66 protein-coding genes (1 of these 66 running past the window's edge) are annotated in these 55925 nt (G+C 58.0%); 31 read left to right on the forward strand and 35 right to left on the reverse strand.

The window, feature by feature from the left end:
- Window positions 1-405: 405 nt before the first annotated feature.
- The 23 genes from DM818_RS13970 (at window position 406) to DM818_RS14080 (ending at window position 25118) form a co-directional block, all read left to right on the forward strand.
- A complete protein-coding gene (locus DM818_RS13970) occupies window positions 406-2604 on the forward strand; it encodes a hypothetical protein (protein WP_153952839.1) in 2199 nt (732 codons plus the stop codon).
- Window positions 2605-2738: 134 nt separating this feature from the next.
- Complete coding sequence (locus tag DM818_RS13975) at window positions 2739-3134, forward strand: hypothetical protein (protein ID WP_153952840.1); 396 nt, start codon at window positions 2739-2741, stop codon at window positions 3132-3134.
- Window positions 3131-3406, forward strand: coding sequence for an HVA1 family protein (locus DM818_RS13980; RefSeq protein ID WP_153952841.1), 276 nt, complete (start codon window positions 3131-3133; stop codon window positions 3404-3406). Before DM818_RS13975 ends, DM818_RS13980 begins: the two co-directional genes overlap by 4 nt.
- Before the next feature lie 79 nt (window positions 3407-3485).
- On the forward strand, window positions 3486-6320 hold the full coding sequence (locus DM818_RS13985; protein WP_153952842.1) for a hypothetical protein: 2835 nt from the start codon (window positions 3486-3488) through the stop codon (window positions 6318-6320).
- A 30-nt stretch (window positions 6321-6350) separates the two neighbouring features.
- The gene (locus DM818_RS13990; RefSeq protein ID WP_153952843.1) at window positions 6351-6740 is read left to right on the forward strand and encodes a hypothetical protein; all 390 of its coding nucleotides are present in this window, start codon (window positions 6351-6353) and stop codon (window positions 6738-6740) included.
- A 45-nt stretch (window positions 6741-6785) separates the two neighbouring features.
- Window positions 6786-7652, forward strand: a complete 867-nt coding sequence (locus DM818_RS13995; RefSeq protein WP_153952844.1) for a phage major capsid protein — start codon at window positions 6786-6788, stop codon at window positions 7650-7652.
- A 15-nt stretch (window positions 7653-7667) separates the two neighbouring features.
- The gene (locus DM818_RS14000; RefSeq protein WP_207105427.1) at window positions 7668-8195 is read left to right on the forward strand and encodes a hypothetical protein; all 528 of its coding nucleotides are present in this window, start codon (window positions 7668-7670) and stop codon (window positions 8193-8195) included.
- Window positions 8195-8704 carry a hypothetical protein gene (locus DM818_RS14005; RefSeq protein WP_153952846.1) on the forward strand — a complete coding sequence of 170 codons (510 nt, stop codon included), beginning with the start codon at window positions 8195-8197 and terminating at the stop codon, window positions 8702-8704. Before DM818_RS14000 ends, DM818_RS14005 begins: the two co-directional genes overlap by 1 nt.
- Window positions 8701-9288, forward strand: coding sequence for a hypothetical protein (locus tag DM818_RS14010; protein WP_153952847.1), 588 nt, complete (start codon window positions 8701-8703; stop codon window positions 9286-9288). The genes DM818_RS14005 and DM818_RS14010 overlap by 4 nt, the downstream gene beginning before the upstream one ends.
- Before the next feature lie 111 nt (window positions 9289-9399).
- Window positions 9400-10722, forward strand: a complete 1323-nt coding sequence (locus DM818_RS14015; protein ID WP_153952848.1) for a hypothetical protein — start codon at window positions 9400-9402, stop codon at window positions 10720-10722.
- A gap of 23 nt (window positions 10723-10745) precedes the next feature.
- Window positions 10746-11255, forward strand: coding sequence for a hypothetical protein (locus DM818_RS14020; protein ID WP_153952849.1), 510 nt, complete (start codon window positions 10746-10748; stop codon window positions 11253-11255).
- Window positions 11256-11377: 122 nt separating this feature from the next.
- Complete coding sequence (locus tag DM818_RS14025) at window positions 11378-11797, forward strand: hypothetical protein (protein WP_153952850.1); 420 nt, start codon at window positions 11378-11380, stop codon at window positions 11795-11797.
- Between the two features lie 455 nt (window positions 11798-12252).
- Window positions 12253-16854: a hypothetical protein gene (locus tag DM818_RS14030; RefSeq protein WP_153952851.1), complete on the forward strand. Its 4602-nt coding sequence runs from the start codon at window positions 12253-12255 to the stop codon at window positions 16852-16854.
- Window positions 16855-16920: 66 nt separating this feature from the next.
- Complete coding sequence (locus DM818_RS14035; protein WP_153952852.1) at window positions 16921-17376, forward strand: hypothetical protein; 456 nt, start codon at window positions 16921-16923, stop codon at window positions 17374-17376.
- 2 nt (window positions 17377-17378) lie between these two features.
- The gene (locus tag DM818_RS14040; protein ID WP_153952853.1) at window positions 17379-18782 is read left to right on the forward strand and encodes a hypothetical protein; all 1404 of its coding nucleotides are present in this window, start codon (window positions 17379-17381) and stop codon (window positions 18780-18782) included.
- Window positions 18783-18949: 167 nt separating this feature from the next.
- Window positions 18950-19489, forward strand: a complete 540-nt coding sequence (locus tag DM818_RS14045; protein WP_153952854.1) for a hypothetical protein — start codon at window positions 18950-18952, stop codon at window positions 19487-19489.
- A 165-nt stretch (window positions 19490-19654) separates the two neighbouring features.
- On the forward strand, window positions 19655-20008 hold the full coding sequence (locus DM818_RS14050; RefSeq protein WP_153952855.1) for a hypothetical protein: 354 nt from the start codon (window positions 19655-19657) through the stop codon (window positions 20006-20008).
- Complete coding sequence (locus tag DM818_RS14055; RefSeq protein WP_153952856.1) at window positions 20005-21699, forward strand: baseplate J/gp47 family protein; 1695 nt, start codon at window positions 20005-20007, stop codon at window positions 21697-21699. The genes DM818_RS14050 and DM818_RS14055 overlap by 4 nt, the downstream gene beginning before the upstream one ends.
- Complete coding sequence (locus DM818_RS14060; protein ID WP_153952857.1) at window positions 21689-22543, forward strand: hypothetical protein; 855 nt, start codon at window positions 21689-21691, stop codon at window positions 22541-22543. The genes DM818_RS14055 and DM818_RS14060 overlap by 11 nt, the downstream gene beginning before the upstream one ends.
- Before the next feature lie 30 nt (window positions 22544-22573).
- Entirely contained in the window at window positions 22574-22963 is a 390-nt protein-coding gene (locus tag DM818_RS14065; RefSeq protein ID WP_153952858.1) for a hypothetical protein, read from the forward strand.
- 51 nt (window positions 22964-23014) lie between these two features.
- Window positions 23015-24070 (forward strand): hypothetical protein, encoded by a 1056-nt coding sequence (locus DM818_RS14070; RefSeq protein ID WP_153952859.1) that lies wholly within the window; start codon window positions 23015-23017, stop codon window positions 24068-24070.
- Window positions 24067-24585: a hypothetical protein gene (locus DM818_RS14075; RefSeq protein WP_153952860.1), complete on the forward strand. Its 519-nt coding sequence runs from the start codon at window positions 24067-24069 to the stop codon at window positions 24583-24585. Before DM818_RS14070 ends, DM818_RS14075 begins: the two co-directional genes overlap by 4 nt.
- Complete coding sequence (locus DM818_RS14080; RefSeq protein ID WP_153952861.1) at window positions 24582-25118, forward strand: hypothetical protein; 537 nt, start codon at window positions 24582-24584, stop codon at window positions 25116-25118. The genes DM818_RS14075 and DM818_RS14080 overlap by 4 nt, the downstream gene beginning before the upstream one ends.
- On the opposite strand, the gene DM818_RS14085 is transcribed toward DM818_RS14080, so the two are convergent.
- Window positions 25119-25475, reverse strand: a complete 357-nt coding sequence (locus DM818_RS14085) for a hypothetical protein (RefSeq protein ID WP_153952862.1) — start codon at window positions 25473-25475, stop codon at window positions 25119-25121.
- A 59-nt stretch (window positions 25476-25534) separates the two neighbouring features.
- Here DM818_RS14085 and DM818_RS14090 point away from each other — a divergent pair, with 59 nt between their 5' ends.
- Together DM818_RS14090 and DM818_RS14095 are read left to right on the forward strand one after the other, a co-directional pair.
- Window positions 25535-26068, forward strand: a complete 534-nt coding sequence (locus tag DM818_RS14090) for a hypothetical protein (RefSeq protein WP_153952863.1) — start codon at window positions 25535-25537, stop codon at window positions 26066-26068.
- A complete protein-coding gene (locus tag DM818_RS14095; protein WP_153952864.1) occupies window positions 26068-26211 on the forward strand; it encodes a hypothetical protein in 144 nt (47 codons plus the stop codon). The genes DM818_RS14090 and DM818_RS14095 overlap by 1 nt, the downstream gene beginning before the upstream one ends.
- A gap of 225 nt (window positions 26212-26436) precedes the next feature.
- Here the strand turns inward: DM818_RS14095 and DM818_RS14100 are convergent, their stop codons facing one another.
- A complete protein-coding gene (locus DM818_RS14100; RefSeq protein WP_172977353.1) occupies window positions 26437-27066 on the reverse strand; it encodes a helix-hairpin-helix domain-containing protein in 630 nt (209 codons plus the stop codon).
- 197 nt (window positions 27067-27263) lie between these two features.
- On the opposite strand from DM818_RS14100, the gene DM818_RS14105 reads away from it, so the two are divergent.
- A complete protein-coding gene (locus tag DM818_RS14105; protein WP_153952866.1) occupies window positions 27264-27977 on the forward strand; it encodes a PD-(D/E)XK nuclease family protein in 714 nt (237 codons plus the stop codon).
- Window positions 27978-28060: 83 nt separating this feature from the next.
- A complete protein-coding gene (locus DM818_RS14110) occupies window positions 28061-28402 on the forward strand; it encodes a hypothetical protein (protein ID WP_153952867.1) in 342 nt (113 codons plus the stop codon).
- On the opposite strand, the gene DM818_RS14115 is transcribed toward DM818_RS14110, so the two are convergent.
- The 25 genes from DM818_RS14115 to DM818_RS14235 form a co-directional block, all read right to left on the reverse strand.
- Complete coding sequence (locus DM818_RS14115; protein WP_153952868.1) at window positions 28393-28581, reverse strand: hypothetical protein; 189 nt, start codon at window positions 28579-28581, stop codon at window positions 28393-28395. The genes DM818_RS14110 and DM818_RS14115 overlap by 10 nt on opposite strands.
- On the reverse strand, window positions 28574-29101 hold the full coding sequence (locus tag DM818_RS14120; RefSeq protein WP_153952869.1) for a hypothetical protein: 528 nt from the start codon (window positions 29099-29101) through the stop codon (window positions 28574-28576). Before DM818_RS14120 ends, DM818_RS14115 begins: the two co-directional genes overlap by 8 nt.
- 147 nt (window positions 29102-29248) lie before the next feature.
- Window positions 29249-29608 (reverse strand): hypothetical protein, encoded by a 360-nt coding sequence (locus DM818_RS14125; RefSeq protein WP_153952870.1) that lies wholly within the window; start codon window positions 29606-29608, stop codon window positions 29249-29251.
- Window positions 29609-29837: 229 nt separating this feature from the next.
- Window positions 29838-30176 (reverse strand): hypothetical protein, encoded by a 339-nt coding sequence (locus DM818_RS14130; protein WP_153952871.1) that lies wholly within the window; start codon window positions 30174-30176, stop codon window positions 29838-29840.
- A gap of 2 nt (window positions 30177-30178) precedes the next feature.
- Window positions 30179-30640, reverse strand: a complete 462-nt coding sequence (locus tag DM818_RS14135; RefSeq protein ID WP_153952872.1) for a hypothetical protein — start codon at window positions 30638-30640, stop codon at window positions 30179-30181.
- A 164-nt stretch (window positions 30641-30804) separates the two neighbouring features.
- Window positions 30805-30993: a hypothetical protein gene (locus tag DM818_RS14140; RefSeq protein WP_153952873.1), complete on the reverse strand. Its 189-nt coding sequence runs from the start codon at window positions 30991-30993 to the stop codon at window positions 30805-30807.
- Between the two features lie 36 nt (window positions 30994-31029).
- Entirely contained in the window at window positions 31030-32526 is a 1497-nt protein-coding gene (locus DM818_RS14145; protein WP_172977354.1) for an RtcB family protein, read from the reverse strand.
- A gap of 46 nt (window positions 32527-32572) precedes the next feature.
- Window positions 32573-33919 (reverse strand): hypothetical protein, encoded by a 1347-nt coding sequence (locus DM818_RS14150; protein WP_153952875.1) that lies wholly within the window; start codon window positions 33917-33919, stop codon window positions 32573-32575.
- 294 nt (window positions 33920-34213) lie between these two features.
- Window positions 34214-34585 (reverse strand): hypothetical protein, encoded by a 372-nt coding sequence (locus DM818_RS14155; RefSeq protein WP_153952876.1) that lies wholly within the window; start codon window positions 34583-34585, stop codon window positions 34214-34216.
- Between the two features lie 45 nt (window positions 34586-34630).
- On the reverse strand, window positions 34631-34885 hold the full coding sequence (locus tag DM818_RS14160) for a hypothetical protein (protein WP_153952877.1): 255 nt from the start codon (window positions 34883-34885) through the stop codon (window positions 34631-34633).
- Complete coding sequence (locus DM818_RS14165) at window positions 34878-35204, reverse strand: DUF3307 domain-containing protein (RefSeq protein WP_153952878.1); 327 nt, start codon at window positions 35202-35204, stop codon at window positions 34878-34880. Before DM818_RS14165 ends, DM818_RS14160 begins: the two co-directional genes overlap by 8 nt.
- Entirely contained in the window at window positions 35201-35692 is a 492-nt protein-coding gene (locus DM818_RS14170; RefSeq protein WP_153952879.1) for a hypothetical protein, read from the reverse strand. Before DM818_RS14170 ends, DM818_RS14165 begins: the two co-directional genes overlap by 4 nt.
- Entirely contained in the window at window positions 35682-36005 is a 324-nt protein-coding gene (locus DM818_RS14175) for a hypothetical protein (RefSeq protein ID WP_153952880.1), read from the reverse strand. Before DM818_RS14175 ends, DM818_RS14170 begins: the two co-directional genes overlap by 11 nt.
- Before the next feature lie 80 nt (window positions 36006-36085).
- Complete coding sequence (locus tag DM818_RS14180) at window positions 36086-36340, reverse strand: hypothetical protein (protein WP_153952881.1); 255 nt, start codon at window positions 36338-36340, stop codon at window positions 36086-36088.
- A 42-nt stretch (window positions 36341-36382) separates the two neighbouring features.
- Window positions 36383-36838, reverse strand: a complete 456-nt coding sequence (locus DM818_RS14185) for a hypothetical protein (protein ID WP_153952882.1) — start codon at window positions 36836-36838, stop codon at window positions 36383-36385.
- Window positions 36835-37290 carry a hypothetical protein gene (locus tag DM818_RS14190; protein WP_153952883.1) on the reverse strand — a complete coding sequence of 152 codons (456 nt, stop codon included), beginning with the start codon at window positions 37288-37290 and terminating at the stop codon, window positions 36835-36837. The genes DM818_RS14185 and DM818_RS14190 overlap by 4 nt, the downstream gene beginning before the upstream one ends.
- Window positions 37287-37805 carry a hypothetical protein gene (locus DM818_RS14195; protein ID WP_153952884.1) on the reverse strand — a complete coding sequence of 173 codons (519 nt, stop codon included), beginning with the start codon at window positions 37803-37805 and terminating at the stop codon, window positions 37287-37289. Before DM818_RS14195 ends, DM818_RS14190 begins: the two co-directional genes overlap by 4 nt.
- Window positions 37802-38089 carry a hypothetical protein gene (locus DM818_RS14200; protein WP_153952885.1) on the reverse strand — a complete coding sequence of 96 codons (288 nt, stop codon included), beginning with the start codon at window positions 38087-38089 and terminating at the stop codon, window positions 37802-37804. The genes DM818_RS14195 and DM818_RS14200 overlap by 4 nt, the downstream gene beginning before the upstream one ends.
- A 600-nt stretch (window positions 38090-38689) precedes the next feature.
- Window positions 38690-39112, reverse strand: a complete 423-nt coding sequence (locus DM818_RS14205; protein ID WP_153952886.1) for a hypothetical protein — start codon at window positions 39110-39112, stop codon at window positions 38690-38692.
- A 474-nt stretch (window positions 39113-39586) separates the two neighbouring features.
- Complete coding sequence (locus tag DM818_RS14210; RefSeq protein ID WP_153952887.1) at window positions 39587-39853, reverse strand: hypothetical protein; 267 nt, start codon at window positions 39851-39853, stop codon at window positions 39587-39589.
- Window positions 39846-40457: a hypothetical protein gene (locus DM818_RS14215; protein ID WP_153952888.1), complete on the reverse strand. Its 612-nt coding sequence runs from the start codon at window positions 40455-40457 to the stop codon at window positions 39846-39848. Before DM818_RS14215 ends, DM818_RS14210 begins: the two co-directional genes overlap by 8 nt.
- A gap of 113 nt (window positions 40458-40570) precedes the next feature.
- A complete protein-coding gene (locus DM818_RS14220; protein WP_153952889.1) occupies window positions 40571-40870 on the reverse strand; it encodes a hypothetical protein in 300 nt (99 codons plus the stop codon).
- Window positions 40871-41007: 137 nt separating this feature from the next.
- Window positions 41008-45189: a 3'-5' exonuclease gene (locus DM818_RS14225; RefSeq protein WP_172977355.1), complete on the reverse strand. Its 4182-nt coding sequence runs from the start codon at window positions 45187-45189 to the stop codon at window positions 41008-41010.
- 536 nt (window positions 45190-45725) lie between these two features.
- Window positions 45726-46160 (reverse strand): hypothetical protein, encoded by a 435-nt coding sequence (locus tag DM818_RS14230; protein ID WP_153952891.1) that lies wholly within the window; start codon window positions 46158-46160, stop codon window positions 45726-45728.
- Between the two features lie 328 nt (window positions 46161-46488).
- Window positions 46489-47085: a hypothetical protein gene (locus DM818_RS14235; protein WP_153952892.1), complete on the reverse strand. Its 597-nt coding sequence runs from the start codon at window positions 47083-47085 to the stop codon at window positions 46489-46491.
- A gap of 250 nt (window positions 47086-47335) precedes the next feature.
- Between DM818_RS14235 and DM818_RS14240 the strand changes: the two genes are divergently transcribed.
- The 3 genes from DM818_RS14240 to DM818_RS14250 all read left to right on the forward strand — a co-directional run bounded on the left by DM818_RS14240 (window position 47336) and on the right by DM818_RS14250 (window position 50754).
- Entirely contained in the window at window positions 47336-49807 is a 2472-nt protein-coding gene (locus DM818_RS14240) for an adenosylcobalamin-dependent ribonucleoside-diphosphate reductase (RefSeq protein ID WP_153952893.1), read from the forward strand.
- Window positions 49808-49900: 93 nt separating this feature from the next.
- Window positions 49901-50272, forward strand: a complete 372-nt coding sequence (locus DM818_RS14245) for a hypothetical protein (protein WP_153952894.1) — start codon at window positions 49901-49903, stop codon at window positions 50270-50272.
- A 326-nt stretch (window positions 50273-50598) separates the two neighbouring features.
- Entirely contained in the window at window positions 50599-50754 is a 156-nt protein-coding gene (locus tag DM818_RS14250) for a hypothetical protein (protein ID WP_153952895.1), read from the forward strand.
- 514 nt (window positions 50755-51268) lie between these two features.
- Here the strand turns inward: DM818_RS14250 and DM818_RS14255 are convergent.
- On the reverse strand, window positions 51269-51712 hold the full coding sequence (locus DM818_RS14255; RefSeq protein ID WP_153952896.1) for a hypothetical protein: 444 nt from the start codon (window positions 51710-51712) through the stop codon (window positions 51269-51271).
- Between the two features lie 233 nt (window positions 51713-51945).
- On the opposite strand from DM818_RS14255, the gene DM818_RS14260 reads away from it, so the two are divergent.
- A complete protein-coding gene (locus tag DM818_RS14260) occupies window positions 51946-52224 on the forward strand; it encodes a hypothetical protein (RefSeq protein WP_153952897.1) in 279 nt (92 codons plus the stop codon).
- Here the strand turns inward: DM818_RS14260 and thyX are convergent.
- The 7 genes from thyX to DM818_RS14295 all read right to left on the reverse strand — a co-directional run.
- On the reverse strand, window positions 52221-52868 hold the full coding sequence (gene thyX / locus DM818_RS14265; protein ID WP_153952898.1) for an FAD-dependent thymidylate synthase: 648 nt from the start codon (window positions 52866-52868) through the stop codon (window positions 52221-52223). The two genes, DM818_RS14260 and thyX, sit on opposite strands and share 4 nt — an antisense overlap.
- 23 nt (window positions 52869-52891) lie before the next feature.
- Window positions 52892-53095: a hypothetical protein gene (locus DM818_RS14270; protein ID WP_153952899.1), complete on the reverse strand. Its 204-nt coding sequence runs from the start codon at window positions 53093-53095 to the stop codon at window positions 52892-52894.
- Window positions 53088-53345: a hypothetical protein gene (locus tag DM818_RS14275; protein WP_153952901.1), complete on the reverse strand. Its 258-nt coding sequence runs from the start codon at window positions 53343-53345 to the stop codon at window positions 53088-53090. Before DM818_RS14275 ends, DM818_RS14270 begins: the two co-directional genes overlap by 8 nt.
- An 18-nt stretch (window positions 53346-53363) precedes the next feature.
- On the reverse strand, window positions 53364-53645 hold the full coding sequence (locus tag DM818_RS14280) for a hypothetical protein (protein WP_153952903.1): 282 nt from the start codon (window positions 53643-53645) through the stop codon (window positions 53364-53366).
- Window positions 53642-54241, reverse strand: coding sequence for a hypothetical protein (locus DM818_RS14285; RefSeq protein WP_153952905.1), 600 nt, complete (start codon window positions 54239-54241; stop codon window positions 53642-53644). The genes DM818_RS14280 and DM818_RS14285 overlap by 4 nt, the downstream gene beginning before the upstream one ends.
- A gap of 104 nt (window positions 54242-54345) precedes the next feature.
- Window positions 54346-55116: a homing endonuclease associated repeat-containing protein gene (locus DM818_RS14290; RefSeq protein WP_153952907.1), complete on the reverse strand. Its 771-nt coding sequence runs from the start codon at window positions 55114-55116 to the stop codon at window positions 54346-54348.
- A 200-nt stretch (window positions 55117-55316) separates the two neighbouring features.
- Window positions 55317-55925 carry the final stretch of a hypothetical protein gene (locus tag DM818_RS14295; RefSeq protein WP_153952909.1) on the reverse strand. Its footprint extends 1179 nt past the window's final position, so the window shows 609 of its 1788 coding nt (coding positions 1180-1788); its start codon lies beyond the right edge, outside the window; the stop codon is at window positions 55317-55319.

Raw genomic sequence — 55925 nt, forward strand, 5'->3', positions numbered from 1 at the left:
GGGGGGGGGGGGGGGGGGGGGGGGGGGGGGGGGGGTAGTCGCGAGTATCGTGTCAGAAAGTTGACAACAAGCAGTCTTGCTGTTGGTCGATGGGGACCGGTTCGATCGATTCAGGATTGGTTCGATGGAGATCATCCATCCATCGTCCATCATCCATCACCACGTTCCCCCATCCACACAACGTCGGCACAGAGTAGAGGGGTCCCCTCAGACCACACCCAGTTGTATACAATAACGTACTGGAACACTATAAAGTTGTCGGAACTAGTTCATCGTTGTATCCTACAGGGTGGTGTCGCACACAACCCGTGTTTGGTATACGTCGCTGTCTGCGCGCGCCTTAAAAAGGGACGTGCTGATTACGGATAGAGTGAGTGCCCGTGGTGGGGGGCTCGGTTTTCTCGTATGTCACGTAATCCATTCACAGACGCTGCATCAGGCGTCGCCGAACTGTTCCGGGTCGACGACGAGGCGCAGCCTCGTGATTTCAAGCGCGTCTCAACTGATGCGCGACGCCGACTCCGGGACACAGAGCGCCCTGATGATGATATCACGGAGTATCGTCGGCTGTATGAGACGAACCCCCTGATTTCCACCCCGCTTGACGTGACGATGGACAAGGTGTGGGAGGCAGGCTACTACGTCACAGCTGCGACCGAAGAGATCGAAGAAGAGCTCGAAGAGTTCTCCGAGCAGATCGGCTGGATCGGTGGCAACCAGAAGCAGGACCTGCGCCAGTTCGGCCGTGACGTGATGCTCTCGAACTACTTCGTCCGAGGCACGTTCGACGGCGAGAAGGTCGTCGACGACGACGGGCGCCATCAGGGCCTGTATCCGCTTGGTGTCGAGACGCTTGAAGCCTACACGAAACCCGGCAAGAGCATCTTGCTGGCTCCATCGGACACTGACAAGGATAACGCAGAGACGACAGAGGATGGGAAGGCAGCAGCGTTCATCCAGTTCGACGATGGTATCCAAGCGTGGGGCGACCGTAAGGAGCGCCGATTCACGCGTGAGGAGGTAATTCACTGGCCACGTAAGCCGGACACGAACGAAGTGTTCGGCACGTCCCGGATCGAGCACGTCTACGAGCGTGCGCTCGCACTCGAGGCCAAATACCGGGACAACGACGACGCCATCGCGATGAAGGCATGGCCGATGGTGCTGTTCCAGCTCGGTAGTGAGGAACGTCCGTGGAACAAGAACGAGATGACGGACTTCATGGACAAGTACGACACCGATGAGTTCGGCCCAGGCATGTACCACGGTGTCCCGGGCGATGTCGAGATCCAGGAGTTCGCTGGCGAGACGGCAGACATCGATGATGCAGTGACGAACGACGTCGACACGATTCTCGCCGGGATGCCCGGGCCGAAGTTCTCGCTCGGGGCATTCAATGATGACTCCGTCGGGAACGCGGTTGCTGCATCCCAAGAGCGCCAGTTCCGTCAGCTCGTTCGCGGGCTTCGGCGTGACATCGAAGGGATCCTCACCCAGTATTACCGTGAAGTTGCGGTCAGCTGGGATCTCGTTGAGGAGGGCACGGATGAGTATCGCTCGATCGAACTCCACGTTGGGCGACCGCAGGGTGACGTAGCACCTGAGGATATCAACGGCAACATCGTTCGCTACACGTCGGACGTATCGCCGACACAGCAGGATGGCCCCGGCGGACAAGCTAGTGGGCCCGATGGAGCGATGTCTGACGGTGAGGGTGGCGGGAGCCCAGACCAGGGTGGTCCGAATGCCGTCCCCGATATGGCGAACCTCTCCAGTGCCGAACTGTCAGCGCGTGCATCCCCAGACATGGGCATGTTGGCGGACAACGCCGAGTTGGCTGATCCACGGCTCGTCTCAACGTCGTCCATCGTGTCGACGCTGCTGGACATCTTCCGCTCGCTCATCCCCCAGGTTCGCGACCGTCTCATCGATGAGGTCGAGGGTAGTGGTGACGTTGGCCAGATGAGTGGCGATGATCTCCGTCGCCGAGCAGGTCAACTGTTCGCTGAGGAGTGGGCTGATCTCGGTGGCGACCGTGCAGCGCGCCAGCAGTTCGACACGGTTGCTCGCGACACGTTACAGACGATGCGACAGCCGTCCCACTCTCCGCAGATCTCGCGCGAGTTCGATGATGGATTCCGTGACTTCTCCCGGTCACAGGTCGAGGCATTCCGCGACGACATTCGCGGTGTGATCGGTGAGATTGCGGAGTCGGTTCGCATCCAGCAGGCGACTGGAGGCTCGTGGCCGACGCGTGTCCGCTCCCAGTACAGTCAGGAGTCCACGGAGCAACGACTCCGTGTGATCGCTCACATGCGCGCACAGCGCCTTGTGAACAACACGAAACTCAGTGCCTACCGAGATGATGCGCGCGTCGTTGGCGTCCAGCTGAGTAATCCATGTACGAGCTCGACGACACCGCTGTGTGATTCACTCGCCTGTGAGAGTGATGCAACAGCGATGTTCGATGATGGGGAAATCGGCCCACAGTTCCTCAAACAGACGGAGGCGGGCACGGTCGATGGCTTCACCCCACTCCCAACGGCTCCCCCATACCACTACGGTTGTCGGACGGAAGTCGTCCCAGTGCTCCGCGACGAGTGAGATGGGTCGATTCCCGCGAAGTAGCGTGACGCGAACGTCGGAGAGACGACCGCTACAGGGTTGTTTGTAACCGTTGGGACAGTGAGCCCCCAGACCAGTGTCGGGGCAAATCATGTCCACCGTACTGTTGTCGCATGGGACGCTTCGACCCGACACGATTTCCCGAAGAGGAACCACATGATCTCCCGTTTGTCACTGGTGAGCAGACACTCGAGGAGCTGCTCGATCCGACGGCAACCGAGGTTGGCGACTCGGCCCTCGTGTTCGGACTAGCAGTGATGGACAACGGCGAGAGTCTCCACATCACACCGATCGAGTACGTTCGTCCGGTCGCACGCCTCTATCGTGAGGACATCTCCTCGGTCATGGATCTCCTCTCCGAGCTGGAGTACTACCACACGCTTGTGTGGGACGAGATGACGCCCGATGAGCGCCTGGAGTGCTTCAAGGTAGCAACGAACGACGAGCAACAGGCAGAGTCGAACGAGCACTATCTCTACATCGATGAATCGCTGTACAGTGCGTCATGAGAATCACCGCCTACCGCATCGCTGAGCTCGAAACGAAGTACAATCAAGGTGATCTCGTATCGCTGTCGAAGGGTGAGCTGGACGGAATGGTGGCCGAAGTGCAGGCTGTCCACACTGATCCATTCAAGCTGACCCAAGATGGTGACACGTTCCAAGCATCGACATCGTCTCCGAGTTACGTTGTCAGAACGGACGACGGGAGCACGTTCGTCGTGAACGCCGGCGTCCTCGATAAGCTCCCAGAAGAGGAGTATACGACGTACGACGCATAGCTGTCGTGCTCCTTTATAGGGAGCTTGGTGACTACGGATGAAGTGAGTCCCACCGGGGGAGAGACCGTCGCGCCCTCCTATGTCTTTCGACACAGTAGACTATGCAGGTGTTGGCACAGCGACGCTTACGGCGTCTGAGCTAACAGCTGGTGAGTCACACACGATTCACGGCATCGCTATTGCACCCGGCGACGTTACGCACGGGAAGTCTGGCGATGTCAAGGTCTGGACAGCGGAGGGACTGGAGATGGCAGCGGAGACGCTTGCCAACCAACCGCTCGTTCGTGATCACCGGAACACGGCTGAGGGGAAGGTCGGCACTGTCACCGAGGCATCGTTCGCGCCTGGTGTCGGTGTCATCTATGAGGCCGAGATTGCAGCCAACTACGCTGAGCTCGCCGAAGACGTGCAGAATGGCGTGCTCGAAGTGTCGGTCCGTGCCCTCCACCCCGAGACCGAGCACCTCGAACAGACCGAGGAAGGCTACTACGTCGTTGACGAGCTGGTGTTCGACAATCTCTCGCTTGTCACCAAGGGAGCGTCCCCGTCGAATACCGCCAATCCGGGCTCACATCCACAGTTCGACGAGGCTGTCGCGATGGCAGCGTCTCCGGACACGGCTGGTGAGTCCTGGAGCACGGCGACACTGGCTCGCCCAGCAGGCGATGTCGCAGACGTCGAAGCAGAGCTTGACGAGCATGAGATGCGTCCGGACTTCGTTGCCCCCGCATTCGCCGAGGGCGACATGGTCCAGTGGCAGGTCCGTCCGGGCCTGTTCGGACGTGTCGACTACATCCATCGCGAGCGCAAGGTCCTCGAGGTTTCGATCTACGAGGAGATGGACGGTGAGCTCGTCTACACCGGTCACACGCTGAATCCTGCCTACACGGATGTCGTCCACATGGACGACGATGACTATCCGGGCGACGGTCCGGGCGAGCAGATGGACGGGAAGCAGCGCGAGCTCGACGGTGAAGAAGAGGCCTCCGGAGACTACGGTAGTGGGAGCGATGTTCCCGACGAGTATCTCTTCGAGACCAAGGAGGCAGCCATGGAGAAGGCCCGCGAGATGGGCCTCGATGATGTCCATGAGATGGACGGCATGTGGATGCCTGGTGGTGACCACTCGGCATTCACCGATGCTGCTGACCTGGCCGACATGTCTGCCCTCTCTAGTGGCACGCAGGTCATGTGGGAGACGCAGGGCTCGCCGGCCTACGGAAAGATCCGAGAGACGGTCGGTGACGACGGTGAAGTCACCGAGTCCGACCTGACCTCGACCGATGGTGATGGTGACAGCACCGTCGTCAACGGTCCCGCAGCGATCATCGTCCAGTACGAGGCTGGCGACGATGGCTGGGACGCTCGGACCACCGATAGTGGTGCGGAGTTCACTGTCGCACACGAGCTGGATGCACTGACCGTCGTCGACTCCTTCGAGGAGAACGCGCTCGAACGTGCGTACTTCTACGATGCTGAGTTGGCCGACGATGATGACGAACTCGACCAGGTCTATTCAGACTGGTCGGACGCAGTCAACATGACTGCCTCCTCGCTCGAGACGTGGAGTGAGCACCCATGTGCTGACGAAGGGTCGACGGACCCGTCCGCTGTTCGCAAGCGGAACATGAACCTCCTGACGACTGACAAGTCTGACTGGGGGAGTGACGAGATCAGCGATGCGAAGCGGACGATCTCGTTCATCGAGCGGATGTCGGCGTCGGAGAACAAGCCCGACGATCCGAAGGGAGGCAACGTCGGAACCTGCCCGAGTGAGTGGGCAATCAGCCTGCTCAACTGGGCGTACAATCCGTTCGACTCGATGCCGGGCGGTGACCCCGATCCGGACACTGAAGAGAACAGCGTCAACACTGGCGACGTTCCGATGGACGCAGCGCAGATGTCGAGCAAGACGGTTGCCGGCGTCACGTTCATCGACACCAAGGGTGGGAAGCTCGACGAGTCGGAGATCCCGAACGACGGCTTCGAGCCCCACTACCTGTTCCCGGCCGAGAACAAGTCCGATTCCTCGTACCCAGTTGTCGATAGTGACGGCATGCTTCGTCGTGGAAACGTCGAGGCTGCACATGATCTCGGCGCTCGTGGAGGCGTCAGTGACTCCGAGTTGTCGGAGAAGCTGCAGGCCCTCAACGGTGAGTTCGACGATCAGCCACTCGACGAGGAAGAAATGTCGCGTTCGACCCAGCACGCGCTGCCGGTCGCTTCTGTTGCAACTCTGTCTAGCCATGACCCGGCTTCGGCGAGTGGGCAGGGGCAACATTCCAACGTACCAATGAAACAGATCAACTATCAGAACGTCGACGAGGAGGAACTCGAGAGTCTCGAGGACCCCGTCGTCGTCGAGTCCGAAGAACTGGAGGCCCTCTCGGATGAGGCCGACGGTCAGGAAACGATCGAAGAAGAGCTGAGCGAACTTCGCGAGAAGTTCGATGATGAGCGTGAGGCGCGCGAGCGTCTCGATGAGCTCGACGAGGAGCATCTCGAAGCGGTCGAAGATGCTGACGAGCCGGTCGTTCTCGAAGCCGAAACGCACGAAGAGCTCGAATCGCTCGTCGAGGAGACGGGTGAGCTGTATGCGGAGGAACTCGCTGGCCACACCGCATTCTCGGCTGAAGAGCTGATGGACCGGTTCCGACCGATGGAGCTCGCCGACAAGGTCGAAGACACCGACGGCGCGTCCATCGCTGACGAACTCTCGGAGTCCGATCCGTCCGATCCGAAGGGTGGCTCGGCTGAGTCCGAGGAACTCGAAGAGATCTCGGACGACGGAGAGTCCGAGGAACTCGCCCAGAAGCGCGAGGCGTTCGCCCAGACCCTCGAAGCCAATGGCTGGGAGAAGCAGGCCGAGGAGCTTCGAGAGGGCGAGATCGACCTGGACGACGTCCAGTCGTAACCACCGCAGTAACACAACTTTTCCACACACATGAGTCAGGATGCAGGCGACAAGTCCCGTCAGACCGGACTGTCCGACACGTTCACGAATAGCACGGATGCGACTATCCCCGCAGGCGCTGCGGTCGTCGTAACCGGAGAAAACGAAATCGCGCCCGCGGATGTCAACGGTGCGGGTGGCGATGTCGACGCAGTCGTCGACAGTGCGATCCCGCCGGGTGAGCACGGTACCGCACACCTTTCTGGAGCAATCTGGACGCGTCTCGCAGACGCAGTCAATGCCGGCGACGATGCCGGTGCTCCCGACAGTTCGTCCGGTGACTCCACGCCGGGCGAGCTCGAGGCTGGCGGGGACCGCCCCGTTCTCGAGACGGCGACCGACACGAACGGTGTCTACATCGGTCGTGTCCTCGTCAACTGATAGTTTTCTGATCACCCCCACCTCCCCGCTTTCAATTTTCCACCAATGAGTTCACAGACCCCCGAAGAGCTGTCCGTCAACTTCGAAGACATCGACGGCACGCTCAGTCAGCCAGTCCTCCGCAGCCGTGTGGAGGAGATCGTTCAGGAAACCCTCCACTACCGTGAGGCCTTCCGGCCGTACGATGCGACCGGCATTCAGTCGAATGTCGTTCAGATGCCCGTCCCGAAGGACGAGATGGGCAGTCCGAAAATCGTCGGCGAGAATTCCGAGTTCCCGCGTGACCAGGAGCACTACGAGCTGGAAGTCCTCGAGTTCGACAAGTACGGCTTCGAGGTCCAGCTGTCGATGGAAGCGCAGGCGGACTCGCAGAGTAACCTCGTGGCCAACCAGCTTGACCGTCAGGCCGAAGAGATGGCCGAGGAGATGAATCGCCAGGCCTTCCTGACGATTCAGAACGCCATCGGCGACGATGTCTATTCCCAGGATGGTGCCGGCTCGAACGGCGTCATGGAGTTCTCGGACATCCTCGCTGGTCGTGAAGCGCTCATGCAGCGTAGCTACAACCCGGACCTCCTCATCGTCGACGTTCCGGGTGTCCACGACCTCATGACGGCCGACAACTTCCTCGATGCGACTGACCAGCAGTCCTCGATGCGTCGGTCCGGCTCGCTCGGTCGGACGGCCGGATTCGATGTGATGGAGGCCGACGACGGTCTCAACATCACCGGCAACGACAACCCGGGCGCGGTCATGATCGACACGAACTACTTCGGCTGGGAGGGCGAGCGGACGCCCATCACGGCCGAGGAGTACGACGAGAAGCGCAACCAGTCGGACATCTACCGCCTGTTCAACCGCATGGGCTGGCTCGCAACCCAGTCCGATGCTGGTGTCATCATCGAAGGGTAGCCCCTTCGGTGTCGGTTGCAGCAGTCACAGCGGTTCACCCCCATTTTGTCGCACATGGTTTCGGATCCATCTCGGTACTCTCCACGGTACGTCGGACTCGACGAGATTCCGACAGATACGACCGAGAGCTATGACACCGAAACGAAGCGCCGTGCGCTCTACCGTGCCGAACCGGCCTTTGAGTCGGATATCAACGGTGGCGACCCCATCCCCCAGGAAGATCTTACGCAACTCCACACGGTTGCGGTTGCAACGCTCGCGACGTTCGAGCTCGTCCAGGGAGCCGTCTCACCCGAGTCGGCAACGCTCGGCGATCTCGTCGATGATGGCGAACGCCGAAGCGAGTATGCCCAGCAGTTCAAAGACGAGTACGATCAGTATGTCAGCCGGATCAACAACACGAGCGACGAGCCTGGCAACGACGCTGTCTACTATGGCTCTACGTCTGCCACGACTGATTCAGTCGCAACGGGAACCCGGAGTAGTGGCGGAATGGAGCGTCGGTATCCCTTCCGACGTGACGATCGCTTCCCAGACGACTGATGTTCGACACTGGAGTGACAGGGCAGGTGCAGTTGGAGCTGCTCGAAGAGGGGATCGAGGATCTCGAAGATCGTCGAGGCTCGAATTCCATCCAGTCAACTGTCAGTCGTCAACTGTCGGCCTCACTGCTTGAGACGGTCCTTCCCTCGGCACAAGAGCGGGCACGGAAGTACGTCGGTGAACACGCGTCCTCGATCAAACCGGCTCGATCCGCTCGTGAAGGGAACCGACACGCTGTCGCACTCAAATCCGATGATCCGGTCGTCTCGTCCCACGAGTTCGGCTCCGGTGTCCACGGTGGAGCTGGTGCATACCGGATCGACCCCGGCGGGGACGATGAAGCACTGACGTTCGATGGTGCTGATGGCCCGGTCGCAGTCAGCTATGTTGTCCATCCCGGTGTTGAGGGCAAACGGTTCCTCGCCCGCGAGATGGACGATCTTGGCGGTGACGTACTCGGTGAGATTGCCGATGAAGTTGGCGACACAATCGGGGACGCAATTGAATGACAGATATCGAGACCATCCTCACGAGCATTGCGTCGGTGCTCAATGAGCACGATCATATCCCGAATGATCTGTCCTACTCGGTTGTCGAACTCGACAAAGAGGGCCAACACCGCGACGTGGAGCTGCCTGTACTCGAATTGAAGCTCGTCCGGGCCGAGAAAGACGAGTCACGCAATACGACTGCAGTCGGTGACGTGACCGACGAGAACGAGAATCACACCGGGACAGAGCACGAAGACTGGTGGTCGGCCGTCGTCTACGCCGATATTCTCACCCCAGCTGGACAGTCCCCGCCGGCCCGAGCAATCGGTACGGAGGTCCGCGACGTGCTCAAGATCTACGACACGTCATCCCTCGACCAACCGCTTCCCGATCCATCGGGTGAAGGAATCCTCTCGGACATCACGTCGTTCACCAGATCCGAGATTTCAACGCAGAACGATTTTTCACTGTCCCACTCCCTTCGTGGTGACCGGACTCGTCTCGAGATCGACTACGAAGACGCCTACACGTCGAATGAACTGCTCGGTGACCAGCCGTTCATCGAGTCGGTCGATGTCGGTGAGATCGACGTTCAGGACTAATTGTCGCAGTCGGGCGAGCCACTGTCGCACGCCCGAGCAGCGTAGTAAGTAACCGATCGGCTGTGCCTGCCAGCCGATCGTTGTCTCCGCAGGCACTTTTCCACTTCATAGATGGTAACGACATACTCGAGCTCCGGCGTTACAATCGGCACCGACTCTGGGTCGGTTGCTGATGTGTTCGTCGGGCGAGAACAGTATCTCATCCTCCTGGGCGTCGGGAACGACAATGCGTCCGCTCCGGCCAACACGGTCGAAGAAATCGCATCCCGGTCCGGGGCAGAGCAGCAGTTCGGTTCGGGTTCGGACATCGCAACCGCATATGCCCGAGCCCGCGCCAATGGCGCAAATCCGGATTACGTCAAGGGAATCCGTGCTGAGACGACTGAAGCCGTCGAGTCGTCCAGTTCGTCCGCAACGGGCACCCTCGCCGATGCACCGGTCGTTGGTGGTCGAGGGACCGTCAGCGTCACCGACACCGGCGACAGTGTTGAGCTGACGCCGATTCCCCGGTATGAATCCCCGGTCGACGCTCCGGACGACGAGGGCGTCTTCCACTACAACCCGAACACGGGCGAGTGGGCGACCGCGAGCTCGGGGAGCTACGACATCACGTACGACCATGCAGACTGGGCATCTGCAGCTGACGCCCTGTCTGCAGGACTTCGTGAGAACGAGTTCGCAACGGTATTCCCGCTCGTTGCGAGCGACGACGTCAAGACGACGCTCGATTCGGCCGTCGGCGACATGCGGAAAGACCAGGTCAAGCTGGCAACGCTGTTCGCTCCGGCAGAGCCGAACGAGACGACCGATGACGGATACGCGACGCTCGATGGTGTCAGTTACGAGGCACCCGTCGACTCGGACTACACGTTCCTCTACGCGCCGGCGTCGAAGCGAGACGCGCCGGGTCCGCTCGAAGGGTTCGGCTTCGCTGGCGACCTCGCTGGCAAGGCAACTGGTGCTGACCTCGACGAGCCGATCTACGGTGACCGGCTGATCAGCGAGTCCGAACTCGGTGATCGCAACGTCAACTCGGCGGATGTCGAAGAGATCCGAGCCTCGAACGTCATCCCGCTGAAGAACGCCAACGGTGTCAAGCTGAAAGACAACCAGGCCAGCTTCGAGATGCCCGGAGACGGGACCGAGTGGGAGCGCGACTACTTCACTCGACGCGTCGTCGACGTGGTCATTTCCCTCGCGAATCGGATGAGCGGGGACGCACTCGGCGGACTCGTTGACGACGACTCGATCCAGGACCTCCAGGAGCAGCTCGTCGTCGGCCTCGACGACCTTCGACAGCTCGGTATCCTCGAACCGCGGGGCCAGACGGTCGAAGTGTTCGAGAAAGACAACAACACGGTCGGTGTCGACCTCGCGATCACGCCAGTGGGCGTGACGAAAGATGTCGACGTTCAGCTGACCGTCGCGGTCTGAACACCGCACATTTCTGACTTTTCATGGTAACCAAGACAACCCACGAGGAGCGCGTAACGGGCCAGAGCGCGACGCTCAAGTTCAGTGACCCGAACGCTGGTGGCACTTACGAGCTCCCCTTCGAGAACGTTTCCTGGTCCCGAGACATCGGCACGACCAGTACGCAGCACAATGGCTCCCTGAAGGAGGTCAAAGCGACGACCTCGATCACCTTCTCCGGATCCTTCGAGTACTCCGGTCGAAACTACGATGCGCTGAATGCGCTCGTGTATGGTTCGACGGCGAACCCGACCGGGAGTGCCGAAATCGAATCGCATCGCCCGGTTCGCGGAACGCTGTCGGTCACGGAGGAGGTCCGTGGCCCAGACGGCGAGACGACGACCTACACGTACACCTTCAAGAATGTCCAGGTCACCTCCACCTCGCGGGATCTGCCCGCGACGGACTTCGCTTCCACGTCGATCGACTGGGAAGCGGAAGACATGATCATCACGAAGGACGGCGCCAAGCCCGGGTCGAGCTACGGCTACTGAGTCCCGGCTCAGTATTCCTCCATTTTGTCGCACATCGCCCCACTGTGGGGGCGCGACACGGCCTCGCCGTGACCACAGGACAGGAGATTACTACTATGCAGGAAGTAGAAGCACTAGACTTCATGACCCGCGTCGTCGACGACGACGGCGCACAGGGCGAACGGCGCGAGAAAGTACTCGAAGCAGCTGACGGGGCAGCACTCACCGTCGAGCTCGTCGAGGTTGACCGGGGCTACCTACTGGACCAGGTCCAGAAGTTCCCCGACGACATGCTCGAAGCGCTCACCGAGGCGGACGATCCCGAAGAGGCAGAGCGCCGGGCAGAGGAAGAGAATGTGATGAGTGGCCTGGATGGATCGACGATCGATGCGTTCGAATCCATCTGTGCGCGCGGTATCGAGCACAAAGATCTCACCAGCCAGCACATCGAGCAGATGGTCGGTGCCTTCGGGCTCGAAGTGCTGTTCCCGATCGGTGCAGAGATCATGGAGATCTCGATGGGAGATGACGGTGGCGTGACGGATTTTCACGAACCCAACTAGGCCAGGAGCTCTTCACGGCTAATCAGTGTGGATACCACTTCACCATCACTGAGCAGCAGGAGTGCTCGGCGTGTCAGGCCACAGGCAGCCGTGTCTGGCGTCCAGCGTGGATTCCGGACGAGGAGCCCACATCCTACCGTGGCCGGCTTACGCACGCACTGGGGCGCGCTCTCACCGTCGAGACAGCGTGTCCGGAGTGTGGTGGTACTGGGGAGATCGAAGTCACCCGCGATCGGACCCTCGATGAGCTAACCGGACTCCAGCGGGAGTTCCTGTTCCACGGTTGGGCAGAACGCCAAGAGGGTGGCGAGGAAGCACAGCAACAGAATCACCCCAACGCTCAAGCCCAGGCCCGTGGCGCAGGCGTTGGCGGGGCCCCATCAGCAGGGTCCGTCCCACAGAGCCCGTCTCCATCTGGCTCCCCACCATCTCCACGGCGCCACTGAACTCGCGATATGATTCCTGACGAAAATAAACTCGTCCAGCTCGTCGTTAACGCGCGTACAAAGGGTTTCTCTGCTGCTCGAAAGCAGATCGACCGGATGAAGGACGAGGTCGATGATGCCGAAGAATCACTCGACCGCGTGGCAAACACAGCGAAATCGTCAGTCGCTGATGTTGCTCGGATGGCCGAGGAGACGGCCGACGAGACGGAAGAGCTGGCCGACTCGTTCCGCCAGAGTGCCAACGCTGCCGATGTTGCTGGAACCGGGCTCAAGGGCCTCCAGTCGGAACTTGCCTCGACTGAGCAGCTGCTCCACGAGGCGAAGGAATCCAACGACGAGTTCAGTAAGTCGTTCAGACGTAACGTCGCAAATATCGCTCGCGGGTATCGAGACCTCCCGAATCTCGACGATGTCGATAACATTCACCACATTCGGGAGCTATTCCGCGATGCAGACCAGGACTCGATTCACGACCTTGCCGAGCGGATCGACGTTTCTGAAGACATCGATGAATCACGGGAGAACGTCAATGACGCCATCCGTGAGTACAAACAAGCGCTCGGCTCGCACGACGGTTTCGGTGAGTTCGACTCACTTCGCGAAGGTAGTGACATCGACCCGGACGAGCAGACGAACCCGATAGACGACTATCGGGATCTCCGCGACCGGATGACGTCCGTCCTCGGGGAAGATGCACTGGACTATGAGTTCATGAAGTCGGCCTTCGGGTCCGATAAGTTCCGTGACAACCCGTTCGAGACCGGAAAACCGCCTGTTGCGAATAAGACGATCAGTGACCTCGCCCAGGACGCTGGCGTCATGGACGAGGCAGCAGAGTTCCTTGCAGAAGATCTCGGGACCAACGACGCGAATGCGTTTACGTCAGGGGCCATCGGAAAGCAGGCTGCATCCAGTCTGAACCAGAACGATACCGGGCCTGCGAGTGTGGAGGGGGTCGTAGAGACCTCTGTGGGCTCACCGCTCGATGATGAGTCTGCCTCGTCCATCGAGCTTGAGGAGTTCCGGGACATGGTCGGTGAGGAAACGCTCACACAGATCAGAGAGTCTCGGCGTGAGTCCATCCAAGAAGAAATCGATGCGCTCAAAGAGGGCACAGATCTGACCGAGAGGGACCACGACCGTATATCGGAGCTTCGGCAGAAAAAGAAGCGAGTCCCCTACGAGGCGCGGATTGCGCGGGAGCTGCGAGACGATGTGCAGACACTAGAGTCGGAGATGCGCGACTTCGACGGTGTCGAAGAGGCAAAGCGTCAGCTCCGGACGGAGATGCAGAACATCGTCGACGATGCAGACAGTGACACCGATCTGATTCGTGCGATGCGTGGGATGGGCGTCACTGATGAACAGGAAGACGCCCGGAAACTCGACCAACTGGACCTGTTCTCCCAGATGGTCGGCGACTTCAGCGATGAGACACATCGCCATGAAGTCGACCCTGACCGAAGTCGGAAGCCACCCGGTGCAGCGTGGTTCCAAGATCTGTTCAACCAGATGGACCGTCGGAACTGGTCCGAAGACGGGCTCGAGTATGAAGTTGACCGCTTCTTCAAAGAGAAGGTCAGAGACTCAGACGAGAGTCTGCAGGACTACCAGCGGACCAAGAAGAGTGATGAGACGACGGTTCGTGACGACATGCTGGAGACGGTCCAGCGGATTCGTGAGTTCACAGATGACGACGTTGTTGATGCACTCTTCGAGAATAGCTTCGCTGACAACGACGCATCACGTGACGTCAAGAAGCAAGACCTGTTCGACGATCTCGATATTGATACAGGCAATATCCGAGACTTCGTCGATAGCGACGCGTTCAAGAACATCGCTACAGAGGACCTCGAAGAGTTCATCGACATCCTCCGCGAGTATCCAAAGGTTGCAGAGGAGCTCGCTGATGTCGATGATGGCTACGTAATCAGTGCGCTCAACGATCTCGATGTCGCTGAGCACGAGCAGTTCGTCAGCGATCTCGAGGATAACGACAGCGGACTCGCTGGGATGTACAGTGAGTTCGCAAAGGGCAACGCCGTTTCGCCGAACAATACGCCCGATGCGATTCGTGACCGCGTCCGTGAGCACCTGCAGTACACGCGTGGTGGCGCAGCCGAGGGTGAAACGTCGATCACACACGGCACCGTCTCGATCATCAGTGACGCGATCGAGGATGTTGTCCCCGGGCTGACCGACGAGGATGAATCGTCGATCACGATGTCCGGCATCCCGCGCGAACTGCTGAATGCGCAGTTGTTCGCCAACATGATGGAGACGGACAACAAGATGGCCAAGCAGCAGATCTCGGACATCATGGGCCGTGTCCAGCGTGGGGACTACGGTGACGCCACGTCACTTATCGAGACCGGCCAGTTCAAGGAGGAGTTCAGCCGTGACGTTGAGACGAAGATGTCGAAGATCTTCGACGACGATCGCCTGCCAGGCGACATCAGTGAGGCAGTCCGAAGATCCCTGACAGATTCCCTGGACAAGGACAATATCGACACTGTCGATGATATCCTGCAAGATGCGACCGAACTGTACAACATCGGCCACGCCGGGGCCGACGTTAGCGATGTTACGCGAACCGAGTCCGATCGCGTCACGCAGGAGGTAGCAGATAGCCTGAGTGACACCTACGAGAAGCTTCTCACTGAAACGGTCGGGCCAGAGCTTCTGGACTCGATGCGACAGGCCAACTACGTTGAGGGCAAGACACGCGAGGAGATCCAGGGCGGACTCGGCGACGTTCCGTTCATCCCGAGTAGCGATCGCGCGATCCGTGCAGGCCGTGATGTCCAACGCCAGCGCGACGGTGAGGCAATCGGGATGCAGTCTACCCGAAGCGGACTAATGAGTCTCATTCAGGGCGTGTTTTCCGGCCTGAGTGGACGCAAGGAGACAGCAAAGACGTACAAGCGTGTCGAGAATGGTGTCGACGCTCTCCGTGGGTCGATCAAGAAGCTCATTCCGGTCCTCGGGATCACGTCGGCCAACCTCGGTATGTTCAACGTCCAGATGAGCCGGGCCGGTGTGGTCATCATGGGCCTCGGTTCGATGATCGGTGCTGCTGGTGGAGCTGTCCTCGGCTTTGCGACTGCACTGACGGCAGCGTCGGCTGCTGCTGCTGGCTTCATGGCAGTCGGCGCGCTCGGCTACCTGGAGCAGATGGAGGAGAACCTCGCTGGCGTCTCCAACAAGCAGGAGGCGATGGAGGAGCTCACCTCACAGCTCCAGGAAGCAGCGATGGTTGCGATCGAGCCACTCCAGAATACGACTGTCAACGGGATGAACTCGATCGACTTCTTCATCGCGTCGGTCCGCAACGGACTGCAGATGCTGAACTCGGCGTCGATCACCGCAAGCAACATTCTCGAATCTGATTCCGGGAGTGAGTTTGTTGCGGAAGTTGGCGATGCGCTCACGACTGGTGACGGTGGGCTTGGCCGTGCATTCCAGAACAGTGCATCGAAACTACTCCCCGGTATCACCGACATGATTGTCGGGTTCGCAGAGTCACTGCCAGATCTCATCAACGGCATGACATCGGTGGCCAACATCCTCGGGAATGCGTGGGGGCCAGCAATCGACAAGACGCTCAGAATGTTGCCGATCCTCATCACCTACGGTGTTGGCTTCCTCTCGATGATCGGCCGGCTTGCTTCGGTGCTACTCACTGCTACATGGGCAATCACCGCGACGACGGATGCCCTCGGCAACTTCATGCAGGCAACGATCAATCTCATTCCCGGCCTTGACGTTGAGATTGATCTGACCCGACAGCTGGCTGGTGTGCTCGGGCTGGTGGCTGGTGCATACTACACCCTCCAGCTGTTGAAGTCCATCCAGATCGCACTCAACAGTACGATCATCGGAACGATCTGGGCGAAGGTTGCAGCCTACGTTGCCCAGAACACTGCTCTGGGCGCTCTGATTACGAGCAACCATCTCTACTCTGCGTCGATGATGAAATCACTCGCTGCAACGGCAGCCTCAACGGCTGCTGCCTATGCCCGATCTGGAGCACTGTATGCACTCGCTGGGGCACAGTGGGTAGCAACGACCGCGACAGGTGCGTTTACGACAGCACTGAGCGTGCTGACTGCCCATCCGATCATCTTCGCGATTACGGCCATCATCGCTGTCCTCATGGCACTGTATGTGGCCTTCAACGACGTGTCGGGGATCGCTAAAGCATTTGACGGCTACCTCGAGAAAGTCGAAGATCGGTTCATAGGCCTATTCAATTGGGTTGAGAAGCTGGATAGTGGCCTGACCGGACTTGGCGTAACGCTCGATGGGATTGGGCCGAAGTTCGACAAGCTCGGTGGTGGCTTCCTTGGCTCCGCTGGGGGCTCTATTGGAAGCAAGCTGAGTAGTGTGGGTGGCGATGCGCTGGGTGGTGGGCCCGGTGCTGGTGGTGCAGGACCATCCCCGGGCGGTTCCGCCGGTATCGGTGGCGGAGGTGTGGGCCCAGCTGCGATGGCTGGTGGAAGAGGCACACAGCAGATCATCCTCAAGCTCGGTGGCGATCTGGACCGTGTCGTCGGCGATATCGCCAAAGATGTCGTCAGCGGGCAGGTCGGGTCGTCGATCGACTACTAACTCTCGCTCCGACGTTCCCGGTTCGTCGCATGGACAGGCTACCACGTTCAGCTACGGGTGAGTGCAGTGGGTGACATTCCGGTCTCTGATCCGCAGAAAAACAAGCGGATGGCAGCATACCTCGCGACGACCGAAGCCTCTGGTGGGCCGGTTCTCGAATTCAAGGAAGCATTCGATGATCCACTCGTTTCACTCAGCCAAGAGAAAAGAACTGTCGAGCATGATGTAATCAGTGGTGCAACGGACGACGATGAGTATGTCGTTCAAGTGATGGGTGAAAAGCCAACGGAGATCACGATTACGGCCATCATCACCCAGTCCCAGGTTGAGACTGCACGGGAGTTGACTAGTCGTGACATCATAACTGTTCACACGACAGAATGGATCGGGGTAGCTGCTCCCAACAGTATAAGCATCGACCCACGGCGTGAGAAACACAATGGGAACTGGTTGTACGATGTGACATACGATGTCACTGAGACGGAGGAGTACCTCGATTCCAGATATGATGAGGAGGCCTAACGATGCCAACAGTACAGACCATCGATCCAGAGTTCAATTTTACAGGCACTGGACGATTTAGTTGGCTCACAGACGAACAGGCCGATGAAGCGCGGGACGTGTCGACCGGGCAAGATCGGACAGATGTCGGTGTAACTCCTATCGAAGATCTCGAAGACGCATTCGGACTGACGAAGATCAAGCTGGAGCGGACATATGCTGCTGGGGGCTCAACCTGCGAGCTGACTGGCCATGTCCCATATGAAACGAATACTGGGTTCCTCAAGCAGGCCACACAGCCAGACGCACACCTGTACCTTGAGCTCGATCTACGAGTCACGACCGACTCGGAGGAACAAACGTCTGGCCGGCTGTTCACCGGTGAGATGACAAAGGCCACACTCAACGAAGAGCAGCTGCTCACCCTGACGTTCACCGATAAGCGATATCAGCTGAACCAATACGGCGTTGAGCTCAACACGAAGAAAGGCGATGCGACTGTCGATACCATCGTCAGGAATATTCTTCGCGATGCTGGCTTTTTCCCGAATGATGATTTCGTCATCAACATCTCAGACCCAGTGACGGTGAACAGTAACTACGGGAAGGATGGGAAGGCGACACTAATCAACGTCCTCCGGGATCTTGCAGAGCAACAGGATGCGATGTTGTGGATCGATGAGTACAACACCATCCACTTCGTCGACCAACAGTCTCGCGAGAAAGAGGTGTACATGCCGATGGGCATCATCTCGTACAATGCTGGCCAGGGAACAGCAGACACGAACAGTGTGATCGTGAATACACCACACGATGACACTGGACTGAATCCGTGGGGCGCAACGACAAGGGAGATGTCACAGGGCAGTGCAAGCGTCAAGCCCGATAACCAGCCTGAAGCAACTGGGAAGAAGCTCACTGACAACAATGTGTCTGCAATCGGAGCACAGAACCGAGCACAGAACCGACTCGCGACACAGCAGATGGCGACCGACTCTGGTGAGCTCGAGATAGTCGGCGACCCGCGTATCACGCCACTCGACCAGATTCAGATCGTTGATCCGCCGGTTGCATCACCAATCGGCCCTGGAACGTACACGGCCAAGCGTGTGACACACAAGATCAGTGCCTCGAACGGGTACACGATGAATATCAGTCTTGGAAAAGACATCGAACAGATATTCCAGTCGATCTACAATCAGAGCGATGTGAACAAACAGGAGCCGAAGGAGGGTTCACTCTGGAGTAAGCTTAACCCGAGAAAGTTCAAGCTCAACGCCAATCCGTTCACGTTCGCACCCATTGAGTTCGGTGAACGCCTCGTGAATGAGAACATGAGAAATCTCAGGAAGAGCTATCAGCTTTCGACTGGCAATTTTGAAGCATTCGATGACGAGGATGACGACGATTCGGACACCAATTCATGAATGGGCAATCACTCGGAACGGTACTTCGTAACGACCGGAAGCAACAGCGCTCGTCGGCAGTGCTGTGTAACGTCACGACCGTCTACCCGCATGAGGAGCCGACGGATCCACCCCTACAGGTCGATGCTCGTGCCCGAGATTTCTCCAGTGAGTATCGAGGCATCCCCGTGGCAGCTAGCGGGCAACACGGTGCCGTCGCCGTGCCACAGGAAGGCGACTTCGTCTGGATCGACCAGATCCAAAGCGAAGGGACATCGTTGGCTGTGACCGGCATCGTCCATACCAATCCCGAGAACGAGCCAGTTGCACGCAGTGGCCAGTTCCGACGCGAGTTCGAGCGCCCCGATGGAGAGAATCTGTACATCGAAGCAGAGCGCCGGGACCACGCCGGTGGGACGCCCGACACTGTCAGATTCGCACTCAAGCCAGACGGGCTGAGCGATCCGACGACGGAGATCGCGATCGACGACGCTGGTGAGACGACTGATGTCTCCATTGTTGGAACCGGCGACCTGTCGATCGACATCGATGGCGACGTGACGGTCAACGCTGACGGCCAGATCACGCTTGGTGAGGATGCTGCCGAAGCACTTGCAGCGTGGGACCACCGGCATACGTTCAGTGCGACTGACTCTGCGGGCAACTCGGTGTCTGGCACGACCGACACACCGGATTCGAGCTCGAAGACTGAGACGACGGTGAAGTAGTTCCCGTAATGTTTTAGTACGTCACTACGTTTTGATAGACTACAGGGAGCGGTCGTCGGCGACCGGTTTTTATCGTGGTCTCATTGTCGCATTCGTCATTCCAACGGTGCCCAGTTTCGGTGATGGGGTATCGGTTGTCGCACTGTCCACGATGGACTGATTGTCATGACACCGGACAACAACTCACTCGGCATCGTTCTCGACGAGCAGTACGATCTGAAGATTTCCGACAATAACGGACTGGCAACCGAGAGTGCTGTCTCGAAGATGCAGAGCGATCTTGCATACCGACTTCACCAGACGGTCCTTCCGTACATTGGCGAAATCCCGACAGACGATGCCATTGCCGACCTCGCGAGTGTCGTTGGTGGGACGATCATTCAAGACAACCGGATCACTGAGATCATCGGAGTCTCGGTGGACGACAACACCGACCGGTACAGCATCGAGATTTCCTACACTGTCGAATCCGTCTACGGAACGGTGTCAGACACCCGCACATTCACTGATTCACTATGAGCCTGTTTACCCCCAGATCCGTCCAACAGATCAAAGCAGAGTACGAAGATGACCTTACCAGCCGGATCGACCGTCTGACCGACTTCGATGATGCCAGCTTCGACGCAAGCTGGATCGAAGCACACGCACGCCAAGTCCACAAGACCGAGGTCCGAGCACTGGCTGTCCAACTCTCTGGCTTCGTCGACTACGCTGGGTACAGTGACTTCACAGAGGCACAGCTCGAAGATCTTGGAATCACCACCGTCGATCCCGAGCAGCTGAACGACCTGATGGACGATCAGGCACTCGATGAGCTCGCCAAGACCGTCTCCGTGACCCGTGAGCCAGGGACGAAAGCGACCGGGACTGTCACCTTCGAGGTTACGTCAGATGAAGCGACTATCCCCGAAGGATACGAGATCGGGACGCAGCCAGATCCAGTCACTGGCGAGTATCTCTCCTTCTACGTTGACGCCGATGGAGACGGTGAGATCAGCCCGGATTCCGAAGCCGGCGTTACGCCTGGGTCAGGTAACGATACGGTGACTGTCGACGTCATCGCAGCAGAGATTGGTGCCACGTACAATGTTGGTGCAGGTGCCGTCTCGTATCTTCCTGCACCTGTTCCCGGTGTCCGTCGAACTGAAGATTCGAGTAACATGACTGGTGGGACAGATATCCAGTCCAACGAGAGCCTTCGTGAGGATATCAAGGGCGCTGTCCCACAATCGACTGGCGGGGGAACGCGGGCAGGGATCATCGGATACATCGAATCAGGTGCAGATGAGAATGTCGACGTGAAGACAGACGAATTCACTGACTCTGCACCATCGTATGTCGACGTTGTCGTCAACGGTGGCGATACTGAACTGATCAAAGAGCTGATCGACGAGTCACACTCACTCGGCGTTCGACATAACCTCGTCCGCCCGATCGGGATTCGGCTTGGGGTGATGGTCGACGTTGTTGGGCGAGGCACAGATACAGCTGATCTCGAACTGACTACGATCGACTATATCGACGATCTCGATCTCGGTGGGACGTTCTCACAGTCAACCTACACTGGAGAGCTCCTCCGTGCCGGGCCGAATATCACGTCCGTTCCGACGACAACAACGTACATCACGAACGTCGAGACGGAGTCGTTCACCCACACGAGTGGCGAGACATACACGCCTGAATTCGCACCGTTCGGTGTCGTCAACGGTGAAGAACACCAGTACAGTAGCTCGAAGACGACCTACAAGACGTTCTTCGATGAGCTCAATGCAGCGTCAGTGACGGTGAGTGCGATCGTCGACGACTCTCGTGTGACACTCTCCGGTGGAGGCACAGATTTCACTGTCGAAGATACGGACGGCGATGGAGCCAACGATGCAATTGTGCTGACCGGAACCACCGATCCCGATCCAGGGACGCTTCTCACAATCGATTACGAGCACACCGACTTCGGTGTCGTTAGTCTCAGCGATGGGTCACAGACGTACGAGGCGGGGACGGACTTCGATCTGGTAGACACGAATGGTGACGGGCTCGCTGAAACGCTGGACTTCTCGCAGTACAGCACGATCGACGATGGGACAGAGTTGACGCTCAAATATGCTGCAAACCGGACGTTCCTCGGCGACTTCCGTGCATCGGTTCGACAGGTCTTCCGACCAGATGCAGACAATATCAACGTGAGCACTGGAGTCAATAATGGTAACTGATCGAACCGTTGAGCTGTTCGACGGGCCACTCCCGGCTGGTGACATCATCGTCGAGGGTGAAGAGCACGTCTATACAGACTACACGGATATCGACGGGAACGCAGACCCCGTGTTGACGTATCAACTCGGGAAAGCGCCGGTGCTACGTGTCACGAAGGTTATAGCGAACCTCAATGGCGTGAAACGGACACTCACCCGTGGAGACGAATGGGAAGTCGTTGACGACAACGGTGATGGTCGCCCCGACTCGATTCGTCTCATCGACCCCGAGGATTTTCTCACGACGGGAACAACACTGAGTGTCACATACGTTTCGAAGTCGATCGTCTCACGAATCACTGATGCGTCTGACAGTCAGATCGACCGATTCCTCGATCTAGCCGACGAGATCATCGACTCGAGGCAGATCGACCACGCAGATGGGCGGAATTTGGACCGACAGGGCGAGATGTTCGGGCAGATTGGTGGGCGTGGTGGGCGAAACGATTCGGAATACCGGACACTGCTTCGGACCATCGTTGAGTTGTTCAACGGGCGTGGAACGCGGTCTGGCATGAAGCGGGCCGTTGCGATCGCACTGGACATCTCGACTGATGATGTCACCGTCATCGAAGACTTCGAGCAGAACGGCTTCACGGTGTCAATCAGTAACGTCGATACAGGTGTACAGACAACCGTCCTGAATGACCTGATCCAACTTGCCAAGCCATCGGGGATCAGTGTACTGGAACCGCCTGTGCTCGAGCTCGGTGGCACCATCAGCGTCAGTGCTGATGGCTTCACCGTTGTCGACGAGACAGCTGGTCTTGGTACCGGGACGTTGGGCGACGGTTCGCTCGAGTAGCGAACTGTTCCACGAACCGTCTATTGTCGCATGGCAGAGCTATTCACGATTGAGGGAATCAACTGGTTGGCCGATGTCATTACCGGTGACATCGACAGCGAGGTCACGACCATCGCGGTCGGGACTGGATCGACGACACCGCTACGTACCGACACCGAGCTCGAGAACGAGGTGTACCGGACGAACACATCGAACAGTAACTGCTCGATTCGCCCGACGAGTAATGACGGCGAGATGGCCTTCACCATCAACATCTCTGGTGGGACCGAGGTGCCCGACCAGACGGAGATCACCGAGTTCGCACTCTTCACTGATGAGTCGACACCGCGGATGGTCTACCGGGAGGTGACCTCCGGTCGGCTCATCACCGAGGGTGACCGTGTCGGCTTCGAGCTCACGTGCTCGGCCATCGACGCATAGCTCGGCCCTCAAACCGCGCGTATTGACTACAGATGACATAGATTCACGCTAATGCCTCTTCCAAATCATACCTTTCCACAGAGCGCTGATGACGATCACGCAGAGTATTTCGCACAGCTCATCGGCCAGAAGCTTCTCTCCGATTACGTCGAGTATGGACTCTCGTTCAGTCCTGACTACGCGAATCTCGAACTAGACGTTTCAGAGGGTGTCTGTTACATCCATACGTCCACTGGAACGACATCAGATGGTGTCGAACTCTCTGGGCAGAGCTTCGTTGTCCAGTTGCCAGGAGATACGCTCCAACTGGATGCCGGTTCGATCACGCACATCTACGTCGATCCACAGCTGTCGACGAATGACTCACCAAAGATCACCGCGGTATCGAATACCCTCGATGCGCCCGACCCTGGCCTCAAGATCGGTCAAGTAAACACGAATTTCGATACGGCAACTGAATCGAACCGAGAGCATCCACTGCTCCGCGTCGCCGGTGATGGCATTGAGATCGCCGACGGGCACACGATCTCGGTCGACGCCTCCGACATTGCAGGCGAACATCTCTCCGGCGATGGGAACGACAACCTCGCTGTCGACGACGACTTCGTAGAGACCTCAGGTGACACGATGACCGGCGATCTGGCTGTCCCCGGACTGACCGTCGACGGCTCTCGCGTTCTGACGACCGCAGATGAGGGTGATGGCAACGGACTCGATGCTGGAACCGTCCAGGGACTCGATCCGGTCCGAGACATCTTCGAGCAAGGCAACAGTGGACTCGTTGCGTCTGGCAATGCGAATATCCTGTACGCGACCGAGCTCGATGATGGTGAGTCCATCGAGCTTGAGGTTGCCTCGCTCGCCTCGTCAGACATGAGCACTGCCCCATCAGCCTGTAAGCTCGTCCTGATCGTCAACGGAAGCTACACTGAGACCGTCGTCTCGGGTGGGACACGCCAGCTCGATGTGGATCCTGGCACGACACATACGAACAACAGCGGTGGCACACAGACGATCTCGGTCTATCTCGATAACGGCCACTTCACCAGTGGCTCTGGGGCAGACCGTGACCTGTACGGCCACATCTCCGGCCACATCAACCGATGACACGGAAAGGGTTCCGCGACGACAAGCACCGTTCAGAACTCAGGCTGACTGAGGGATCATATAACGGGGTCCTTGTACATACGTACACACAGCGTGGTGATACGACGTACGATATCTCGCTCACTGACGACTACTTCGAGGAGACGCTTTCGCTGTCCTACAGAGACGAGCGCGAGGGTGCATACGGAAAGAGTGCCACCGAGGTACTGTGGGAATTCGGGACACCACAGGAACTCAAGTTGTATGGAAATGTGACTGCTGAAGAACAAAATAATGAGGAGGATGCGTCTTCAGTACTCTTGGTTGATGGTCAAACAATTGCTGACGCTGATGGATACCCAGAAGACCGAGAGGTAGTCGGATTCAACACGACCGTGACTGCCAGTACGATCTCTTGGGATTTCAATTATACAGATTACGGGCGGACCGAGATTGATGCCATAATCGAGTTCGTTAACGAGCCCGACCCAACAACGTACTTCAATACGAATTCTGTGACTCACCAACAACTATGACACTACGAGGAGCTGGAACCGGGGAACATACGACCCGGATCGAAGTGAATGGCACCGAAGAAGCGACGTTCGAGCAGATTCGTGATACCGAACATCGGGTTGCGAATACCGCAGGCATCAATCACAACAAGTACGTGATTAGCGACGGACACACGTACGACGCTGTTAGTGATTCGTTCGGTGATCGGTCAGACGTATTCGTCAAATTCGCTGAACCGACACCAGTCCGAACGTGGGGCTTTGCAGACGCATACGCAAACAAATTCGCGAGTGGGGACGGGGGAAGTATGTATATCGACGTTGAATTCGTTGGAGGCGACCTCGATGGGATAACCATCACTGCCGACGCCAACTATACCGACGTTTTCGACAGTGAGCGAACAGATTGGAATGAGACGGGAACAGTCAACGTCATCAAGTGGAGTACGTCATATGACGGCAACGCAGGTGCCGAGATCGACTTGAACCTGACATTCGAAGACGAACGGACTCCGTCTCCGTACATCGATATCGGTGCAATCGACAAGCGGTGATCAGTTACTCCAGTGATCGCCCCGACGGTCATCAATCTCGACGATGAGTCCCTCGAACGTACTTGCTGCTCCGTCGCGTCCGTTGTTCTCCAGTACTGTCTTCTGCTGACGGCAGGCTGTCTTGAGCTCGTTCAGGTGGACCATTCCGATATCAGTGAGCGTGACAGTCCGTTCGAGATCCTGTGGCGTATCGACCTCGAACTGCTCAGAGATCTGCCCAAGCAGCTTCCACTGGATGGCTGACTTGTTGGAGTCGTCGTCTGTATTCGCATACCGTGTGCTCAACGCTGTACACAGGTGCGGATAGACGGTTCCGGGGATCTCGAACTCAACATCGAAGGTATCTGAATCGGCCATACATACGTATAGGTAGCGAGCTACTAAATTCTTGTCGGAGCTGTTCGCACTACTGTCGCATGGTGTACAACTACCTGTCAGATCTGCGTGCGTACCTGATCAAGCAGTTCGGGCGACCGCTGGCCCGGAAGCATGAGAAGCTGTACGTAGAGACGACGACTGACCGACGTGAGTACGTCGGCACGGTGAAGCTGAGCGAGCGTGAAACGATCGAGCTGCTACAGCGGATTGGCTGCGAGCCGAACTACCTGGCTGCGTTCAAGACGCTGGAAGATAGCGATGTGACCGAGATCGGCTCCTGGGTCTGGCGTGGCTCGGTCGGCGATGTGACCGATCCGTCGACCTACGAGCAGGATACGCAGGCTGACATGCAGCTCCACCTGAACATGTTCGAGGTGGACGGTGAGGAGAACACGACCGCCATCTACGGCCACTGGGAGTACTCGTGGCTCACCCATCCTGTGGCCCACTACCGTGGCGCGAAGCAGCTGGACGCGAAGGGTGCCCGCATCGGACGTGAGCTGCTGAAGCAGGAGCTCGGTGACAAGTACAGTGGCATCGTCGACGAACAGGCTCCCGAAGAACTGAACTGATGCAAGAATCACTCGTCCCGATGCTCGACCTTGCGACCAAGGACTTCCTCCTCGGGTTCTTCATGGCCCTGGCCCTCCGCCGGGGCCGAATCAAGGAACTACTCGATAAGATCCTTCCTGAATCGCAGGGAGACGAATCGTAGGCAACTACTTGCGGATGATATCGTCGTCCGAGTCGGTTTCAGTCGTCACGATGTCCTCGTGTCGCTCGTACGAGGGCTCGCCCTCTACGACCGGCAGTGTCTCGAGATCGATCGCTCGTGCGCGGTATTCACCACACTCGAGACACTGTTCGAGAACCGTGTACTGTCCTGAGTATGACGTGATGCCGATCCCACGCCACTGCTCAGCAGTGGCTCTGTCGCACATCAGTTCCCCCAGTTGGCCTCCCGGTGCTCACCGATCTGTGAAAGCACGTTCTTGATGTCGCCCGTGAATTCGTTGGTTCCTCGGGAGCTACGGAGTTCACGCGCTTTCGCCGAGAAGGCCTGGTTGAGCAGGTTCAGTTCGTCCATCGTCACGGAGAGCGTGACCGTGATCGTTTCATCGTCGCCAACGCCCTCTCCATCGTAGGCGTCGGTGAAGCCGGACACCAGCCCTGTCAGTTGGTCGTACACTGTGAGCTCGTTGGTCGACACGGCAGACTCGTAGCGGTCGATCACAGCCTGGAGTGCGAACGGCATGGCACGTGCAACGATATCGAGCTCGATCTCGAACGACTGTGGACCGTCTGTGTCGCCGTCCGCAGTGTCTGCCGTAGTCTCGCCCACATCCGCGTCGGCATCGTCTGTGTCGGCCAGCTCGCTCGTCTCCTCGGACATGAGCTCCGTGCTCGCTAGGAGAATGTCTTCACTCTTCGCCGGGCCGATTCCCGACAGCTCCTGGACCGTACTCTGGCTTGCTCGTGCCAAGTCGCCGACCGACTCGATGTCGTGCTCCTCGCGAAGCGTCGCTGCGTGTTCGGTGGTGATGTGCTCGACGTCTGTTAGGTCAGCCATGAATCCACGTAACGGAGCGACACACTTAATCATCTCGGAAACGTATTCAGGGTACGCGCGAGCCACCGCTTTTGTTGTCGCATATGAGTAGCTCGTACGGTCAAGTCGGTGAACTCAGTCGACACACAGCAGAGGGTGTTGGCCGAGTATACGTCGTTGACGGTGATTGGCTCCCGTCGGTCACAACCGTTCTCGACATGATGCCCAAGTCGGAAGGGTTCAAGAACTGGGTCGCCCGGACAGATGAAGAAGACCGTGACTGGAAGAAGTTCTACACGTCGAATCGTGGGACACTCGTCCACTATGGCTGTCTGAATCCATTCTCGAAAGAGGAGCTCTGGTCCGAGGATGAACAGCAATCTCGCGATGAGCTGAAAGGGAATCGAACATCCAACCGGACCGGGATGACTGGTGGGGCTGACGTGTGGGCCGACTACAAGCAAGATCGTGACTGGTGTATCGACACCTGGGAATTCATCCGTGACATCTGGGGGATCTACGACGAGAACGACCCAGAGGACATCTCGGTCATCGACGTGGAAGTCTTCTCGGCAAACCGTGATGTCGGGTTCGCTGGCCAGTTCGATCTCCTGTATCACGATCGCGAGGCCGACGAGACCGTGCTCGCCGACCTGAAGACGAGCAAGTACATCTACGAGAAGCATAAGCTCCAGCTGGCTGCCTACGCGCATGCCATCCCGATGGTGGTCGACCGGGCCGAGGTCATCCGGATGAATCCGGAGAAGGCCGACTGGTCAGTGTCGTGCAGCAACGACTGGGATCGCTCGCTCGATGAGCTCTACGAGGAGTTCACTGGCTACCGAGACGAACTCTCCGAAGAACACGAGGAGGAGATGCTGGAGGCGATCGAAGCACAGGTGGCGAGTGGTGCTGCTGTCACCGAGTCATAGCCGACGCTGTTGCTGTTGTCGCCGTGAGTGATACAAGTAACCAAGAGCTACCGACTCTTGACAAGTGGAGTAGCGATGGGGGCATGAAGACACTCGTCTCGCGCGTCACCGGTGAGGCGATGTCGAACAGTGCCAACTGCCTCGAAGACAAGGGGTATGAGAGTACTGAACGCAACTGTCCGTTCTGTGGTGGTGGCGTCCTCTGGCAGTCTCGCCACGACCTCGTCTGTGACCGATGCTCGACGGTCGTCGACATGGAGGATGTCCGGTCACGACCAACGGAGTACACCGACCCGTGGGACGAGTTCCAGTCGTTTCGTGCGACAGGGAACTACAAGGGTCGCAAGCGCTGTGTCGGTGGCTTCGTCAGGCCGTACGAATGGAACAACGCAGAATCAGCGAATCCGACCGCCTTCTACGGCTGAAGCGGAGTATCTTCGGGGAGTGGGACGATCCGATACTCGCCACAGTCGCATCGTTCGAGCGCACCAGGCGTCCCGGCCGTGTTGATCGTCACGACATCCATGAACTCGAAGTAGTGGCCCTGCTCGTGGTACATCGGGCACGGCTCGTCGCTGATCGCCGGAACGCCTCCGTCACTCATAGCCGATGTACCGAAGGAGGTAGCCGGCATCGTTTCCTGCCACTGCACTCGGCCAGCCGTTCTCGACATCCTGGACCCGCGTCTCGGGCTTGCTGAACGAGAGATTGTTCGACTGTGTGACATTCACCCCGGTCGGTGCCGTCATCGCAGCCGTATCCAGCATGCGTTCTTCATCACTCTCGCCCCAGAGCTTCGCAAGCACCAGCTGACGGTTATCGAAGCGGACGCCAACGTACGGGACAACGTTGCCCGGATGCTGGCTCGCGAACGTCATCAACTGGTGGATATCATCCTTCGCTCGGTCGTCTGGATCGAAGAGGATGCTGAGTCGGTCCTTCGAGGTTTTCTTGAGCTCGAAGACGTGGAACCGCTCCCCATCGTACAGGTACACGTCGGGGGCCGGGATGTCATGATTGCCAGAATAGCCGGCCGGCATCGGAACGATCTCGTGGTCGCTTCGCTCGTAGATGTCCTTCGCCAGCCGTGTCTCGTAGTTCTTCCCGGACTTACTCGATGTCATGCGACGACGGCCCTGTCCGTAGCGACGTGGATTCGCCCAGAAACGGAAGTGGGTGACAATGTCCACCACCGTCGCGATCGGTTCGTCGGTTGCCGTCAGTACGTTCGGTAATCAATCGAACGCATTCCCCCGTATGGGACCGACCTACTAAGACCTTTCGTAAACGGGTTCTTCGTCTGACTGGTGGATGCGTTTCAGCTCGTCGATGATCTCGTCGGACGGTCGATCCATGGATTCATCGCGTCGTGCCTCGAGTATGCTATTCACCTGTTCGCCGTGCTCGCACCCGAGTAGCTGTTTCTGGCAGATTGGGCATTGCTCTATGTCACAGCCCCAGTCATGATACTCGCCTTGTGTGGCCCGACAATCGGGGCACTGGTCGGCGGTCCGGGGGATATACAACGGTATATCTTCAGTTTCTTCGTCGAAGTCGTCTCCAAGCACGTCGCTCGCGTGGATCTCTGTTTCATCTCCGTAGCGGATTCGGATGTTTTGGTCGAGATTCATGTCAGTGTCCTCCCTTGACTCCAGGCATGTATAGGTCTGGGTGTTGTTCGCTGTCAGGCACGCTAACGCACCTCCTCGTAGTCTGCGATGTGAGTGTTCCCGTTGCTGTGTTGGTCAACTAATTCCTCTGCTTCTGCCTCCGAATCTGCATCTGCTTCCCACCCGCATCCAGGTTCGCGATAGTGTGGTCCGTAGGCACAGAAGACGCGGTAGTCTCCACCGGGAGGCACTATACGTCACCTCCGTCCTCTCCAGCAGACGTATCGACGTACCGAGCGTCGCCCTTCTCGACGGGTTGGATACCGAATAGCGTCGGATCGTCTCGGTGACGGTGGTCGAAGTTCCCCTCGAAACTCATCGTGTAATTGATACCGTCTTCACCGATGTGATAGACCTTGTACCGTTTCTTGTACAAACCCGAGCCAGAACGGGCGGTTATCTCCCACGTGTCCCCCTCTGACAATTCGACGGTCTTCCCGTCTGCTTCATATCGGTATGCATCGTCCGCAGGCTGCTCGCTCTGTTGTACTTCCCCCTCGCTGTCGGTAGGATGTGTTTCGTCTGACATTGTTACGTACCTCGGCTCTGGCCTGTGTCTTCGTTGTGGCCGTTTCGCTTCTCGAAGTCCGGGACGATACCTGCTGATAGAATGCCAAACCGCTTGTCCGGCGTCGCAGGCATCTCACCACGAGACGTCCACTCGTCGAAGATGTCGAGGAGTGGATACTCCGGTGGGATGTACGGGTGCCACTCGTGTGGAAGCAGCCATAGACCAGTCTCATCAGACCACTTCTGGAGGCCGAGTTGCGTCAGCTCCGACTCGTCGGCATGCTTCAGCCGATCCATCGCATCCACTGTGAGTGGTGGCTCGCTGGGGGTTACGTCATCATTGCGCTCGAACTGTGGTGTCTGGATAGCTACCGTTTCGTCGTCGTCCATGCCGAGAGCGTCGCGTATCTCTGCTACGACGTCCGCTGCGGATGTGTCAGTATTGTCCATAGACGGGTTGTCTTCTGTAACGTCGTCAGTCATGCTGCACCTCCACGAGTCCATCGTTAACGCAGTCCTGGTGGGCAAAATCCCACGTACCAACAGACGTGAATTCCTCTCGATATGGCCGTATCCGGTAGCCACATCCAGCGCAAACGCCAGGGTTCGTTTCTGTTCCCGCGTATTCAGTTGCGGTAGACGACACGTCAGAGTGTCACCCCGATTGCCTTCTCGCACTCCGGGCACCGGTACGAGGCGGTCGTCTCGGTCTCGTGTCTGTGCCCACATCGTGGGCATTCGATGACATACGCCTCCGGGGAGACGAGGGTCGAATCGTAGTCCAGCCGGCCGTGGTCATCCGTGAGCGACTCGTCTGGGTACGGCGAGTCAGACATCTACCATCACCCACGATGATCCGCGACTCGTGTCCATCATTCGAGTGCCTTGATGTTGATCAGCGGAGTCAACGTTCGCTCGACCGTCGCCGTCTCGTCGATGTAGCGCTGGATCGTCGCAGCTTCCTTGTACGCATCCGGCGCTTCTTCGAGGACGGAGTCGGTCAGATCAGACGACGTGATACCGGACAGCTGTGCTGCAACGTCGTCTGGGTCGATCTCGTTGCGCGCCTCTCCACGTGACATGACACGCCCGGCGCCGTGGGGCGCAGACTGGTTCCACTCGTCGTTTCCAACACCGCGCGCGATGATGGACCCCTCGGCCATGTTGAACGGGATGACCAGTTGCTCACCGTCGCGAGCCGAACAGGCTCCCTTGCGCATCACGCCATCTTCGAAGTCGATGAAGTTGTGGACCGACTCGATCTCGTCGACGAGACGCGTCATGCCACAGACGCTTGCAAGCGCAGCGCGAACCTGCTTTGCGATCAGCTTCCGCGACGTGGAGGCATACTGCTGGGCGAAGATCATGTCGATGTAGTAGCCGGCTGCCTCCTCGCCGTACAGTGCATCGTGTGTTCGGTTTCCGTCCATGCGCGATGGGTGTGCCTCCCGGATCCGATCGTGCATCTCCTCGATCTCGACGCCGTCGAAGTCTTCCCGAATCGCGTCACTGTCGATGTACGACCGGCCTTGTCCACCGTGGAACCATTCGAGCAGTTCCTCGCGACTGACGTCGTCAACGTCGGGGACGATGTATGGCTTGAGCTCGTCGTCGAGATTGTCGGCGATCCAGTCTGCGCGACGAAGCTCCGTCGCACGGTTCTGCCAGTGCTCACCGATCTGCTTGCCCAGATGGCGTGACCCGGAGTGGATAACGACCCAGATCCCGCCATCCTCGTCTTCGGCAAGCTCGATGAAGTGATTCCCACCACCGAGCGTGCCCAGTTGGCTGATCGCCGTGTTGACGTTCGCGCCGACTCGGCCCGACAGCTCGGAGAAGTAGTCAGCGTCGTACCCATCGAACCAGTCCGGATCGAGCTCGAGGCCCACCTGCTCGCGGAACGCTTCGAGCTTCTGGGTACACTCGTCCCACGGCATCTCGTCGACGAAGTTGAATCCCGGCTCGGACGGGACCATGTTCGGTGCGACCTTGTCCGTGTAGTCGTAGTGGGCCATCGGGACGTGCTTCCGGACGGCATCGACGATATCGTCGTGCATGTCCTCGGGGAGGAGATACTCTCGATCGTAGTCGTGGGGAACGAGACGGTATGCGAGCATGCCACAACCGATGTCGACTCCCACGACGTTCGGGACGACACCATCGTCGAGTTCCATCGTGAAGCCGATCACGCTCTCGCTGTTCGGTTCTGGGTGCGTGTCAGGCATCACGCGGATCTCGTTCGTGAAGGCCGGATGGCTCGCGTATGCCTCAATGAAGTCGAGGGTCATGTCCTCGATCTCGGACTCGTCGAGCCCTTTCACGATCGCGCTCGTCACGTCACCGTCAACGTGGGTTTCTGTGTCTGTCACACCAGTAGCGTATGGTGGAACGTAGGTAAGTCTACCGGGAGCGAGTTCAGAAAACGAACGACTGGACCAGGACTGCGACAGCGAAGATAAGACACCAGATTGCTGCACCACCGACAGCAGTGCTGAATCCATCCGGGTCGAGATCTGCGATCGACCGTGCGCTCTTCGAGCGGTGTGGGCTTTCGTAGAAGACGAGCAGTGGGAAGGCAGCTATCGCGACAAACGTTGCGAGACCGCCGTGTGCGAGCGAGCCCAGCGACTGGGTCGTACTCAACATCCCACCCTCCTCGATTGAATCGGATCCGATCCCATCGTCGTCGTCGCGGTGTCGGTCGCGATAGCTCTTGAACTCTGCTAGGTCCCGGTCGATTGCGACAGACCACTGCTCGCGTGATTCGGAGTACTCGACGGGAACTTCGTGGGTGTCGAGTAGTTCTGTGTTGGTGAGCCCGACGTTGGCAGCCCGACAGAACGCACCGAACGGGTCGTCGGGGTCCGTTGGTTCATCATACCGGATCTTCCCGGTTGAGTTATCCGGCAGTGCCAGGAGGATGACGATCTGTTCACCGTACGGTGAGACGTTGAGAATCTTCGCCGGACCCTCGTTCGCATAGTCACGCCCGATCGTTTCCATCCGTTCATGGAAGTTCTGCTCGTCATCGATCTCGCGTGCGTTGTAGTCGATCTGGATCTCGTGATCGAAGTCCGGTTCGTCCTGATGTGTCGCCGTTTCGACGGCAGTTTCGTCGGTAGAGTCGTCCATTGATTCGTCGTCTGTTGTATCGGCTGATTCGTCGGTGGATGGCTCAGTCGTGGCTGCCGGACCACCAGTACCAAACATCGCTTCGTTTCTCCCAACATCTGTCATCGAATCGGACAGCGTTGCTTGCCGTTCTTCTTCAGCGGAGATGATCTGGCCCCACAGCTCCTCTGAATCCTGTGTGGGGAACGCAATACCCGACCACGACGAGATATTCATCACGAAGCTAGGTGATGACGACATCTCTTGCTCGAACGAAAGTGACGCACGGTCCAGACCATGTTCCTGTGAAACCCACACAGTGACATCGGCGATTAACCAGCCTGCTGCAATCAGCATGAGCCGTTCGGGCGTGTTGCGAAGTACTGTCTTGATGAAGTCATCAAGGCTCTCCTCGCTTGCGCCACCATTCGTGTCGAAAATCGCTCCTGAGTTCCTGATGTACCGCTCTATGTTTGGCCGGAGTCCAGAATTGAGGATCCCGTGAACGATGTCGAGTGTATCATCGACAATCTCGATGCTCCCATTCGGGAACGTCGAAGACGCGATCGCGGATAGCTTTCTGCCCGGTACTGAGCGATTGTGCGACAGTGGGAATTCGGTATCATCGAACTCCGTTTCTGTGAATGGCATCGTCGTAGTGCTGTATCTGGGTGTGACACACTAATATCTATCGGGAACTGGTTCTTGTGCAACGGTCGACAGCGTTTCCATGGAGTTGCGAATGTCGTGTCTGAGCCGGCTATTGTCGGCCGTGACCGTAGTCTGGTACTTCGTCCCGTCACTGTAGAGCCAGCAGCGAGCAACAAGTGGGTCGCGACGGATCGTTACCTTCGGCTCGATACCGTACCGTCGAGCTGCCGACATGATCATGTCGACAAGCTTCATCTCGTCCATGCGACAAGCTGCACCGCGACTGCCTGCGTGTTAGTTCGTCAGCGAGACGGCGTCGATCGTCGACAGTCCACTGTTACACTCGAACGGAGACACCCAGAACGGTCGCGAGTAATCGACCTGAATCCGGATCTGGTTCTGTACGGAATCACGAATCTTGTCGACCATCGGCGAGTCTGCTCCCTCAGTGAGACAGAAGGTCTCGGAGTTGCTGGCTTGTGGGTGCGTCTTCATGTGGATCTGCGTGGTCTTCGTAATGACGCCACTGTCGATCTCAGCGTCGACGACGTATCCTGTGTAGCTCGATTCTGATTTCGGGACACCGAAGCCACCAAGAGCAGTTCCCAACATCCCAAGGATGCAGATAGCTACGATGATGGTGACGATGAAGTCTGAACTTGACACACGTGCGTGTACTGTGCCGACGTATATGAATATGTTGCCAACGAGTTACACCGGCGACTCGCCGTCAGCAGGCTCGGCTTGCTCCCAGAGAATGCCGAACAGGACTGCAAGATCGACGTACGGCGAGATCCGGAGTTCGTCTTGCTCGGAGACATCGAGGACGTACTCTCGGTCGTTGTTGTGGAGCGCTTCGTTCTCCTCGTAATCTTCCATCACCATCGTGAGGTACGCTGCCATCTCTTCGTCCTCCGTCTCGATCATCTCGAGGAAGCCGGTAACGTCGACCGGGCCATCACTCATCGTCAGTCCCTCCGACGAGCGTGAGTCCGACACTCAGTGCGATGACGTGGAATGCCTGGTCATACCAGATCGGGACAGCGTCGTTCCACCGTCGACTGTCGATGATGTAGTGTGTGAGCCAGACGTACACGAGGAAGCCGACACGCTGTCGCAGCGACCACGGAGCGTCGGATGTAGCGACAGCGATGGCAGCAGTGTACCAACTGACGTGCTCTGCACGGACAACCGAGTCGTCTATCTTCTCGTTTGCCATTCGATCTGTCTGGAGCAGGAAGTCGCCGGCTGCGTGCCCCGCAAGGATGGATAGGTCGTGTGTCATTGGTCGAGTGATGGTTGTGTCTCAGCGTCGTAGACGGCATGCTCAACGACGATCCCGGAGCGCTCCCGGTCGACGAACTGTATTTCGAACTGCATCGGGAGCTCACGGTCTGGATTGTCGGGGATGCTCCAGTCGCTCGTCAGTGGTTTCTCGAGCTCGTCTTCGATCACGTCCTCGATATACCGGAACGCCGGCATCGGTGTGCTTGCGAAGAAGAACTCCCGATACTCCGGCGGACTGGTTGTATTGTCATCGATGTACGCTTCGAAGATACGGCCTGCCCGGGTGAAACTGACGTTGTCCAGTTGACTGTCGAGGAGTGATTGGACGGCGAGCAGATCACTCGGTGTCTCCAAGGTGATCGTGTCGGACGAGCCATCGGGCAGGATGCTTGTCAGCGTGTAGTCGTCGCTCTCTTCGTTGTACGTCAGTTCGTACTCGTTCCCCGCGCTCAACGGTGGCTCCCAAGTGTCTGCTTCATCGAGCACGCGTCATCACCTCCTTCCACTTCGACATCTGCATGGGGCCCATCGTCAGTTCGTCTTTGCAGTCAGCGTGCCAGAACTTCCCTTCAGCGACACCCATGATGGTACTGTATACGAATCCGTCACCACAGTGCGCGCAGTGTGGTTGCCACCCGTCTGGGAACTCGTAGCTGTCCAGGCCAGCGGTCTTCACATCGCGGAGCACCTTCGCGAGATTCACACTCTCGATCTCGCTGCTGGTGAGATGATCGATTAGCTCCTGTACCTGAATCTGCTCGAGTTCGAGGATGTTCGTCTCTGTAACTACCTCATCCATCGAGATCACCGACTCGTTGCATACATCTCCATGTTGGTAGCGACGTAGATAATTCTACCGGGAGCTGTTCATCGAGTCAGCTACTCGGTCAGCCGACTCGCGAGGCCGGCCTCGGTTTCATCGACACCCCCCGTCCAGAAGTCGTATCTGTCACCAGCCAACTCTGTTCCGACGATCGAGAGCGAGAGGACGTTCACTGTCTCACCACACTCGACACAGGTGACGCCGAACCCGGGTTCCCCGTGGAGCTCTGGACCGAGCTCGAAGTCGTCGAAGATACCCTCGTGTTCACACGCTGGGCACTGGCAGATCACGAGCGTTGGCTCACCACTCATCTACGGACCACTCACTGAAATCATGCGACAGAAACCCGCGCGTCAGAACAGCTCGTCGTCGACCTTGTAATCGCTTCCGGGGCCGTTGTTGTTCATCTGTGCCCAGAGGTCCGCATAGACCGGGCCCATCTCGGTGAGATCGGCTTTGTCGACCAGTGCAAGCACCGACCCAAGGAGGATTGCTTGGTTGCCAACCTCGATCGTCTCCTCCACGGTGAGGTCGGCGTCCATGCCGATCTCGACGATGCCACAGACGAACCAGAGTCCTTGGAGCTGCTCTGAATCGACGAACATCAACATATCTGGCATGTACTCGTGGAACCGCTCCGGGATATCTTCGATCCCGTTGAACGTTGTGTCGTCCGGTTCCAGCAGCCCCGTGTGGCGGGCATGCTGGATCGCATCGTGGATGATGCCGGGGTCGATGTCGTCGATATTGGTTTCAGGCTGGTAGCCACTGGTGAGGTGCTTGTGGAAGAGCTGCTCGACGAAGCTCATTCCGGACGCACCTCCGCGTCCCGCATGTTGGCCCCTTCACCGTCGAACTCGATCGTGCGACCGACTTCGACCGCTTTCGGGTTGTAGACACGACTCATGAACAACTGCGCGTCTTCCTCACGGCCCGGAACGTCGACGTAGAGCCGGTGCTGCCAGATGTAGACGATGGTGCCGGTGTGCTCGTAGTCGTATGTCTCGCTGAGGACGGTCGCATCACCGACTCGTGGACCTGTGACCGACCCCTCGTAATCTGAGTCGTTGCCTTCGGTATCGAACGCGATGCGTGAGCCGTATCGGAAATACGTGTCGGAGAGGACACTGTTCGGAAGCCAGAACCGTGTGCCATCGTCGCGCTCAACGGCACCACTGGTTCCGTCTGGACTCACGAACGTTCCGGTGAAGTCGTGGTCGTGCGTACTGTTCGCCTCGTCGGTATCAGCTGTTGTGCTCATGTATCATCGCCTCCGTATCGTCGTTCGCGAGCGATCCGATGGATCAGTGTACGAATCGTGTCGTACCTGCTCCGGAGCTGCTGGACCTCAGTCTTGTCTCGCTTGACCGTGTATGCCGTCGTGAACTCGTCTTTCTCGTGGATATCGCAGTCGTCGCGATAGCAGCCGTAGGTGACCTGCTTGCTATCGACAGCGCCAAATGACATCTCACGGCCACAGTAGTGGCAGTCGGGCGTCTCGAACGTTGAATCCTCGTCGAGGGCAGTCTTCACCTGTGCGAGCTCGTCGGCCAAGATCGCGAGTTCCGCTGTCTCGTCTGCGTCTCCGACTTCCTCTCTGAGTTCGACGAGTGCATCGCGTGCATAATCGAGATCCGAGAGCGCAGCACGCGAGCTCCTGCGGTTCTCTCGGTTGTCGTCGTGACTGGCGTTCGCCTTGAGACGGCGACGTGCCTTGCTCGTCAGATTGTAGATCGTGAACAGTTCCTCGTCCAGCGATCGTGCGTAGTCTGTCATTCCATCATCACTCCGAGTGCGTTGTTTCGTGCGATGTGTGCATCACTGCCCTGATGGATCGTCTCGAAGTCGTTCGGCCCATCAGGCACCTGGACGACGTACATCGTCCCCGTCAGTAGTTTCAGCCGGGCGAAGTGAACGACATTCTCGCCATCGCTGAATCTGACATAGTCGTGCCCACGGTCCGTCTCGTCCCACCCGTCGACCGATCCGTCGAACAGGTAGTCGACATCAGCGTCCCAGTTCTTGTAGTGCGACTCCTGGTGGCGTGACTGCGGGCTCATTCGGTGATCCGCCTCCACATGATTCGGCAGAACGATACTGGATGACGGAGTGCCGTGTGCATCCACGCCTTCCGGACACCCGCTGCGTCCAGGCCAAAGCGTGTCTCCATGTCGCAGTCACGACAGTAGCACCATCCGCCTCCCGCTTCGAATCCGATCCCGTCGTTCGTGTTACTCATTGTATTCGTTGTGTTCGTTAGTCGGTTGTGGCCAGTCGATCCACTCTGTACAGACTGCAAGCGACGATAGATCCCCGAATTCGTATCTGGGAACCATGATTTCACTCATCCAGTCCACCCACAGTCGAGACAGTAGTCGTGACACGTCGTGATGTCAATACCATCACCCTCGATGGAGCACCCACGCGTCGTGATTGCGCCAGACCCGCAGTTCGGGCAATTCTCGTCAGGCGCCATCAGGTGAGACACCCCCGACACGAAAAGTGGTTCTCAGGTTCTTCTACGCCAGCGAGACAGAGTTCATCGACAGGAGTCCACTTGTCGCACACCTCGCATTTGGAGTGGCGCTTGAATCGTGGACTGTTACAGTGACACTCGTCGCGAGTCAGTCCACACCAGGTGCAGCGCTGCTCGTACTCAGTCATTCTTCTACCTCCCTGACTTCGTACGGCGCGAACTCCGGGACATCTTCAGTGAGCGCCTCGACCTGGCGACGTGCGCCGTCCTTGTCTGGCTCTGTCACGACGAGCTCGCCATCACTGTTGTACACTTCCCAGACGATCTCGTCGTACTCTGCCGGCTCGACCGTACAGCAGGACGGTTCGTCGATGATCTCGAGGCCGTGCATATGCCCGACAGTGACACTCTCACCGTCGACGGAGTCGAATGCTGACTGGACGCCCGTGAGGAGCGTCTCTGTATCGCCGTCGTCGATGACGATTGTGTTGTCTGGACTCTCGTCAGCTGCCTCTGCAACCTCGACTGCGAACGCTTCGACCGGAGTGAGCTCACTCTCGGTGGGCCGATCAACTGTTTGATCTGATCCGCGAATTTTCCCTGACATTAGACTAATGGCTCATACTGAACTTCGTTGACTGCCGAAATCGACCGTATTCCAACGTCGAACACGCGCTTACACGGGAGGCAGGATGCACGACGGACGTTGTCTTTTTCCTGCGAGTCGAAGTGCCGGATGACAATCGCCGTGTCACGATGGCATCCGGTGGTCTCACAGGTCGCCGGCACATCGTCGCTCTGAACGACCATTACCACCACACCCCGTCGGCATCGATGGTTCCTGTGTGGCCACAGTCGGTACAACGGGCGGTCGGCTCACTACCCGTCATTCGTTGGCCAGCAGCTGGCTGGATGATCTCGAACGTCTCACACGAACACTCCGGACAGGCACAGGTGTCCATCTCCGTCAGTTTCGTGATTCCACAGTTGGGACACATCGGGTTCGACCGGCCACTGTGTTCGAGGTCGTGGCTGGTCCCACAGTTGGAGCATGAGTATGCCGTCAGCTCAGTAGCGTCGCTCAAAACGGGATCGCCTCCTGTGCGTTCTCCGTGATATCCTCGAAGACAGCGACGATCGCGCCTTTGTCTCGCCCGAGTACACTCCCGATCTTCTTGGCAGTCAGATCATCGTACGAGACATCGTTCTCGGTGGCGTACTGCTGTTTCGCCTTCGACGTTGCAGCGGAGGCGTACGGGGTAGCCTTCCCGTAGAACGTGTACACGTCACACGGTACATCGACCGTCTCGATGGTCCACAGCTCGTCACTGTCGACCGAGTCAGACATCGTAGCCCTCCTCGTCGCTCTGTGATTTCGCGTGTTCGAGACTAGCATGCCAGTCTGGATGTTCACTTCCGCTTGCAGTCCCGAACCGACTCACGTCGTTGGAGTCGATTGCTCGGCGGATCTTCGCGACGAGCATGCCAGCACTGGCTGGATGTAGCCCGCCGAGTGCGCGAAAGGCATCATCGATGTTGTAGTCACCAGAGTCCGTGTCACTGACAGCGAGGACACCGAACAGTTCTGCGACGGTCATCTCTTCTGCGACATCGGGGACGCCAGCTGCAGGCGACGGATCGCCAGTCTCTGGGAATGCTGGCAGCTCTCCGTCGGGGAAGAATGTATCTACGTCGACGGGACCAGCGACCTCAACGAGTTTGACGGTGACGATCTCACCGCCCGCTAACTCAACCTGTGTCTCATCGCCACCAATCAGAGCCTCCGCTTCAGCCGGCTCCATGTGCCACTCTGAAGCAAGCTCGTCTCGTGCCCACTCCAGATCATGCGTGAGAATTGTCGTCGGGGGTGCCTGTGGGTTGTCAGGCATGTGCATCGTAATCGCGAACAGCTTCGACTCGCCAGCTGTCCGGTCAGTCTCTGCGTCACTCATCGGTGACCACACAGTGTGTTTGTTGGAATCACTGTACGCACATCTGTGGGTGTGACATACTAATATCTACCGGGAACGAGCCATATGCGACTGCGAGATAGTGTGCTACCCGTTCAGATTTCGTCGTGGCGCTCCAGGTAGAGAATCTCCTCGGGGAAGAGCCACTTCTCCTCGCCACCGTCCTTCACGTAGATGAGGCCCTTCCCACCGCGAGCACTCGTGAAAACGTGGCTGTGGGTCGGGCTGATGTGAACATCGGCTCCCGGCTCGGTGTTCGGGAAATACGCGTGGATCTCGGCGCCTGCCTGAATCGCTTCAGCAACGAGACTGGCCTTGTTGCCGTTGAATCGTTCGGGTTTGACTTCAGACCGGTCTGGAATGTCCGCTTGTGCGAACGCAGAATCATCACTCATGCGACGAAGGCGGTGTGGCGGTCCACACCAATTGGATGGACAATATTCACGACGACATCGAGGCGTTCCAGCGCCTCACTCACTCGTAGAGGCTTGGGGTATAAGAATATTATGCCATCAGCTTCATGAGACAGGAGTCACCCCCACGCGCCGAGCGTCGACTGTGACCCTTCGGTAATCGTCTCGTCCCAGTCTTGCCCCATCGTCACGAGGATACCATTCATTTTCCCACGCAGCTCCTTCTCGACGATCTCGTCGAGATCGATGACGAACTCGTCCGGGAGTCGGTCCGGATTCTCGACAGCCAGTCCGTCGATCTCACGCCCGACCTCCGGTGGATCAGGTCGACCATCGATCGGGTAGTCTTCATACTCGTAGACCGCTGGGTACTCGTCACCGCGAACCTTCGCGATGGGCACCTTCTTCGGCTTCGACCCCTCGCCCAACTCCTCCCAGAGGAAGTGGTCGTTCGCGTATTTCGCTCCGCGGTACGTCGGCCCCGGTGTTGCTACGTAGCGCCCACCGTTGGCCTCGTCTGTCTCGGTCACCTCGTAGTTGCTGTCTGCCTCGAGTTCTTCTGTGTCCTTCCAGCCGTATTCATCGAGTGGCTTCGAGACACCCTTCGGTCTGGCGAGCTCCGATAGTGGTCGCTCACCGGTCTCGACCTCGTCGACGAGTTGGCGCAGGAACGGCTCGATATCATCGAGCGGGTCACTCGACAGCAGGATATCCGTCAGTACCTGGAGCTGTGCCTCCTTCGTGATCGGGGCCGTGTCCGACCGGACGTATTCGAAGCCGGTGATGTCAACGTTGTCCGTTGGGGTGCTATCCGCTAACGGTCCATCCTCGTAGGTGCCGTAGTCGACGGTCTGCTCGTGTTTCAGCTCGCTCAGGTCGGCCGAATCAGCGAGGGCGTCACCCGGATACTCGTCGGCATCTGGCGTATCGAGCCACCCATCATCGTCATCCCAGACGAGATGTTGGGCGTACCGCTTCTGGACACCGGTCGTCTCTGGCTCATCGGCGTCGAGGTCCTGCATGTAGAACAGCCTGCTCGCGAGACTTTCGAGCTCGACTGCCAACTCGTGTTCATCTTCCGGTGCAAAGCCGAACCGCTCTTGGACGAACTCGTCATAGCTCACCTCGGTGAATTCGACCGCTTCCTGAGCCCACTCGTGTGCAGTCTTCAGGTCAGGCGCATTCGGGATCGACGTTGTGCAACTGTCTGTGTCCCCACCGACCAGTGTTGCATCATCGTCATAGTTGTCGTTGAGGTACTGCGTGAACTCATTGGCAGTGTGCTTGATAGTCATTCGACCAGCGAGGGTGATACCCTCTGCAATCTTCCGGTTGTACAGACGGAATCCCTTCCCGCCTGCTGAGTTGCTGTCACCCAAAACACCGTAGACGCTCTGCCCGACCCACTGGAAGCGTCCATTTCGGCCTGCAAGCAGTGTATGATTATCCTCGACGGTGACACAGTAGACGCCATCGTCGCGGGTGGTTCGGCTCACCGACGTGTCAACAAGGAAACCGTCATTACTGTCTCTGATCGCGATTTCCCACGCTCCATCACGCTCGCCGACGCGTGGCTTCACACCAATCTCAACACAGAGTCGGACGAAATCGTCCTTCAACTGGTCGCTACTAGTGTAATAGATACCGTGGTCGTCACCATCGCCCAACATCATCGTCTCTAACAGCAGCTCCTTCTGGTCGTGTGAGGCTTCCGCAAAGACGAACTCTGGGATCTGCTTGTTCTTGCTTCCTGCACCACACAGTGAGTCGAACAGTTCTCCATAGATAGCAGACCCGATGCTGTATCCTTGTTCGTCGATAGACGGCTCTAATCCCATCCGCTTGTAGAGTGCATCAAGGCGCTCGCGCCCGATATCTGTCTCTTGGGCGATGTTCCACACAGCTGTCTCTTCTCCATCAGGCCAGTAGACACTACCTTCGGTGATGTGCCATCCGAGTAGCTCGATGAAGTCATCGCCATCGAACTGGTATGGTCGGAATGTCGACCCATTACCACTAGGATGACACAGCCTGATGTCTGTCGACAGTTCCTCTAACGCCGACTGGTGTTGCTCGAACGTCTCACCAGCGAAGATGAACCCATAATGGTAGTTACTGCGCTTCTTTTCGCACCCATCTGGTAGTGATGAGCGGAATGCATGCCCGTGGCAGTCATACTCAGTAACGACATCGAACGACCCAGAGTCCAGGTGGTCGGTAATGTCAACTTCGTCGATCCCATCTCCATGGTTCATTTCCCAGTCATTGCATAGTTTGTAGTAGCCACCATCTTCGAGGTTGCCGGCCTCAACGAAGTCGAACGTATCTGTACCGTGCTCACGGACCAACATTCTGTGGTTCGGCGTCACCTGGAAGTCGGTACGGACTGTGTCGATATCGACAAGGTCACCGTCATAGTCGTCGTATGCGTGAACGTCTGTGACCGGCTTTTGCTCTACTTCCTGCGTTTCAGGGTCGATGGAGTAGACCATGTCGCCGACAGACAACTCACGGATATTGCTGACACCATCTGGTGTGATCACGTCTGTGTCAGGAGTGAAACAGTTGGTGACGCGTTTCACAGCCGAATATAGGTCCCCCGAGTAACGATACTTGAGCTCGATGAGTTCGTCGATCGTATCTCGGATGAACGACTCGCTCACGTCTGGCTTCAGCACATACTCCCAGTCGATCTGCGCATCGAGCATCTCACGAACGCCACCGCTCTGTGACTTGACACCCTTCACGTCGTCCGGATTGACATGGGCGGTCCCCTCAGGAACGTCCGATGGGTCAGTCGTCACGATGTACGGCTCACCCTTCGGGACGACAGCAAAGTCCCGATTGTCGACCGGGAACCTGTACACATCATCCTCTGTGTACTCCGAGGCGTCTAGTTCTTCGGGTCCACCAACAATCGTCTCCTCGCCCAGATTGAACATCGAGAGCGTGGACGGGTAGAGAGAACTGAGATCGGGGTATACGCAGTTCTTGTGGACTCCCGGAAGAACATCGAAGACGTGGGCCCCATGATACACAGTCTCCTCGGGCTCCTCGTTCGTGGGCAACCCGAGCCCCTGTTCGTGGGCACGCCGGAGGAACAGCGTGTCGAGCATCGGGCCGTTGTTGTTACAGGTGTCGTACAGGGCCCCCGTCACGTCACGGAGATTCTCGTAGAGGCTGACGAGGCCGGTCTCCGACTCGATCTCCTCGGTCGCCTGTGTGTCACGGATCGAGTAGACGAGGAACTCGATCGGCTCCTCACGGCGTGCCTCATCGAGCTCGTCACCGTCGATCCCAATCTTCCCGACACCGAGCTCTGCTTCGGCAACAGCATCGAGCCCGTAGGACGGCAACTGACGGGACTGCGTCTTCTTGTAGGCATCGAGCATATCGAGCGTCGACCGGCCAGAAATCTGATAGCCGACCTCCTCGTTGCCGTTGTACTCGTCTTTCCAGACACCAGGCACCGCGTCACCGACCGACCAGTTCGTGATCCCCCGCGCCTGGACCTGATACGAGCGAGAGATCATGTACGGATGGTCGAAGTAGTCGGAGTTCCACCCCGTCACGATGTCCGGGTCGATGGCGTCGAACCATCGGTGGAAGTCGTCCAACATCGCCGTCTCGTTGTCGAAGATGTGGACATGTTCACGCCCGATGTCGGCATCGAACCGTTCGTTTGCACCCGCAACGACGTCATCGACCAGCTCATCTTCGTCGGGCCACGCCTGATGTGAGAGTGCCCACAGATGCAGCTGGTCCTCGTAGCTATCGTGTGCAGACACAGCAGTGATCGGCTTGCGAGCGCGCTCTGGATCGGGAACGCCACCACCATCGGTCTTCACCTCGATATCGTACGTACACACACGTGCGCTCACATCGGGAGCCTCGGTCGGGCTGATCTCCTGTGTCGTCGCCGGCGCTCCAGTCTCGTCGACAGGGCAGTTGTGGTACGTGAAGCTGTCACCCTCGGTCGGCACCTCGAGTCCGCGGTAGATCTCCGTCGAGATCAGGAATCTCCGGACGAACGGAACGTCGCCCTCGAAGTCGTCGTCGATAGCGTCGCGCAGCGGGTCGTGACGCCCACTCTGTGACCCAACGTGTGATGGCTCGATGGCGTAGATGGTCGCCTGTGCGTCGCCTCCAAGCGTCTCGCTCGGGTCGTCAGTGTGAACGACGGGTGTGTCACCAGCCTCGCTGAGAATCTCGGCGATCACCTCGGGGCTCGTATCCGGCTCGACCGCGTCGATGATCGTGTGCCAGTCAGTCTCGCGAAGGTCCGTCTCGACGGCGTACACACGCCGGTCGTTGAGAACGTGCAGTGGGTCGGCAGCGAAGGCGGATGCCAGCGTGTGGAAGTACGGTCGAAATCCACTGACGGTGATGTTACGTAGTGTCCCATCCGCCCGCCGACACCGAAGGTACACCTCTGGTGTAGGAATGCGGTACCCACTCTCGACCACCTCCGAGTGTGCGTCGATCAACAGTAGCGACTCCGTGGTATCTGGAGCCTGTGAAACAGTCTCTCCAACTGATGCGCCTAAATCCATGCGACAGTGTCTGTCCCGATGGCAGACTGAGCGCCTCTGACAGCATCAACCGTACTGACGTAACGTACAAGAACCTATCGACTATCTATTCACCATCGGACAAATCGGTAGTGGACTGGTCTCCATGAACCGAGTCCGTCCTCACCGATGCTTCCCCTCAGGAAGGCCCAACACAGGCCTGGCTTGGCACGTCCACACAACGTCGCGCTGGAGCCACCCAACGGTCAGTTGCCGGGACGCAGTCTGTTGTATGCAAGCGATGTTCTTGAAGATTGGGGAATCGGCTACGTTGGGTCGCTTGTTGAGACAGTAATCGCGATGTCGAATGTCGTCTGTGATGGTGTGAAGACGATATCTGCACCCATCATGACGGTCGCGAACGTTGTTGTTTCGAGTCGTGGGGCACGCGGACCACTGACAGGTCGCTTCGATTCGAGCTGTGCTGTTGTTTCATAGGATGCGGTAAGCCCGACCGAGATGACTCTGCCATGGACAGCTGTGTACTGGTCGATGAGTTGGACTGCTGGCGTCGTCGCTGCAAGTGTGTCCAGTTCGATATCGTCACCGTCGAAGCGCAGTCCATCCTGGATCGTATACATGATCTCATGGACCTTTTCAGTACAGCAGTAGTCCAGGAGCTCGGAGCTGAACGAGTCGATCGGGCTTCCCGCAGAGAATGAGACGAGTTCACGACCGTTGGTATCGGTCTCTGCAGCCATGTCAGTCGCGTATTCGTATTGCGTTTCTGGATCTGGCGGGAACGACATGCGACGAGTGGCCGGTCCGACACCGACCACACGGGTACCTCATGGGGCTAAAGTGGTTCGTGACACAGTTCCGGCGCTGTACGACAGGCCGAGTAGCGTTCGGCCAGACGCAGTAGCTTCCATCGCCCACCCGTTCCGGCAGGCTTTGTGTTGCCCGTGAGGGGCAATGCAGTGACTCGACCATAGGCAAGTGCCCGTAGGCCGAAGTCCAGACCAGGGAGTCGAACCCTCGCCCACGGCGGGCGTTCCGTGTGTAGTCTGGTGCGACAGTGGACTGCAGTCAGTTGCCGAGTGCGCCGAACGTCTCCTCGATATCGGTGACGCGTGCTTCGATGTCGTCGACGCGCTCGACGACGGCAGCAACCTGCGCTTCGAGGTCGTCCATGCGTTCCTCGACGATCGACTCCAACTCGGCTTCGAGATCGTCGAAGCTCTCCCCATCGACCGACACCGCGATCTCGAAGTCTGGATCGGCGGAAGCCTCGCGTGTGGTCCGAGGCTGTAGCTCGTCTGGACGAGACTGGACAGCGTCGGGCTGGACGCCTCCCTCGCCAGACTCCTCTTGTGCTGCAAGCTCAGCGAGTTCGTCCTGGCCTGACTGTGCATCCGATTCGTCTGGCTCTGCTACTGGCTCACCACGGAGCACTCGTTGGAGGTTGCGGAGACCCTCCTTTGCCTGCCTCTTGAACATTTGATCACCATCTGGACCGCCGGGGTGGCCGACGACGAAGCCTTTCTCCTCCCCGGAATCGTCAGTTGCGACAACCTTCACAGCAGTCTCCGGGCCAGCTGTCTGGTGACTCTCCACGCGATCGATGTCGATCTCGAGGAAGTCAGCCTGACTCTCGACAGTGTCCTTGACTGAGTTGATGTCCACCATGCGACGAGACGGTGTGTGTTCAGACAGCGGGCTGTGGGATACTCCCACAGCGTCCACCCACGTGCAACCGATGTGGACCGGGCATCCACACTCACACGTACATTCTTGACGCACTTGTATATTGGGGGAACCATACCGGCCTAAGGCGTCCGTCCCGACTACCGATTGGGTGCCCGCAACTGGCCGGGGGCGTGTGGTTTTTACTCCCCCAGCGAGTAAACTCGTTTCCGTAAGGAACATCTTGACCATGTCAGCAGAACCTACACTAACTGTCCCAACCCTCTCCGAGGATCCCGATGCACCGACTGAAGAACGACTCACTCCCAACGTCATTCACGGGCTGGTCGACCGGTATGCCCAGTATGACGAGAACGGCGAGGTGATGGAAGACTGGGATGATATCTTCCATCGCGTTGCCAAGAATATCGCCGTAGCAGATGCGATTCACTCCACCGAGACCGTCTACGTCGAGTCTGACGTACTCGCCGACTGGGTCGACCGTGTCGACTGGGACGACCAGAAGGAAGTCGACCCGCGAGAGCGCTTCTTCGCACGATCGAGTGCCGACTCGATTGTCGACGGTGGAACCGTCCGGCACGAGCTCGTCGAAGAGCTTGGCCCGTACGTGTCTGCCGAGAACCTTCGCGAGTATCTTCCCGCAACGGTCGAGCAAACGTTCGATGCCCAACGTGAGCGGTATGAAGAGCTCATGCGTGCGCGACGATTTATGCCGAACTCGCCGACGCTGATGAACGCTGGCACGGAACTCCAGCAACTCTCTGCCTGTTTCGTCGACTCGCCGACTGACGACCTGACCGATATCGGGCAGACGCAGACCGAAGCAGCCGAGATCTTCCACTCTGGTGGAGGCATGGGATATGCCTTCCACAACCTCCGTCCAAACGGAGCGATGGTATCCCGTGTCGGTGAATCGTCCGGGCCGATGCCGTTCATGAATGTCTTCAATGCGAACTGCGGTGCAATCCAGCAGGGCGGACGTCGCCGTGGTGCCCAGATGGGCATCATGCACGTGCAGCACCCGGACATCGGGCGCTTCGTGACTGCCAAGCGTGACGAAGATTCCCTCTCGAACTTCAACATCTCGGTCGGCATCACCGGAGAGTTCCGCACGGCAGTCGAGAACGACGAACAGTACGTCCTCTACGACCCAGAGTCGGGGCTCCTCTCTGAGAACCCACGCGCACAGGATGCGCTCGTCGAGATGCTCCACTTCTACGATCCTGAGTTCGAAGACGCCTGGAACGACGAGCGTGACAAGCCCGGGATGGGCCTCGACGGGAAGGTCGTGAAGGAGAACTTCTGGCGCGACCACCAGGAGAAGATGCAGGACCCAGAGGCGTTCGATCAGTTCCGCGATCGGATCAACATCGAGGAAGGAGAACCACTCACGCTCCCGGCTCGATTCATCTGGCGCTGCATGATCGACGGGGCCCACAACAACGGTGAGCCGGGCCTGTTCAACATCGAGTACACGAACGAAGAGCACAGCTTCGACATCGATGAACACCCAGAGATGGCTGTTCACGCCACGAATCCGTGTGGTGAGCAGCCGTTGATGGACTACGAAGCATGCAATCTCGCACACGTCAATCTCTCGCTGCTGGCCAAACCCGACCGACCGATGTGGTCGGAGTTCGACGTGGACGCATACAACTCGACCGAGGAAGCCATCTCGCACTACGTCGAGGAGAGCGTCGAGGTCGACCGGCTGCGTGCGATTTCACAGGACGGGACGCGATTCCTCGACAACGTCGTGACGATGTCACGGTTCCCGCTTCCAGAGATCGAGGAAACGGTCCGGTCGAACCGGAAGATCGGGCTCGGCCTGATGGGCTTCGCACAGCTGTGTGTCCAGCTGGGAATCGAGTACGGGAGCGGAGCGTCGTACGCCCTCGCATCCGAGTTGATGCGACGTATCGACCTCGCTGGAACCGAGCAGTCGACGCAGCTCGCAGCCGAGCGTGGTGTCTTCGAGAACTACGAGCAGTCGAAGTACGCCGACCTGGAGTCTCACCCCGAGTGGGCAACAACCCACGCCCATCAGTACATGGGCGAAGTCGACAGTGAGCTCCCTCTCCGTAACCGTGCGATTACGACGATCGCGCCGACCGGGACGACCTCGATGATCGGTGACACGTCGGGTGGCTGTGAGCCGATCTACAACGTTGCCTACTACAAGAACGTCTCCGACGATGTCCAGGGCGACGAGATGCTCGTCGAGTTCGACGACTACTTCCTCGAGACGCTGGAGGCGAATGACCTCGATGTCGATGCCATCAAGCAGGAGGCAGAGACGCTGATGGAGAACAACGAGTTCGACGGCCCGTCGGATCTTTCGACCGTGCCTGACGAACTCGCCAGCGCGTTCACGACGACTGCAGAGCTCTCGCCAGAACAGCATCTCCGCATCCAGGATGCGTTCCAGGCCTTCTGTGACTCGGGCATCTCGAAGACGTGTAACCTTCCGAATGACGCGACCGTCGACGACGTTGAGGATGCATATCTCCTCGCGCTCGAGCTCGACGTGAAGGGCATGACCGTCTACCGTGACGGCTCGCGAGAGAATCAGGTCCTCACGACCCGACAGGACAACAAGCTCGATGATGAAGATGCAGAGCTCATCGAGGAGGTCGAGGAGGCGCTGGCGGACGATGATGACGACGACGTTCGCGAGCAGCTCGCACAGCTGGCTAGCTAAGCCACGCTGACTGCGACCGACGTATCGTGCAGTACTGACATTCGCTGTTCACTCGCAGGCCAATCGCTGATTGGCATCCACCATACCCCATACATGAGTACCGACGTGACTACAGATGAAGTGAGTATCGACCCGAATCAAGCAACCATCAGTGAGCTCGAAGCCGACCTCGAATCGACCGAGCTCACTGCAGCCGAACTGGCCGACATCGCAGCCCTCGAAGAAGCAGGCAAGAACCGAACTGGCGCACTCGAGGCGATCGAAGCGACCGAGCCGGTGGCCGAGACGCCTGACGAGCAGTCCGACGCTGGCGAGACGGCGCGAGTCTTCACCCTCCAGGGAGGCGAGTATCGCGTGAACTGTCCGAACTGCTCGACGCCCAATCCCATTCCGACGGACACGGCCCCCTGTGTTGGCTGTGGAGCGGAGTTCGAGATCGACGCAGTCCCAGCGGGTGATGCCTGATGGCGGATGAGTCTGTCTGCCCCGAGTGTGGAAGTCGGAATTACCGACACCAGGGAGGCTGTAAGCTCTGCCCGGACTGTTTCTACAGTCCGTGTAAGTAGCACCGCTCGCTCACCGTTTTGTCGCAGTTGTATCGGTTACAAATAATGGACCCGTGTCGTTGAGACGGGTCCTACACCCCACTCTAATCAACCGTGGCATCCACTATCAGCGCTGTCCTCCCGTTCCTTGTAGCGTCAGCGTTCGCGTTCGCACTCGGTGTCGGACTCGGGCTTCTCGTCGGTGCTCGATCACAGCCGAACCGGCTTCCGAGTGTGCGGATCATCATGGCATTCGCCGTGACCGCGATCTGGGCCATGTCGGTTGGGTCTGATATAGTGATCGCGACGTACTCAACTGATGTCCTTGTTCACGGCATCATGGGTGCCGTTACAGGGTTCCTCTTCTCGGAAGAGGGGTTAACGGTCAACCTCGGCAATTGAATAGTCAGCTTATATGTCCCACTCAAAGAGTCAGAAGCGTCCAGCACGATTCGATCGTCGATATGTACTAACAATCATCCTTACCACGATGATATTCATATCATTGGGAACTGGGCTTCCGATTCTTCTGGGCAGCATCGTCTGATCGGTTAGGACACTGCTGCTCGCTGGATATATGATGGTGCGTCGCCTGAACACAGTGCCCGAACGACGTGTTCAGTCGACGAGATAGCAACATACGCTGCCGGCTCCGGGCACGATTCTTTGTCGCATTCCAGTGGTGCATATCGCTCGCCGACAACGATGTACCGCTGATCGCTAAACCAGCAGATCCCGACTGTGACATCGAAGTCACAGTCTGGACACGTATACGGAAGCTCCTCTGTCACTGACTCCATCGGTGGCGCAGCTGTCGGGTCGAGCTCTGTGTGGCACTCAGGACACGTTGTGATTCCAGGCACGCCAGATTCGCTCGGGCCACGATAATCATACACCGTACATGGCCAGTCGTCACTCACGGTTTGATCTTGAACGCCGTGAACACCGACCGAGGAAGCCAGGCCTTCCCCGCTTCGTCGATGTAGTCATCGTCATCGCTGATGTCGAGCCGTTCGACAGTGTCATCAATCGATAGTTTGTCATGTCCGTACACATCGTTTTCGAAGATTGATATCTCTACGAACCACGCATCGCTGAAGAGCACTGCACCCTTGTCTGGATCGTCGTGCTCTACTGTCACGAATGCGAACGGTCGGCGCTTGTTGAACTCCTTCTGGGTGAACCAGCCCGGGATGTGAAGCAGCAACTGGCTCGACCCGTTGGTGTTTCGAACCCGCCATAGGTCCCACAGATCGAACGTCTGGTCTTCGGTCAGTGGCGGGGCTGCATCGTCATCATCTGGAATTTCTGTGAGTGCATCATACAACTGTGCGTATGATGTCAGTTCTTGGAACTCCATAGCGACGATAGCCGTTTGACGTACGTAATCCTTTGGGCAACGAATTGTATCGGACTAACTAAACATTCGACAACAGAGTATGAGTTTATACCCGTTTACTTTCACACCGGAAGGCGTACTACTAAGTCCCCTACTACTGTACGAACTGGAGTATGACCTCTGGGGGACGACCAATTCGGTGGAAGCTTGCATGTTGGATCGATGAGTTCAACGAGCATCGCTGGGTTCACGATGTGTCTATCGAAGTCGATGGGGAGTCGATGATCATGTGGGTTTCAGCGCCACATGAGCCGATGGAGTTGGTTCGCGACATCATCAACCATGATGAATTCGAGAACAATCTGTTCCAGATCTACTCGGACCGGGTGACAGAGCGACACGAGGACGTCGACTTACTCCCGGGCGATACAACAGTCGTGCTCGGGATCGAGCTTGATTCCCGGTTCTACGCTGCCGTCGGTGGCATCAATGGCTCGATCGATCCCGAGCTTACCACTGGCGTCGCTGATTAAGGCGCGCGCAGCGAGTTGTTGTTGGTCTTTTCACGGTACACGCTGGTCGATTTGGGGGCCCACGATTCGAGCTCGTCCCACACTGCACGGGCAAACGTGACGGTCTCATCCTGTGCCTTCGCATTGTCGCGAAGATCGTCGAAGTGGAACAGTGACCGAAGGTTCGCAGAGAACGTCATGTTGACCTTCGTTCCCATCGGGAGCGCATAGCGGGCGTCCTCTGGCTCGACACCGTTCTCGATCATCCGTTGGTACGCCACTGCAGCATCTTCCTGCGTGAACTGCATGCGCGCCCGGTCTTCGTCAGTAACAGTCTCTGGGCGCTCGAACTCGACGGTCTCTGGCTCCGTGTAGCGGAGGCTCTGGACATCGAAGCTCATGTGTCGGTGTCGCGTCGCTTGTGCCATCACGACCCGACTGATGCCCTCAACGGCGAACACAGCTTGTGCGTGTTCGAACGGGCCGAAGTGGCCGGCCGACAGGAGCGATGCGAGGAACTCACGATGCTCCTTCGGTGTCCCGTCCATCGCATCGTCGAAGCTCATGTCGACGAGTGAGTCAGACATGTGGTCTCCACGTGCGCAAAACGCGACAGCCTCATCTGGACGCTCGGTACTGTACTCGGTCTTCAGTTGCACATTCATGCGACGATTGGTTGTCTGCTCCGTTACTCCGGCGAGACGTGGTACGAGACCGACTCGACGAGTAGGCGCACAGTCGTGCCACAGCACGTCGCCTTGGCGTAGATGGCTGGTGCATCGGGATACGACCAGTGATACGGTGTCTGGCACTCTGGACACCGCTCATCGGTACACTTCGATGGGTCAGCACCACCGAGCACCTCTGTCCATTCTTCCTCGGTCTCAGTCATCACCGACCACCATCCGATACGAGTCGCCGGTGGATGGCTCGACCGACACCAACCCGGTCGGGTGTGTGTCTTCACGAACGATCGACACTCCGACCGTGCCACCGTCTGTGGTGATGGTCCGGTCAGTCGGAGTGTCCATCGCCTCGCTCAGTGCGTCGAGCTGTGTTGGAGTCGCGCGGACAGTAACGTCGTCTGCCCCACGCTCCACACACTCGTCGATGATCGCGTCCAGGTCCGTTGGCTGTAGCATTGCGACACTGCCCGCCGGCTAGTTCTCGGTGACGTACGCGTCTCCATCGCTGACGGTGGCCGTGCGGGCCTCGGCCTCAACGGAAACGGTTCCGGTTTCGACTGCTGTATCGGTGACAACATCGTACGACAACACGGTTGTCTCATCTCCAGGGGTCGGGCTCGTTTCGACTGTGGTGACATCGAGCACATCCTGTGGAGTCGTCGACCCGTCGTCAACACCGAGGACAACACGATCTGGCTCCATGTCGTGTAGAGCGAGCTCGTGGATCCCGGTGAAGATGTCGTCGATGTCGATCATACCGACCCTCGTGGCTGGCTAATCGCTTCTTCGCCGACCAGTGCTGTCCCCAGTCCATACAGCTCCTCCGAGAGTGTCGAAACCTGCTTCTCGTCCGGATTGTAGATGTTCACGTCGTGGTTGGGGTACGGCTTCTCACGTGATTCACGCTCGATGATCTCGTCTGCAGTCTCACGAAGTTCTGCTGTTGACGATGCTAGCCCCTGGAGTTCTGCATCGATATGGCGATCGATCCGTTGGAACTGTGGCGCCTCAACACGTGCTACGAGAACCCGAGCGTCGGAAAATGCTGTCTCGACCCAGTTGACCTCCGCGTCGTTGCGCACACCGCCGAGGACGACGAGTGGGGACTCTACACGTTCAAGCTGCTGGGAGACACGAGACGTTGGGTACGACTCGCCGAAGAGCTCACGCTGGTGCTGGACGAAGTCCCACAGCTCGTCACTATCGGTCGCATCGAACGAGTCACTGTCGCGAGCGTCCGACCGGATGATGTCGCTCGTCTCGATCACCGGGACACCCATCGATTCGAATTGCCCCTGCACAACGCTCTTTCCGGCAGCTGGTGGGCCGGTCAGAATCAGGATCGCCTGCACGGACTCACTACTCCGTCCGTCAGGGACCCGCGTCGGATGTTGCATACCTCCCGTACAAGCCGTTTCAACAAAAGGCTGTTGTCCCGGTGACCAATACGCGCTACTTACTGCAGTCCTGCTTCTTCCTTTCCGCTATTCCACGAGCCAAATCGACGCTGAACCGCTTCAGGGCTCGCAAAATCGTCATCGCTCGCGAACAGCGATGCCGTGCATTTCCCGTGGCGTTCTTGACAGTCACGGAGTTGTTGGAGCAACTCTTCGCCCGAGTAGATCCGGTTCCCAGGTTGTGTATAATCCAACCCGGCACGATCTTTGGCCTCACTCCACGAGCCAAACCGCTTTCGGACAACGCCCGATGACGGGAGCTCGTCATCGTCATCGAAGACACGCTGGGTGCATTTGCCGTGCTTCTGCTTGCACAGCACCATCGCAGCCAGTAAGGATTCGTCACTGAACTGTTGCTCCTTGCCCGCGTTATTCTTCCGCTCATCAAGACTCTCCAAGCCCGCAGCTTGCTTTGCCTCACTCCAGGAGTCGAACCGGTCGATCACGACCGACGGTGAGACGAGATCATCTTGCTGCTGTAGCAACTGCGTGGTACACTTGCCGTACTCATACTCCAGTTGGCGAAGTTGGGCGAGGATCTCTTCGTCCGTGTACTGCTTACTTCGGCCGGTGTCAGAAGACAGATCTTCATCGATTCCAGCCTGACTCTTTGCTTCTGACCAAGAGCCAAATCGGCGAGCTATTCCGCTTGCCGAGCTGAAATCGTCGTCTTCATTGAACAGACGAGCGGGACACTTCCCATACCGCTCGTAGCATGTCCGAATCTGCTCGAGCAATTCCTCGTCTGAATACCGGTTCTGTTGCGACATACGACTACATACTGGCTTACACCATATAATTCTTGGGGGAAACAACAGTAGTGTATTTAAAATACGCACCAATTCGGTAACAGATTCTTCCGCATCGTCAATCAACGATTTGGCAGTCTATGGAACACTCACACCGATAGACAGGTGTTTTGCACGACTATTGTGCTACCCGGAAACGTGGAAGCGGGGGTCCCCGGTTTTTACGCTGTGTCAGGGATCGTGACACTGAGTTCTGCATCGACAGGCGTTCCCGATGCATCCGTCTCATGGATCGTTGCGAAGTCGATACAGCCTTTCGAAATCAGATCTTCGAAGGCGCGTCGGAGCTCACGCTTCGCGTTCGACTTCGAGGAGACCCACTTGTCGTCGTGATTCGGCTGGTCCCACAGCTCGTTGTCTGCATCGAGTAGCGTTCCAGTCACATCGCCGACAACCGGTGCAGGGTTGTCCAGAGAGGTCATGCCGAGGAGTGCCTCGATCGGAACATCACTCAGGTCCTCGATCCGCTCTCCGTCAGCTGTATCCGCGACACGCTCGCCGACGACACGTTCGACTGGCCCAAGCTCGACAGCTGGCTCCTCGTCGACGCCAGCACCGAAGTCGGAGAGGCCACCGGATTCATCGCTATCTGCATGGCTCGATCCGGCCTCGATATTGGCCTTCTTGAGAAGATCGTCAGCGTGTGTCTGGAGTCGGTCGCGCTGATCGTCGAAGAAGTCCAGGAACGAGTCGCCCGTCATCGGGTCGATCGTTCCCTCGAAGGCGGACTGGTATCGGGCCACGTTCGCCAGCCCGAGATCATCCCAGCC

The organism is Halosegnis longus (assembly GCF_009663395.1).
Taxonomy (GTDB): Archaea; Halobacteriota; Halobacteria; order Halobacteriales; family Haloarculaceae; genus Halosegnis; species Halosegnis longus.

Excerpts from the sequence above, each read along its gene's own strand:
- DM818_RS13970 (WP_153952839.1), top strand. The coding sequence starts at position 406 with ATGTCACGTAATCCATTCACAGACGCTGCATCAGGCGTCGCCGAACTG.
- DM818_RS13975 (WP_153952840.1), top strand. The coding sequence starts at position 2,739 with ATGGGACGCTTCGACCCGACACGATTTCCCGAAGAGGAACCACATGAT.
- DM818_RS13980 (WP_153952841.1), top strand. The coding sequence starts at position 3,131 with ATGAGAATCACCGCCTACCGCATCGCTGAGCTCGAAACGAAGTACAAT.
- DM818_RS13985 (WP_153952842.1), top strand. The coding sequence starts at position 3,486 with ATGTCTTTCGACACAGTAGACTATGCAGGTGTTGGCACAGCGACGCTT.
- DM818_RS13990 (WP_153952843.1), top strand. The coding sequence starts at position 6,351 with ATGAGTCAGGATGCAGGCGACAAGTCCCGTCAGACCGGACTGTCCGAC.
- DM818_RS13995 (WP_153952844.1), top strand. The coding sequence starts at position 6,786 with ATGAGTTCACAGACCCCCGAAGAGCTGTCCGTCAACTTCGAAGACATC.
- DM818_RS14005 (WP_153952846.1), top strand. The coding sequence starts at position 8,195 with ATGTTCGACACTGGAGTGACAGGGCAGGTGCAGTTGGAGCTGCTCGAA.
- DM818_RS14010 (WP_153952847.1), top strand. The coding sequence starts at position 8,701 with ATGACAGATATCGAGACCATCCTCACGAGCATTGCGTCGGTGCTCAAT.
- DM818_RS14015 (WP_153952848.1), top strand. The coding sequence starts at position 9,400 with ATGGTAACGACATACTCGAGCTCCGGCGTTACAATCGGCACCGACTCT.
- DM818_RS14020 (WP_153952849.1), top strand. The coding sequence starts at position 10,746 with ATGGTAACCAAGACAACCCACGAGGAGCGCGTAACGGGCCAGAGCGCG.
- DM818_RS14025 (WP_153952850.1), top strand. The coding sequence starts at position 11,378 with ATGACCCGCGTCGTCGACGACGACGGCGCACAGGGCGAACGGCGCGAG.
- DM818_RS14030 (WP_153952851.1), top strand. The coding sequence starts at position 12,253 with ATGATTCCTGACGAAAATAAACTCGTCCAGCTCGTCGTTAACGCGCGT.
- DM818_RS14040 (WP_153952853.1), top strand. The coding sequence starts at position 17,379 with ATGCCAACAGTACAGACCATCGATCCAGAGTTCAATTTTACAGGCACT.
- DM818_RS14050 (WP_153952855.1), top strand. The coding sequence starts at position 19,655 with ATGACACCGGACAACAACTCACTCGGCATCGTTCTCGACGAGCAGTAC.
- DM818_RS14055 (WP_153952856.1), top strand. The coding sequence starts at position 20,005 with ATGAGCCTGTTTACCCCCAGATCCGTCCAACAGATCAAAGCAGAGTAC.
- DM818_RS14060 (WP_153952857.1), top strand. The coding sequence starts at position 21,689 with ATGGTAACTGATCGAACCGTTGAGCTGTTCGACGGGCCACTCCCGGCT.
- DM818_RS14065 (WP_153952858.1), top strand. The coding sequence starts at position 22,574 with ATGGCAGAGCTATTCACGATTGAGGGAATCAACTGGTTGGCCGATGTC.
- DM818_RS14070 (WP_153952859.1), top strand. The coding sequence starts at position 23,015 with ATGCCTCTTCCAAATCATACCTTTCCACAGAGCGCTGATGACGATCAC.
- DM818_RS14075 (WP_153952860.1), top strand. The coding sequence starts at position 24,067 with ATGACACGGAAAGGGTTCCGCGACGACAAGCACCGTTCAGAACTCAGG.
- DM818_RS14080 (WP_153952861.1), top strand. The coding sequence starts at position 24,582 with ATGACACTACGAGGAGCTGGAACCGGGGAACATACGACCCGGATCGAA.
- DM818_RS14085 (WP_153952862.1), bottom strand. The coding sequence starts at position 25,475 with ATGGCCGATTCAGATACCTTCGATGTTGAGTTCGAGATCCCCGGAACC.
- DM818_RS14090 (WP_153952863.1), top strand. The coding sequence starts at position 25,535 with ATGGTGTACAACTACCTGTCAGATCTGCGTGCGTACCTGATCAAGCAG.
- DM818_RS14095 (WP_153952864.1), top strand. The coding sequence starts at position 26,068 with ATGCAAGAATCACTCGTCCCGATGCTCGACCTTGCGACCAAGGACTTC.
- DM818_RS14100 (WP_172977353.1), bottom strand. The coding sequence starts at position 27,066 with ATGGCTGACCTAACAGACGTCGAGCACATCACCACCGAACACGCAGCG.
- DM818_RS14105 (WP_153952866.1), top strand. The coding sequence starts at position 27,264 with ATGATGCCCAAGTCGGAAGGGTTCAAGAACTGGGTCGCCCGGACAGAT.
- DM818_RS14110 (WP_153952867.1), top strand. The coding sequence starts at position 28,061 with ATGAAGACACTCGTCTCGCGCGTCACCGGTGAGGCGATGTCGAACAGT.
- DM818_RS14115 (WP_153952868.1), bottom strand. The coding sequence starts at position 28,581 with ATGAGTGACGGAGGCGTTCCGGCGATCAGCGACGAGCCGTGCCCGATG.
- DM818_RS14120 (WP_153952869.1), bottom strand. The coding sequence starts at position 29,101 with ATGACATCGAGTAAGTCCGGGAAGAACTACGAGACACGGCTGGCGAAG.
- DM818_RS14125 (WP_153952870.1), bottom strand. The coding sequence starts at position 29,608 with ATGAATCTCGACCAAAACATCCGAATCCGCTACGGAGATGAAACAGAG.
- DM818_RS14130 (WP_153952871.1), bottom strand. The coding sequence starts at position 30,176 with ATGTCAGACGAAACACATCCTACCGACAGCGAGGGGGAAGTACAACAG.
- DM818_RS14135 (WP_153952872.1), bottom strand. The coding sequence starts at position 30,640 with ATGACTGACGACGTTACAGAAGACAACCCGTCTATGGACAATACTGAC.
- DM818_RS14140 (WP_153952873.1), bottom strand. The coding sequence starts at position 30,993 with ATGTCTGACTCGCCGTACCCAGACGAGTCGCTCACGGATGACCACGGC.
- DM818_RS14150 (WP_153952875.1), bottom strand. The coding sequence starts at position 33,919 with ATGCCATTCACAGAAACGGAGTTCGATGATACCGAATTCCCACTGTCG.
- DM818_RS14160 (WP_153952877.1), bottom strand. The coding sequence starts at position 34,885 with ATGAGTGATGGCCCGGTCGACGTTACCGGCTTCCTCGAGATGATCGAG.
- DM818_RS14165 (WP_153952878.1), bottom strand. The coding sequence starts at position 35,204 with ATGACACACGACCTATCCATCCTTGCGGGGCACGCAGCCGGCGACTTC.
- DM818_RS14175 (WP_153952880.1), bottom strand. The coding sequence starts at position 36,005 with ATGGATGAGGTAGTTACAGAGACGAACATCCTCGAACTCGAGCAGATT.
- DM818_RS14180 (WP_153952881.1), bottom strand. The coding sequence starts at position 36,340 with ATGAGTGGTGAGCCAACGCTCGTGATCTGCCAGTGCCCAGCGTGTGAA.
- DM818_RS14185 (WP_153952882.1), bottom strand. The coding sequence starts at position 36,838 with ATGAGCTTCGTCGAGCAGCTCTTCCACAAGCACCTCACCAGTGGCTAC.
- DM818_RS14190 (WP_153952883.1), bottom strand. The coding sequence starts at position 37,290 with ATGAGCACAACAGCTGATACCGACGAGGCGAACAGTACGCACGACCAC.
- DM818_RS14195 (WP_153952884.1), bottom strand. The coding sequence starts at position 37,805 with ATGACAGACTACGCACGATCGCTGGACGAGGAACTGTTCACGATCTAC.
- DM818_RS14200 (WP_153952885.1), bottom strand. The coding sequence starts at position 38,089 with ATGAGCCCGCAGTCACGCCACCAGGAGTCGCACTACAAGAACTGGGAC.
- DM818_RS14205 (WP_153952886.1), bottom strand. The coding sequence starts at position 39,112 with ATGTCAGGGAAAATTCGCGGATCAGATCAAACAGTTGATCGGCCCACC.
- DM818_RS14210 (WP_153952887.1), bottom strand. The coding sequence starts at position 39,853 with ATGTCTGACTCGGTCGACAGTGACGAGCTGTGGACCATCGAGACGGTC.
- DM818_RS14215 (WP_153952888.1), bottom strand. The coding sequence starts at position 40,457 with ATGAGTGACGCAGAGACTGACCGGACAGCTGGCGAGTCGAAGCTGTTC.
- DM818_RS14220 (WP_153952889.1), bottom strand. The coding sequence starts at position 40,870 with ATGAGTGATGATTCTGCGTTCGCACAAGCGGACATTCCAGACCGGTCT.
- DM818_RS14230 (WP_153952891.1), bottom strand. The coding sequence starts at position 46,160 with ATGGCTGCAGAGACCGATACCAACGGTCGTGAACTCGTCTCATTCTCT.
- DM818_RS14240 (WP_153952893.1), top strand. The coding sequence starts at position 47,336 with ATGTCAGCAGAACCTACACTAACTGTCCCAACCCTCTCCGAGGATCCC.
- DM818_RS14245 (WP_153952894.1), top strand. The coding sequence starts at position 49,901 with ATGAGTACCGACGTGACTACAGATGAAGTGAGTATCGACCCGAATCAA.
- DM818_RS14250 (WP_153952895.1), top strand. The coding sequence starts at position 50,599 with ATGGCATTCGCCGTGACCGCGATCTGGGCCATGTCGGTTGGGTCTGAT.
- DM818_RS14255 (WP_153952896.1), bottom strand. The coding sequence starts at position 51,712 with ATGGAGTTCCAAGAACTGACATCATACGCACAGTTGTATGATGCACTC.
- thyX (WP_153952898.1), bottom strand. The coding sequence starts at position 52,868 with ATGAATGTGCAACTGAAGACCGAGTACAGTACCGAGCGTCCAGATGAG.
- DM818_RS14270 (WP_153952899.1), bottom strand. The coding sequence starts at position 53,095 with ATGACTGAGACCGAGGAAGAATGGACAGAGGTGCTCGGTGGTGCTGAC.
- DM818_RS14275 (WP_153952901.1), bottom strand. The coding sequence starts at position 53,345 with ATGCTACAGCCAACGGACCTGGACGCGATCATCGACGAGTGTGTGGAG.
- DM818_RS14280 (WP_153952903.1), bottom strand. The coding sequence starts at position 53,645 with ATGATCGACATCGACGACATCTTCACCGGGATCCACGAGCTCGCTCTA.
- DM818_RS14290 (WP_153952907.1), bottom strand. The coding sequence starts at position 55,116 with ATGTCGCAACAGAACCGGTATTCAGACGAGGAATTGCTCGAGCAGATT.